Here is a 56526-nt window from a genome sequence, read left to right on the forward strand (position 1 = left end):
CGGCTCCTCCGCCGGCGCCTCCTCGGCAGGTGCCGGCACGTCCTCGACGACCGGCGCCACCGGCTCCGACGGCGCGTCGGCGGAGTCCTCGATCGGCGCCACGACCGGCGCGGCGACGTCCTCGACCACCGGGCCCACGTCTTCGACGACCGGCACCACCGGGGCCGTCGGCTCCTCCGCCGGCGCCTCCTCGGCAGGTGCCGGCACGTCCTCGACGACCGGCGCCACCGGCTCCGACGGCGCGTCGGCGGAGTCCTCGATCGGCGCCACGACCGGCGCGGCGACGTCCTCGACCGTCGAGCCCACCGGCTCGGCGACGTCGGCCACCGGAGCGACCGGCGCCTCCACCGGGTCAGCGGTCTCGACCGGCGCCTCGAGCCCGGTGGAGAGCACCCCGGGCGCCGGCTCGTCGGCCGCGCGCGCGGGGCCGCTCAGGACGGCCAGGGCGAACAGGCCACCGGCGGTGAAGAGAAGGAGGAAGAGCGCACGCAGAGCCCACGACCGGGGGAAGCGTCCCCCATCCGCGGCACCCGCGGGCTCGGGCATGCCACTGTCGTTAGGCAGGAGGCGGGGCCGCAAAACCTGCGATCGCGCGTTCTTCGCGTCGCAGCGCCGTGTGACGCATGTTGCACGTGGAACATGCCGGCACGGGTCAGACCCGCGGGCCGCCCACCAGCAGGACCCGCAGCAGGTGCATGGCGAGCACGACCGATCGGGCGCGGACCGCCGAGCGCGACCCGGGCAGCCGCAGCGACCGCTCCTGACGTCCGTCCGGACCGACGGCGCACAGGTGCACCGTGCCGACAGGCTTGTCCGCGGTGCCGCCGCCCGGTCCGGCGATGCCGGTGATGCCGACGCCGATGTCCGCACCGAACCGAGCGCGGGCGCCCTCGGCGAGCGCGGCGGCGACCTCGGGACTCACCGCGCCGCGCGCGGCCAGGACGTCGGCGGGGACGTCGAGCAACTGCTCCTTGGCGCTGTTCGCGTACGCGGTGACGCCGCCCAGCACCCAGGCCGACGAGCCGGGTCGCTCGGTGAGCCGTGCAGCCAGCAGGCCGCCCGTGCACGACTCGGCCGTGGCGACGGTGAGCCCGCGGTCGGCGAAGCCCTGGGCGACGAGGTCGTCGAGGGTGGGGCCGCGGGAGAACAGCGTGTCGCCGAAGTCCGCCTCGACCACCGCGGCGAGCCGCTCGTACGCCTGCTGCGCGTCCGGCGCGTAGCGGGTGACTATCTCCAGCTCGCCGTCGCGGAGGCAGGTGGTGACCTCCAGGCCGGCCAGCTCGGCGTCGTGCTCGCGCAGCGTGGCGGCCAGCTGCGACTCCAGCGTCCCCCACAGCCGCAGCGTCTCCTGGCGCAGCTCGGTGCGGCCGGCCAGCGCGGCCTGCGTCGGCGGGGCGGCCAGCGCGGCCGCCCACATCCCCTGCAGCTCCGCGGGCGGGCCGGGGAGCACCAGCACCGGCGGCCCGTCGCGGCCGTCGGCGGGCGGGACGACGAGGCCGGGCGCCGTCCCGACCGGGTCCAGCACCGTGGCGCCCGCGGGCACCTGCGCCTGCTTGCGCACCCCGGCGGCGGTCGCCTCAGGATCGGCCCGCCACCCGCGGCGGGCCATGAGCCGCTCGACGATGCCGCCGATCCGCTGCTCCAGCTCCGGGTCGACGGCCGACGGCCGCCCCTGGAAGTCCCCGACGACCTGCGCGGTGAGGTCGTCGGCGGTCGGGCCCAGCCCACCGGTGGTGATCAGCAGGTCCACGCCGGTGCCGACGAGGAACTCCAGGGCCGAGCGGACGTCGTCCGGCCGGTCGCCCACCACGACGACGTGCCCGACGTCGACGCCGAGCGCGCGCAGCTGCTCGGCCAGCCAGGGTCCGTTCCGGTCCGCGACCCGGCCGGTCAGCACCTCGGTGCCCGTGACGACGATGCCGGCGCGCGTGCCCACCCGGCGACCCTAACGGGAAGGGACCGTCCGGATGCAGACAGGAGCGACGCTCCCGACCCGCCCTCCGGCGTTCCCCGGGACGACGGACGTGGCGGAGCTAGCGTGCGCAACCGCAGCGGCGCCCGGCGGACGGGCCCGTCCCGTCCCCCTGGAGGCCGGCGTGTCCCTCTCGACACCTCCCCCGCGCACGTCGACCCACCGCACCGTGCGGCTGACCCGCAACCGGGTCCGGGACGACGGCGCGCCGGCGACCGCGCCGCCGCCCCCGGAGGTGCACCCGACCGGGCCGGTGGACGGCCTGCCGCGACCGCCCCGCCCGACGTCGGCGGTGCCGCTGGTCCGCCCGAGGAGGGGCACCGCCGCCGTCCGCGTGCTGGTCCTCGGCTCGGCCGGGCTGCTGCAGACCGGCCTGCTGCTGCGCCCGGACGGCGAGGCACCGCTATGGTCGGCCGCTCCGCTCTGGGCCGCCTTCGCCACCCTCGCCGTCCTGCTCTCGCTGCTCGCCGCCGTGCGCTCGCGGCAGCTGCGCAACGACCGGGCGTGGAACACCGCCGCCGCGGGGCTGACCGCGCTCGCCGTGTTCTGGGTGCTGGTGGTCCTGCCCGAGGCGACCACGAACCGGGGCTTCGTCCTCACCGCCGCACTCGGCTGCCTCGGCGTGGCCCTCTGGCTCGCACCGGCCCGCCGGCCCTGACGCGGTCAGCGCCCCCGGCCGTTCCCGTTCCCGCCGCCGTTGCCGTGCCCGCCGCCGTTGCCATTGCCCTGACCCCGACCGTTCCCCGAGGACCCGTCAGAGCCGCCGGAGCCGCCGGAGCCGGCGCCGCCGCCGTCGACCGCCTCCACCGGGGCCGGCGCCGGCGGCACGGCCGCCTGGACCGGGACGCTCGGCGCGACGGGCTCCGGTGACGCGGACGGCGCCGACGCGGACGACGACGAGGCCACGGACGGCGAGGGCGGCGGCGCGACGGCGTAGGTGACGGTCACCAGGTCGCCGCGGGCGAGCGCGCCGACCGGGCTGACGGCCAGCACCGTCCCGGGCGCGACGGTGTCCGTCGGCGAGGGCACCGTGGTCACCCGCAGTCCGGCGGCGGCCAGCGCGTCCTCCACCTCGTCCAGCGGCCGCCCCACGTGGTCGGTCGAGCGGAGCACGATCCCGGCGCCGGTCGCGGTGTCCGCTACGGCCGGGGGCACCGCGGCCGGGGCGGCGATCACCAGGCCGCCGACGCCGATCCCGGCGCCCGCCACGAGGGCGGCCATCGGCACCAGCGCCCGTCGCAGTCGCCGGCGCGGCCCCCGGACCACGTCCAGCGGCCGGGTCGGCGGGGGCGCCGGCAGCGGCCGCCCGGCGAGGACGGCGTCCACGGCGTCGCGGAAGGCCGCGCCGTCGGGCAGGCGCTCCTCGGGGTCCTTGCGCAGCGCCCGCGCGACCAGCGCCCGCACCGGCTCGGGGACGTCGTCCGGCAGCGGTGCGGGCTCCTCGCGGATCTGCCGGAGGGCGATCTGCACGGGGGTGCCGCCGTCGAAGGCCCGCCGGCCGGCCAGGCACTCGTAGGCCACCATGCCGAGGGCGTAGACGTCGCTGGCCGGGCCGCTCCGGCCGCCGTCGGCCTGCTCCGGGGAGAGGTACTGGGCGGTGCCCACAACCTGCCCGGTCTGGGTGAGCGGCACGTCCGACGCCGACCAGGCCACCCCGAAGTCGGCTACCCGGACGACGCCGTCGGCGCCGACGAGCAGGTTGCCGGGCTTGACGTCGCGGTGCACCACGCCGGCGGCGTGGGCGGCGGCCAGGCCGGCGGCCGCCTGGCGCAGCACGTCGAGGGTCCGGTCCACCGGCAGCCGGCCCTCGCGGGCCAGCAGGCCGGACAGCGACTCCCCCTCGACCAGCTCCATGACCAGGTACGCCAGGTGCTCACCGCTGCCGGCCGACGCCGGCACCTCGCCGTAGTCGAAGACCGCCGCGATGTTGCGGTGCACGAGCAGCGCGGCGTGGTGGGCCTCGGCGCGGAACCGGGCGAGGAAGGTCGGGTCGTCGGCGTACTCGCTGCGCAGCACCTTGACCGCCACCGGCCGGCCGAGCAGGAGGTCACGGCCGCGCCAGACCTGACCCATGCCCCCCGTGGCCAGCAACGACCCGAGCTCGTAGCGGCCACCCAGCGGCGGACCACCCGGAGCGACCACCGACGCCTCCCTCGCGCAACCGGCCCCTCCCCTGCCCGTCGGAGCCTCCCCGCACACCTGGGGCGCCCGAAGGGGTGACCGCGGGGTCAGTCCCCGTCGACGTCCGCCTCCTCCCCGGCGGCGGTGCTCGTCGAGGTCGAGGTCGAGGTCGAGGTGGACGTGCTCGTGCTGGTGGAGGTGGAGGTGGAGGTGTCGGAGGTCGGGGTGCTCGTCTCCGTGTCGCCCGCCGTCGTCCCGCCTGCGGTGGTCGTGGGCGGTGCGGACGTCGTCGTCGGCGCGCCGGTCGGCTCGGGCGCGTCGGTGATCTGCTCCTCGGCGCCGGTGACGTCCGCCGGCGCCTGCTCGCCGCGGACCCCGGTGTCGGGCAGGTCGGCGCCCGGGTCGGGCGCGCCCGGGTCGCGGGCGTAGGTGACGACGACGGTGTCGCCCTCACGCAGCCGCGAACCGGCCGGGCTCACGTCGGTGACCTGCCCGGGCTGCACGGCCTCGTCGACCACCGGCTTGAGCTGGATCTCGAGGCCGAGCTCGCTCAGCTCGCCGACGACCTCGTCGACCGGCCGCCCCACGAAGTCGGCCGCCGTCAGCACGATGTCCTCGGTGCCGAGCTTGTTCGTGGCGGCCGCGGGCGAGGAGCCGCCGTCGTCGACGGCCCGCTGCAGGTAGAGGAACCCGACACCGGCCCCGGCGACGAGCAGCACCAGCGCCAGCAGCACCAGCGCCAGGGATCGGCGCCGGCGCACCGGCGGCCGGGCCGGCGAGTCCGTGCGAGGGCCGCTCGCCCCGGTCACCTGCGTCGGCGGGTCGTCCGCGCGGCGCCGCGGGTGCGGGGGGACGGCCGCGGCGGGCCGCGGGACGGAGATCGTCTCGGGCTCGCGTCCCGCGATCACCGCCTCGACAGCGTCGACGAACGCCGCGCCGTCCTCGAAGCGGGCGGCCGGGTCCTTGTCGAGGGCGCGGGTGATCAGCGTGCGGATGCCCGACGGCAGCTCCTCCGGCAGCGGGTCGGGGTCCTGCCGCACCTGCTTGAGGGCGATGGTGACCGGGTTGTCCCCGTCGAACGCCGGGCGTCCGGTGAGGCACTCGTAGCCGACCAGGCCCAGCGCGTACACGTCGCTGGCGGGGGTGGCGTGCTTCCCCTCGGCCTGCTCCGGCGAGAGGTACTGCGCGGTGCCGATGACCTGGCCGGTGCGGGTCAGCGGCACGCTGCCGGCCGACCAGGCGATGCCGAAGTCGGTGATCTTCACGCTGCCGTCGTCCCGGACCAGGATGTTGCCGGGCTTGACGTCACGGTGGACCATGCCGACGCGGTGCGCGTCGGCGAGGGCGAAGGCGGTCTGCCGCAGCACCGAGAGGGTGGCCGGCACGTCCAGCGGGGCCTCGCGGCGCAGCACCGCCGACAGCGGCTCCCCCTCGACGAGCTCCATGACCAGGTAGGCGAGCGTCTCCTCGCTGCCGTCCTCGGTCACGACCTCGCCGTAGTCGAAGACCGCGGCGATGTTCGGGTGCGACAGCGATGCCGCGTGCTGCGCCTCGGCGCGGAACCGCGCCAGGAAGGTGGGGTCACCGGTGTACTCGCTGCGGAGCACCTTCACCGCGACGGGCCGCCCGAGCAGCACGTCGCAGCCGCGCCAGACCTGGCCCATGCCGCCGGCCGCGATCAGCTGCTCCAGCTCGTAGCGGTCACCCAGGCACCGTCGACCTGGTTCGACCACCGTGGGTCACTCCTCGCGCTGTCCGGCCCGACCTTCTGCGGGCCGCCACGCTGCCGCCCCGTGGCACGTGCAGCGGGCGCCACCCGGATCCCTGGATTCCCGGGCGACGCACTGCTCACACATGCCCCAGGAAGACCATAGGACACCCCGCGCCGAGACGGACCGGTCCGCGCAGGGGCGACCTGGGCTTTTGCGCCGTCAGCCCGCGAAGAGTGTCCGACCCCACCAGTCGTCGTCGTCCCGGACGCCCGGCGGGCAGGCGAACACCGCCGAGGAGCGATGCCGGATGAACCGGTTGAGCGCGTCGCCGGCCAGGCTGCGCTGCACCTGGGCGAACCCGGTCGCCGGGTCGCGCTGGTAGGCGATGAAGAACAGCCCGGCGTCCAGGCGGCCGGCGGCGTCGGTGCCGTCCACGAAGCTGTAGCCCCGGCGCAGCATCGCCGTCCCGGCGTGTTCCGGGTGGGACAGGAACACGTGGGAGTCCGGCGGGATCGCCGGCCGGCCGTCGCGGACGACGGTGAAATCGGTCGGGTCGAACTCCTCCCGCTGGCCCAGCGGCGCCCCGGCCGGCTTGGTCCGCCCGATCACCGCCTCCTGCTCGGCGACGGCGACCTGGTCCCAGTCCTCGAGCAGCATCCGGATGCGGCGGGTGACGAGGTAGGAGCCGCCCGCCAGCCAGGCTGCGTCGTCGTCGCCCACCCACACGAACCGCTCCAGCGCGGACTTGTTCTCCGCCTTGAGGTTGGCCGTCCCGTCCTTGAAGCCGAGCAGGTTCCGCGGGGTCGCCTGCGCGGAACTCGTCGACGAGGTCCGGCCGAATCCCGTCTGGGTCCACCGGGGGCGCACCACCCCGGCGCCGAGCCGCACGAGGTTGCGGACGGCGTGCACCGCCACCTGCGGGTCGTTCGCGCACGCCTGGATGCACAGGTCGCCGCCGCTGATCGCCGGGTCGATCTCGTCGCCGGGGAAGACCGGCAGGGGCTGCAGCGGCGCCGGTCGCCGGTCGGCCAGGCCGAACCGGTCGACGCCGTCCTCGGTGACGAACAGCGTCGGCCCGAAGCCGATCGTCAGGGTGAGGCCGGACGGCGGCAGGCCGTGCGCCTCGCCGGTGTCCGCCTCCCCGAGGTCCTGCCCGGCGGTCATCCGTCGCGCCGCGGCCGTCCACGCCTGCAGCACCGCGACCAGCTGGTCGCGGCTGTCGGTCACGACGTCGAAGGCGGCGAAGTGCAGCCGGTCCTGCGCCGGGGTGACGATGCCGGCCTGGCGCGCTCCGTGGAACCGGACGGCATCGCCGGCCGACGACGGCTCGGGCGTCGGCGCACCCTCGGCGGGCGGCGTCCCCTCCGCGGTGGCCCGCCCGATGGCGCCGCCGGCGGCACCGGCGGCCAGGGCGCCCGCGGTCCCCGCGCCGAACCAGCCCAGCAGCCGCCGGCGGGACAGCCGGGCCGGCTCCGCACCTCGCTCCGTCATCCCCTCCAGGGTCGGCGATCCCGGGATTGACGTGCCCGTCAGCAACCTGTGACGGTGGGCACACCGGACGAGGCCGTGCGCCCGTCCGGGTCCTCACCGCCGAGACCCTTTGGGAGAAGCTTCATGGCCAGCCCGCAGACCTCCGTGCCCGACATGACCGACGTGCTGGCCGACGCCCCCACCAACTGGGGCAAGTGGGGCGAGGACGACGAGGTCGGCGCCCTGAACTACCTCACGGCCGAGGAGGTCCTGCGCGGCGTCCGGCACGTGAAGAAGGGTGAGGTCTTCACCCTCCAGCGGCTCATCGGCGACCCCAAGGGCGACCCGGTGTGGCCGGGTCGCACCCCCGCCGTCCGGACGATGCTGCTCGACGAGTCCACCTGGGACGGCGAGGGCGCGCCGCAGTTCCCGGGCGGCCTGCACTACGCCGACGACAAGATCGACGCCTTCCTGCAGGGGTCGACGCAGTACGACGCGCTCGGCCACGTCTGGTACGGCGGCAAGATCTGGAACGGCTACGACGCCCGCACCACCGTGGGCGGCATGTCGAAGGCCAGCGTCGAGCCGATCGCCCAGCGCGGGGTGGTGGGCCGCGGGATCCTGCTCGACATGGCCCGCTTCCGCGGGAAGGACACCCTCGACAAGGGCGAGACCTTCACCCACGAGGACCTGCAGGAGTGCGCCCGGGCGCAGGGCGTGGAGATCGAGAAGCACGACGTCCTCGTCGTCCGCACCAACTTCCTGCAGCTGTTCTACGACCAGGGCGAGGGCTTCTACGAGGGCTTCAACGAGCCCGGCCTGGTCTACAGCCCGGAGCTGGTGCGCTGGTTCCAGGACATGGAGATCCCGAACCTGGTGACCGACACGATCGCCAACGAGGTCACCTACGACCCGAACAACGGCACGGCGCTGCCCCTGCACTGCGCGCTGATGCGCAACCTCGGGGTGACGCTCACCGAGATCGCCGACCTGGAGAAGCTGTCGGCCAGCTGCGCCGAGGACGGGCAGTACACGTTCCTCTACGCCGCCGCACCGCTGAAGGTGCACGAGGCGACCGGCTCCCCGGTGAACCCGCTGGCCATCAAGTGACCTGACCCGCCCGGGGTCTCAGGCACCCGGGGTCTCAGGCATAGGAACCTATGCGTGCGTTTCCGGCTCGGATCCGCATGTATAGGTTCCTCTGCCTGACCCCGACAGCAAGGGACGACGACGATGTCCGACACCGTGACCCGCGAGGACGCCGACGGCGTCGCCACGATCACCCTCCAGCGGCCGGGCCTCTCGCACGCCCTGCGCACCGACCTGCTCGCCGCGGTGCAGGACGTCGCCGGCGACCCCTCGGTGCGCGCGGTGCTGCTCACCGGCACCGGCCGGGCCTTCTGCGTGGGCCAGGACCTGGCAGAGCACGTGGAGTCGCTGCGCGGGAACGCGGCGACCTCGCTGGACGTCGTGGAGCGCGAGTACAACCCGCTCGTCCTGGCGCTGTCCGCGCTGCAGGTGCCGGTCGTCGTCGGCATCAACGGCGCGTGCGCCGGCGCCGGGCTGGGCCTCGCCCTCGCCGGCGACCTCCGGGTGGCCGCCCTCGGCGCGAAGTTCACCACCGCCTTCACCGGCATCGGCCTGTCCAGCGACTCGGCGCTGGCGGCCCGGCTGGTGCACTGCGTCGGCGTCTCCCGGGCCACCGAGCTGCTGCTGCTGCCCGAGCCCTTCCTCGCCGAGACGGCGGCCGAGTGGGGACTGGTGCACCGCGTGGTGGAGGCCGACCGGGTGCTCGCCGAGGCCCGGGCGCTCGCCGCCCGGCTGGCCGCCGGCCCCACCGCCGCGTACCGGGCGGTGAAGACCGTGCTGGCCGCGGCGCCGACCGCGGCCCTGGAGGACACCATCGCCCTGGAGGCGCGGCTGCAGACCGAGCTCGGGCAGACCGACGACCACCGCGAGGCCGTCGAGGCCTTCCTGGAGAAGCGCCCGGCCCGTTTCGTCGGTCACTGAACGCAGGGGTTCCGCCGCTCCCGGTTCCGACCGGCTGGGTACGCGCCGGTACCGCTCCTCGCCGTGGGCCCACCGCCCCGTCCGACGCGATCAGCGGTGAGAGGTTCGCCCCAGTGAGAGGAGGCGTTCGTGACCCTGGCCCAGGAACGTCCGTACCCGTCTGCGCCCCGTGCGAGGAGCGCGCAGCGGTCCCGTCCCACGGCCGCCCCACCGCCCCGACCGCGGCTGACGAGCGATCTGCCGCTGCCCGGGACCGCGCCCGCGCCCCGGACGGGGACCGGGGTCGTCCGGCTCACCGCGGCGGTGTGGGCGGCCGCCGGAGCCGCCGCGGTGGCCGGGGTGGCGTCCATGGCGGTCGACGGCGACGGGCTGCGGGAACGCCTGACGGCGACCGCGCAGGCCGCTGACCCGGCGGCATCCGAGGAGCTCGTCGAGTCGGGCGTCCGGACGACGCTGCTCGCGGTCCTCGGCGCGGAAGCCGCCCTCGGTCTGCTCCTGCTCGTCTGGGCCGCGCTGCTGCTGACCCGCCGTTCCTGGGCACGCTGGGCCCTCGTCGTCACCGGCGCGGTCGCGGCGCCGGCCGCCGCGCTCGCGCAGAGCATCGTCGCCGGTGGGCCGGACGCCGACCGGATCGCCTTCCTCGCCCAGATCGGCCTGGTGGTGGTCGGGCTGGCCGTGCTGGTCAGCCGGCCCGTGCGCCGGGCGCTCGGACGGCGCTAGGACGCCGCGCCGCCCGCCTCCGAGCCGGCGCCGTCCACCGCCGCCTGCACGGCGAGGCACGACCGGAGGACGACCGCGCCCGCGTCCGTCGCCGCCCGGTCGAGCAGCGGGTCCTCGAGAAGGGCACGCCAGCGGGCCACCGCTTCCCCGGCCGCTGCCAGCACCTGGTCCTGCGAGGAACCGAGCGGCAGCCCGAGGCGGTTCTCGGGGGCGTCGCCCTCGGCGCCGAGGAGCCGCTCGGCGTCCCCCCGCAGCGGCGGGGGCAGCGGGCCGTCGACGGCGCGCAGGCGGGCGAGCAGCGCCAGTTCCGCCAGGTCGTGCGCCTCCAGGCGCACCCGCTCCAGTTCGTCCCAGAGGAACGCGGCTTCCGGCCGGGGCGCCGCGCGCAGCACGCGCTCGAGCCGGTGCAGCGCCGTCGCCGCCTTGACCTGTGCACCGCGGCGGGTGAAGTGCACGGCGATCCGCTGCTGCAGGTCGACCAGACCGCTCCGGCGCAGCAGTTCCTCCGCCAGCCCCGAGGCGTCGTCGACGCCGGCGCGGATGAGGACGATGGACTGCCGGATGCCGAACAGGCCGAACCGCTCCAGCAGCGACGACCGGACCGCCGGCGCCAGCGCGACGGGCGCCTCCTCCCGGACGAAGCGGTCGGCGGTGAGCAGCATCGCCTCGACGTCGGGCCCCGGCGCGTTCGCCAGCGTGCGCAGCGCGACGAAGTCCCGGTGGCGCAGCATCCTCCCGGCCAGCGCGAGCAGGCCGGCCACCGGCACCACGTCGTGGCTGACCGCGCGCACCGCGGGATCGCGGGCCATGCGCTCGGCGATACCGCGAGCGGCGCGCATCGAGTCCAGGCGTCCGGCGCCCACCTCGTCCGCGCGGGACAGCACCGTCAGGGTCGTGGTGCTGACCCCCACGTCGCCCGCCTCCTGCTGGAAGGTCGAGAGGAAGGCGACGTCGTCGGGCTGCATCTGCCGGGTCAGGAACACGACCGCGTCGGCTCCGGGCAGGCGGTGCCCCGCCTCGAGGAACGCCTGCGTGCGGCCGCTGGTGTCGGCCGACAGGGAGGAGATCCCCGGGGTGTCGACGAGGGTGGCGGCGGCCAGCCCCGGCGTCGGCCAGTCCACCACCAGGCGGGCGACCTGCTCGGGGGGGATGCCCCCGAGGTCGAGCTGGAGCGCGCCGTCCGCCCGGTGGACCGGGAGCACGTGGCGGGCACCGGACAGCTCCTCGAGCACCACCCGCGGTACCGCACCGTGCCGGTACACGGTGACCACCCGCGTGCACTCACCCGCGTCGGTGGGCGCCAGGCGCTCACCGACGAGGGCGTTGAGCAGCGTCGACTTGCCCGCCTTGACCCGCCCCACGATCGCCACCCGCAGCGGCTCGTCCAGCCGACGGCGCAGCTCGGAGAGCCGATCGGTCACCTCCGGGTCGTCGGCGTAGGCCGCGCTCGCCTCCTCCAGGAGGTCCCGGACGGCGGCGACGGTCCCCGTGCCCGCGCCGGGGCCGTGCGGTGTGCTCACGCGGCCGGCCCGGCCTCGCCGGCGAGTCGGCGGACGTCGTGCGCCAACCGTTCGACGGCGTCCACCTGCTGGCGGACGCTCCGGATGCGCGCGTTGTGCTCCGCGCTCGCGGCGGAGGTGTCGCGCTGGGCCGCGCGCACCGCGTCGGACAGCGACTGGGACATCTCGTCCACCGTGTCGGTGATCAGGTCCCGGAGGGTCCGCTGGACGTCCCTCAGCCGGTCCTTCAGCTGCTTGCCGAGCTGGAACACCACCTCGTCGAGGTGGCGCCTGACGACGGTCTTGGCCTCGGCCTGGCGCCGCTGGATGCGCTGCTCCTTGTCGTCCTTGTAGGCCTTGCGGCCCAGCAGCACGCCCGCCGCGAGCGAGATCGGGTTGAGGATGGCCATGCCCGCGAGGCTGGTGACCAGGCCGGTCATGAGGACACCGGTGTAGGACCCGCGCAGGCCGATCAGCAGTCGGCTGCGCACGGTCATGTCGCCGCTGTCGATGTCGGGGATGTCCACCAGGGTGTCCAGGGTCTCGGCCGGGCTGCCGACCGACAGCTCGGGCACCAGACCGCCGCCGTCCTCGGCGAACTGCTCGACCACCCGCGCGGCCAGCCACTGCGACCGCTGCTCGGCCCACACGAAGCTGTCGGCGACGGCGCCGGCGACGCGCTCGTCGAGCCAGTCGGCGATCTCGTCCCAGACCGGGCCCGGATCACGGGCGTCGATCGCCGTCTCCGCCTCGCGCGTGATCACGCGGGTGCGCTCGCGCAGGTCGAAGTCGATGTCCGCCATCAGGTCCGTGACGCCGTCGTTGAGGAGGATCTGCCACCGCGCCGAGCGGCGGCGCAGGTCCTCCACCGCGGCTCGGGCGGACTCCAGCTCGCTGACCAGCGCGTCCCGGGCCGCCGGGGTCTCGAGCGCGGCCAGCTCCGCACGCAGCGTCACGAGCAGGTGCTGGGTGACGGACGTGAGGTCGTGGACCAGCGACCGCTCGGCCAGGTCGGCGGCGCGCTGCACCACCTGCTCCAGCAGGTGCTCGGTGAGGGGGCGCAGGCCCGACTCGTCGTACAGCTCGCGATCGTTGCTGCGGACGGCGAGGGCGGCCAGCGGCGAGGACACCGGGAACACGGGGATCTCCAGGCCCTGGTCCTGGAGGTGACCGCGGTCCAGGTCGACGATGCGGCGCCAGTGCGGCGTCGCGTCGACCTTGGTCACGACGCAGACGACGTGGGGGCAGAGCGCGACCGCCTGGCGGAGGAAGGCCATCTCCGGAGCGGTGAACTCCTGCGAGGCGTCGGTGACGACGACGACCGCATCGGCCGTCGGCAGCAGGTCCAGCGTGCCCAGGACCCGCGCGGCGCCCACTCCTCCGACGCCCGGGGTGTCCACCAGCTGCAGCCCGCCGGCGAGCAGCTTGCGGGGCAGCTCCACCTCCGCCTGGACCAGCTGCGTCGGGCCCTCCGCGTCGGGACCGGCGGCCAGGCGGCCGGCCAGGTCCTGCAGGGGCACGTCCTGCCGGTGCAGCTCCTCGTCGGGGACCCCTCCCGCGGGCACGTCCGCGAGGGCGGCGCGCGGGGCGTGGACCAGGGTCGCCCGCGGCTGCGGACCTCCCCTGACCACCGTGGGCACCCGCGTCGCGACGTCCTCGTCGACCGGGCAGACCGGAGCGCCGACCAGGGCGTTGACCAGGGAGCTCTTGCCCCGCTTCGGCTCACCCACCACGAGCGCCCGGACGCTGGGGTCCTCGATGCGCCGCCGCACGAGCGTCAGCCGTCGGTGCAGGTCCGCGCGGTCGCCCTCCTTGGCGAGGACGAGCGCGCGGTCGACGAGTTCGAGCGGTGCGGGCACGGTCACCTCCGGTTCGCGTCTGCCGGTCTACCACCTGCCCGCCCGCGGGTGGACAGCCGGAAGCCCGGCTGCGGGTCGCGTGGCACCGCAGCCGGGCTCGAACCGGGTGGTGTGTCGGCTCAGGGAACGAGGCCCAGCTCCAGGTCGCCGGAGTTCGCCGCGGCGTGGTCGACCGCGACGGCGTTCTCGGAGAGGACGTCCTCCGAGTCGTCGATGTCCCCACCGGCGAGGTTGTTGTCCTCGATCGACAGGTCGTTGCCGACCACGGCGTCCGGCGAGTCGACGACGACGCTGAGGTCCTCGACCTCCACGTCGTACTCCTCGTCGTTGAAGCTGTTCTCCGGGTTGAAGCTGTCGTTCACCACGTGCCCGCCGTCGGAGGCGTTGACGCCGCCCTCGTCGGCGTTCTGGCCGCCCTGCTCGGCGATCTGGCCGCCGTTGGTGGCCACGTTGACGTCGGAGACGGTGATGGGCCCGACCTCGGTCGAGTCGCCGATGTGCTGGTCGCCGTCGCCGTTCTCGACGGTGCTGCCCGAGTTCCCGACGACGCTGTCCTCGTTGCCCGAGTTGGTCGCGCCCTCGTTGTTGCCGCTGTGGTCGCCCAGGTTGATGTCGTCGACCGTGATGGTCGTCGTGTCGTTGTCCTCGCTGTTGTCCTCGCTGTTGTCGACGTGGTTGCCGACGCCGTTGACGTTGCCGTCGCCGTTGTTCTCGTTGAACGAGCCGTTGAAGGAGTCCTCGATCTTGACGTCGACGTCGATGTTCGTGGTGTCGATGTCGAGCTCGTGGACGTCCTCGACCTCGCCGAGGGCCACCGCGCCGTTCGTGGCGAGCACGTTGTCGTCGCCGAAGAGGACGTTGACGTCGCCGTTCACCCAGACGTCGGTGCTCTTGTCGATCGTGTAGGTGTGCTGGATGTACTGCAGGTGCTGGATGACGGCGATCTCGTGCCCGTGGCCGTCGTTGTCGCCGTGCCAGGGCGCCTGACCGTGGTGCGGCTCGTGGTCGTCGTCGCAGTCGTCGTCGTGGCCGCGCCACGGAGCGACGTGCGGCTTGTGGTCGTCGTCGCAGTCGTCGTCGTCGCGCTTCCACGGGCGGGACCAGCCGGCCACGTGGTCGTCGTCGTCCCGGTCGGGCTTGTGCCCGTACCCGTGCCCGCCGTACCCGTGCCCGCCGTACCCGTGCCCGCCGTCCCAGTCGCGGACCGGCGAGCAGTCCGCCATGGCGCCCATGGCCGCGTCCACGTCGGCCGGGGTGGTGCCGGCGAGGCCGGCGGACTCGAGCGCGGCGTGCGGGTCGCGCTCGAAGTCCGCCGCGGCCTTGGGGTCGCGGAGCAGGTCGAGGATGAAGTCCATCAGCGACACGACGAGGTTCGACATGTGAGGCACTCCTGGGTCTGAGCCGGTCTCCCGCGGCCGGCTGGCGGAGTGGAGTCAACTGTCACTCCCGCCCCTCCCGTATCGGGGTCGGGCCCGCTCCCTGGCACCGCCGATGGGGGGAACGCGCTGACCCAGCGTTAGGGGATACGGGGTGTCGCCCCTCACTTGAGGCCCGACAACCCCAATGGCGCGCAGACGCCCCACAGACCACTCGCGGACAGTTACGTTCCATGGACGTCCGGTTGGTCAGCACGACCGCTCAGGCGGACTTCGAGGGGGGACCTGTGCCCAGTGGCGAGTACGGGTTGGGCGTCGACGTGGGCGCCTCGACCATCCGGGCAGCCGTGGCCGACGCCGAACGGCCCGCGTCGGCCGTCGCAGTCATCTTCAGCGGCAGCTGGGACGCCTCCGGGACCGACGCAGCAGCTGGTGACGGGATCCCCCTCCCCCTAGGGGGTCCCGCGCGGACCCGCCCCGCCGTGCGGTCCGCTCCGGACGCCGGCGCCATCGCGGCGGCCGTCACCCGGGTCGCCGCGCTCGCCGCGGAGGAGCGCGGCAGCGCGCCGTCCTGGCTCACGGTCGCGGTCCCGCCGTCGTGGGCGGGTCACCGGCGGCGTCTCCTCCACGACGCCCTGCGCGCCGCCGGGTTCCCGCACGTCTCCCTGGTCTCGTCGGCCGTCGCGGCGGTGACCGCGCAGGTCGCCGGCGAGGCGCTGCCGGCCGAGGGCACCGCGCTCGTCGTGGACCTCGGCGCGGCCACGCTCGACCTGGCCGTCGTGGGCACCGGTCCCGACGGCTCCCCGGCACATCTCGCGGTCCCTCCGACCCCCCTGCCCTGGGGCGGGTGGGACGTCGACGACGCGGTCCTCGCGCACGTGCGGGACTGCCTTCCCGGGGGCGCCGGGTCCCCGCCGGTCCCGCCCGAGCACGCCCGGGAGCTGCGGGCCGCCTGCGTCGCCGCCAAGGAGGCGGTGTCCGTGCACACGGTGGCCGACGTGGCGGTCGACGCCTCGTGGGCCGGCGGGTCCGTCCGGCTGACCCGCGAGGAGCTCGAGGAGCTCGTGGGCGACCGGCTCGAGGCCGCCGCCGACGCGGTCGCCACGGGCCTCGCCGACTCCGGGATCGCGGCCGCCGAGCTGACCGCCCTGCTGCTGACCGGTGGGGCCGTACGCATGCCGCTGTTCGTCGAGCGCCTGTCGACGGCTGTCCCGGCGCCGCTGGTCGTGGCGGACGACCCGGCGCTCACCGCGGCCATCGGTGCCGCTCGGCTGGCGGCAGCGGGGTCGCCCGCCGTCCCGGAGCCGCTCGGCGACGCGGATCCGGCCGACGAGGCACCGGACGAGGACGGATCTCCGTCGGGGACCGGCTCCTCGAGCCAGGACTCCGCCGCATCGCGGCGGCCCGCCGCCCGTCGTGCCCCACGGGGGCGGGGGAGCAGCGAGGTGGGCAGGACGGGGACGACCGGACCGGCCGGCCGGCCGGCGCTGCCCCCACCCCCGGGGCGCCCGTCGCGCCGGCGGAGCCCCCGGCTGGCCGTGGTGGCCGGCTTCTTCCTGGTCCTCGTCCTGGCCCCGCCGGTGCTGCTCGAGTGGCTCAGCGCCGGTGGCGACCGTCCGAGCGAACCGGTCGCCGCGGCGGACGAGGATGCCGCACCCGGTTCGTCGACGGCCGCCGAGGGCGAGCGGGCGGCCGCGGCCGGTCCGGTGAGCGCAGCCGGCGCCGTCCGACCCGCCGGCTCGACGCGCGACGCGCAGGGCTCCTCGCGGGACGCGGACGACCGCCCGGGCACCGTGCGATCCAGCGGATCGGCGTCCTCCACCACGTCCGCAGCGTCCGCCCCCGCGTCGTCAGCGGCCGCGGCGTCGTCAGCGGGCACGACGTCCTCAGCGGGCACGACGTCGTCCGCCGCGCCGACGGCTGCGGGGACGACCGCCACCGCGCCCGGGACGACCGCGTCCGGGACGACCCCGCCCGCGCCGACCACGTCCGCGCCCCCGGCCGGGACGACCACGCCGCCCGACACGTCGACGGCGGACCCCGGCACCCCGACGTCCGAGGCACCCGCCCCGACGTCCGAGGCACCAGCCCCCGTGTCCGAGGCACCCGCTCCCGCCCCCGAACCGCAGCCCGCCCCCGAACCGCAGCCGGAGCCCGAACCGCAGCCCGCCCCGGAGCCGGTCGCCGAGCCGGTCGCCGAGCCGGTCGTCGCGGAGCAGACGGCATGACCGCCGCCCTGCGCACACGGCCCGTACCCGCTCCCCGGCCGTCCGCCGAGTCGGTCCTCGTGTCCACGGCGCCGCGCGAGCTGGTCCAGTGCGCACGAGCCGTCACCGTGGAAGGGCCGGGTGGCACGGGGAAGTCCGTGCTGCTCGAGGAGCTGGCCGACGCCCACCGGGCGGCCGGCCGCACCGTCGTGGACGCATGGCGGGCTCCGCACCCGGCGGAGGCCGGCGAGGAGCTCGCCCTCGTCGTCGACGACGCGCACCTCCTCGACGAGGAGGTCGCCGGCCGCATCGCGCGCCTGCTCCACCACCCGGGCACCCGCGTCGTGCTCGCGTTCCGGCCCTTCCCACGTCCGGCGCCGTTGGCACAGCTGCTGAAGCAGCTCGGAGGCGACCGGCGGCCGGTCGTCCTGGCGCACGCCGACCACCGCGTGGTGACCGCCTGGACCCGGCGGGTCCTCGGCGACGAGACCGGTCACCGGGTCGCCGATCAGGTCGTCCGGCTGACCGGAGGGCTTCCCGACCTGGTGCACCGCCTGCTGCAGGGGCTGGCCCGCACGGAGGCCGCCGGCCGCCCGGCCCGCGGAGGGCAGGGGCAGCCGCCGCGCCTGTCCGTCCCGCCGGAGGTCGTCGAGCACGTGCGCTGCGGGCTGCTGGGGGTGGACGACGACGCCCAGGCCTGCCTGCACGCACTGGCCGCCGGCGCCCCGTTGGACCTCGACCTGCTCGCCGAGCTGCTCGACGTCCCCGTCCGGCGCAGCGCGGCGCTCGTGGCCGAGGCGCGGGCGAGCGGCTGGCTGCTCCCGGACGGCCGGCTGATCCCCCTGGTCCGACGCGTCGTCCTGGCCGACACGCCCGGCGAGCTCACCCGCGGCGTCCGCCGGCGACTGCTCGGACTGCTGCTGCGCTCGGGGGCGGAACCGGTCGAGCTGGCCCGCGCCCTCGCCACCGACGGCGTCCGGGATCCCCGGGTGGCCGAGCTGCTCGAGCGCCGCGGCGCCGCAGCGCTGGCGGAGGAGCCGGCGCTGGCCGGTGAGCTGCTCGCCGAGGCGACGCTGGCGGGGGCGCCGCCCGACCGGCTGGCCGCGCGGCGGGCACAGGCGGCGGCGTTGTGCGGTGACCTCGATGCGGCCCTGCGCCTCGCGGACGAGGCGCTGGTCCACCAGGACGTCCCCGACCGGACGCTCGCCGCCGACGTCGCCGCGGCGGTGCTGGCCCGACGAGGGTTGCCCGCCCGCAGCGCCGAGCTGTTCCGGCTCGCCGGGCCGGACGGTCACGGGTCGGCGGCCCTGGAGCTCCTCACCGTGGGCGATCTCGACGGGGCACGGCAGCTGCTCGCGGAGAGCCGCGCGGACGGGCGGGGCGCACCGTCGATGCTCGCCGGTGCCCGGGAACTCATGACGCAGGGAGTCCTCGAGTCCCTGCAGGGGGGACCGGACGCGAGCGCGGACGCCGCCGCCGCGCTGTCCACGCTCACCCGGGCCGCCACGCTGCTCGAGCCCGTGGGTCGCCGCACGCTGCTCCCGGACACACCGTCCGCGCTGGCCGCGCTGGTCGCCCTGCACTGCGGTGAGCTCGACGTGGCGGAGTCGTCGCTGCGGCGTGCGGTCGCCGCCGACATCGGCGGCCCGGCCGCCCGGCCGCGCCACTCCCTCCTGCTCGCCTGGGTGGCGATGCTCCGCGGTCGGCTGGCGACCGCCCGCAGGCACGTCGAGGAGGCACGCACCCAGGCCGGGGACGCGCTGGAACCCCGCGACGAGCTCTACGCCCAGGCGCTCGACGTCGGGCTGGCCCGGCGGGCGAGCGACGTCGCCGGCATGGTGCGGGCTTGGGTGCACGCCCGCGAGGCCGTCCTGCGCTGCCCCGTCGAGCTCTTCGCCCTGCTCCCCCTCGGGGAACTGGTGGTGGCGGCCGCGAGGCTGCAGGACACCGAGCGCCTGCGGCCGCACGTGGGTGCAGCCGAGGCGCTGCTCGACCGGTTGGGGCGCCCGCCGCTGTGGGCCACCCCGCTGCACTGGAGCGGCGCCCAGGCCGCGATCCTGACCGACGACCCGGAATCGCTCCGGCCGCACGCCGCCGCGCTGGTCGCAGCCGCGCGCACCAGCCCCTACGCGGCCACGCTCGCGGGCGCCGGACGGACGTGGTTGCGCGTCCTGACCGGGCAGGCCGACGCCGCGACGGTCGTCACGACGGCCGAACAGCTCGCCGGGATCGGCCTGGCGTGGGACGGGTCGAGGCTGGCCGGTCAGGCCGCGGCCCGGGCCACCGACCCTCGCGAGCGCACCGCCCTGCTCAGCTGCGCGCGCGCCCTGAGCGAGATCCACGGCGTCGAGACGCTCGGCACCACACCGCCGGCGACGACGGCGTCGACCCTCACGCCGTCGGTGCCCACGCCACCACCGGCGGCCTCGGCCCCCTGCCAGCTGAGCGAACGGGAGCAGGAGGTGGCACGGCTCGTCGTCGCGGGGAAGACCTACCGGGAGATCGGCGCGCAGCTCTTCATCTCCGCGAAGACGGTCGAGCACCACATCTCACGGATGCGCCAGCGTCTCGGCGCCAGCAACCGGTCGGACCTGCTCGCGCGGCTGCGCGCCGAGCTGGCGGGGTAGGCCTGCCGCCCGGGCCGCCCGAGGTGTGCGCCTGTCGCCGGGGCTCCCCACCCCACCCGGCGACAGGGCGTTCGTGAGCCCGCGGCTAGCGGGTCTGCGCGACGCAGGTGGGGCAGACGTCGCGCGCGGCGGTGGGCCAGGACGTCTCGGTCATGATCCGCGCGAGCGAGCCGCACACGGTGAGCTCGCAGGCCCCGTCGAACTCGACGGCGGGCCGGTGCACCTCGACCGCGTGCCAGAGGGCGGCGGTCGGGCCGTGCGCACGGCTGCGGGCGGCGGCGTAGACGGTGGTCGTCGCGACGGTCGGGGTCGTCATGCCCGAACGGTCGGCAGCCGGGCGTCCGGCGGTTACGCCGCCGGGGGCGGGCCTCCCCCCGCGGGGTGAGACGCACAGCCTGCGCACGAACCCGGGCGCCGGGGCAGGATGCGCTCATGGAGCTCACCAAGCACGGTCACGCCTGCGTCGTCCTCTGCGAGGGGGACCGCCGGCTGGTCATCGACCCGGGCGCGTTCACCGACCCGTCGGTGCTGGACGGCGCGAGCGGCGTCCTGGTGACCCATGAGCACGTCGACCACTTCGTGCCGGACGTGCTGCGGAAGGCGATGGACGCCGACCCGGGGCTGGAGGTCTGGACCAACGGCTCGGTGGCGGGCCAGCTGGAAGGTCTGGGGAACCGGGTGCACGTGGTGGGCCAGGGCGACGCGGTGACGGTCGCCGGCTTCGAGGTGACCGTGCACGGCGAGCTGCACGCGCAGATCCACCCCGAGATCCCCCGGATCCCGAACATCGGGTTCCTGGTCGAGGGGCAGGTGTTCCACCCGGGCGACGCGTTCACCGTCCCCGACGAGCCGGTGGCGACGCTGCTGCTGCCCCTGCACGCGCCGTGGTCCAAGGCCGCGGAGGTCATCGACTACGTGCGCGCGGTGCACGCCGACCAGGCGTACGCCGTCCACGACGGGCTGCTCAACGACACGGGCCTGGGCGTGCTGGGGGGCTTGCTGGGCGAGCGGGGTCCGGGCACCCCCACGCCGTTCAGCCGGCTGACCCCGGGGGACTCCGTCGAGCTCTAGGAGTCCTCCCGGGGTTCGCCGGCGGCGGGCTTACCGGACGGCGCGGTTGCTGCGCCCGGAGAGGCCCTCGGCGACGCCGATCAGCAGGACCGCGGCGACGACGGCGATGATGAAGCCGAGGATGTTCAGCTCGAAGATGTTCGTGCTGTCGTTCAGCAGACCGCCGATGACGCCGCCGATGATGGCGCCGACGATGCCCAGCACGATGGTCATGACCATGCTCATCCGCTGCTTGCCGGGCTTGATCAGCCGGGCCAGGACGCCGATGACGGCGCCGACGACGATGAGGCCGAGAATCTGCCAGATCACGGTTTCTCCTCCGGTGAAGGGACCGGTGCGCGCCCCGTCCCCGGCGGGCTTGCCGGGTGCACGCTCCGGTAGTCTGGCCCTCGCATACCCCCGATGACCGGCGTCGATGCACCGTTCCCCCGATCGGGCCTGGGCAGATGTCGCCGAACCGGCCCGGCGGATCTCGTGGTACCGCGACGATTACCCGGCGGCGACCTGGGCCACGTGCGCGGGGAGCTTGTCCAGCTCGCCCTCCACGGTCGAGCGCACCATGCGCTGCAGCGCCCGGCGCTGGATGCCCTGCACGAGGCGGCTGCCGCCCTTCGCCTCGTGGGAGAGCGTGATCGTCACCCGGGTGCCGCCGCCGTCGGCGTCGGCGAGCTCGATCCGCGTCGTCCAGGTCTCCGGCGTCAGGTCCAGCCGGGTCGCGACCGCCTGCCGCGGCACCCACTCCACGATCTCCCCGCGAAGGGCGCCCTCCGCCGGCGCGCGGCCCTCCAGCCGGCCGGGCACGCACACGAACGTCGTCCCGGCGCCACCGGTCGGCGAGCCGCTGACGACGTAGGAGACGTCGCACACCGCGCAGTACGGCTGGAGGACGGCGAGGGCCTGCCAGACCGTCGCGCGGGGGAAGGGCACCTCGCGGCTGGCGCTGGCCGTCGTCATCGCGGTCATCGTACGAAGGCCGCGGTCAGCGCCCGCCGACGGAGACCTCGAACTCCACCTGGCTGACGTCGGGCCGCAGCCGGGAGAAGCTGTGCACCAGCGGGTGCCCGACGCTGTCGTGCACCGTCGTGCGCACCACCAGCAGCGGCGAGCCCGCCACGACGTCGAGCAGCTCGGCCTCGTCGGGGGCCGCCATGCCGACGTCGACGACGATCCGCGCGTGGGCGAGGTCGGCGGCGTACTCGGTGCGCAGGAACTCGTACAGCGAGCCCTGGCTGAAGTCCTGCTCGGCCACCCGCGGGTAGGCCGACGCCGGCAGGAAGCTGTGCGCCACGTGGTTGGGCGCGCCGTCGACGCTGCGCAGCCGCACCAGCTCGACGACGTCGGTCGCGACGTCGAGGTCGAGCAGCTCGGCCACCCACGGCGGCGCCGGGACGACGCGCTGGGTGAGCACGGAGACGCCGACCTGCGCCCCCTGCTCGGCCATCACCGAGCCGAAGCCGGCGATGCGGTGCACGAAGCTCTCCCGGTACTCGTGCCGCATGGCCGGGCGGGTGACGAAGGTGCCCCTGCCCTGCTCGCGGACGAGGTGCCCGTCGGCCACCAGGCCGTCGACCGCGCGGCGCAGGGTGATCCGGCTGACGCCGTACTCCGCGCACAGCTGCGGCTCCGGCGGGAGCAGGGTGTGCTCCGGCAGCGCGAGGACCCGGCGCCGCAGGTGCTCGCGGACCGAGAGGTACTTCGGGCCGGCGATGGAGCTCGTCACACCCCAAAGGTACTGGACGGCTAGACGTCTGGTCGTCATGTCGTATGGGACGTCCGTCCGGCCAGGACATTCCCCGGTGACGTCCCGACACATCAGGTCGTCATGACGTAATGTCCTCTGCGACCCGGCCCCTATCCGAGGAGTACCGCCGGTGCGCATCGGCATCCTGACCGGTGGGGGCGACTGCCCCGGCCTGAACGCCGTCATCCGTTCCGTCGTCCGCTCGGCGACGATCCACCACGACAGCGAGGTGCTCGGCTTCCGCGACGGCTGGCGCGGCCTGCTCGAGGACCGGACGACGCCCCTCGACGTCGCCGCCGTCGACGGGTTGCTCACCCGCGGGGGGACGACGCTGGGCTCGGCCCGCGTCGCGCCCGAGAAGCTGCACGCCGGCGTCGACCGGATGAAGGAGGTCATGGCGGCACACGGCGTCGACGTCCTCATCCCGATCGGCGGCGAGGGCACCCTGACCGCGGCGAACCTGCTCTCCCAGGCCGGCGTGCCGGTGGTCGGCATCCCGAAGACCATCGACAACGACATCGACGGCACCGACCTGACCTTCGGCTTCGACACCGCGGTCAGCATCGCCACCGAGATGATCGACCGGCTGCACACCACCGCCGAGTCGCACCAGCGGGTGCTGCTGGTCGAGGTCATGGGCCGGCACGCCGGCTGGATCGCGCTGCACGCCGGCCTGGCCGCAGGCGCGCACGTGACGCTCGTGCCCGAGGAGCCCTTCGACGTCGCGGAGGTCGCCAAGCTGGTCGAGGACCGCTTCGCCCGCGGGGACAGCCACGTCATCGGGGTGGTCGCCGAGGGTGCGCACCCGATCCCGGGGACGATGCTGGTCCGCGACGGCGGGGTCGACGAGTACGGCCACAAGCGCTTCACCGGGGTGGCGCAGCAGCTGGGCGAGGAGCTGGAGGCGCGCACCGGCAAGGAGGTGCGCACGACCGTCCTCGGTCACGTCCAGCGCGGCGGCACGCCGACCTCGTTCGACCGGGTGCTGGCCACCCGGTTCGGCCTGCACGCCACGCAGGCCGCGCACGCCGGTGCGTTCGGCACGATGGTGGCGCTGCGCGGCACCGAGATCGAGCTCGTCCCGCTGGCCCGCGCGGTGGCCCGGCTGAAGACCGTGACGCCGTCGCGGCTGGCCGAGACCCACGCCTTCACGGGCTGATCGGCCGTCCACGAGAAGGTTGTGCGGGGTACCTGTGCAGACCCGGCTGTCACAGAGCACGATCCACCCGTGACCGGAACGCCGGACTGGCGCCAGCGCAAGCGCGAGGAGACGCACACCCGCCTCTACGAGACGGGCATGCGGCTCTTCCGGGAGCGCGGCTACGACAACGTCAGCGTCAGCGACATCGCAACGGCGTCGAAGGTGTCGGTGCCGACGTTCTACGCGCACTACCAGAGCAAAGAGCACATCGTCATGCCGATCCCCACGCAGGACGAGGTCGACGCGATCCTGGGCTCGCAGCCGCCGGACATGCCGCTGGCCGAGCGGGTCCGGACCGGCATCCTGGCCTGGATCGCCCACTACGGGCCGGAGGAGCGGCAGCAGCTGCTCGACCGGTGGCGGATCGTCGTGGCGACACCGGGGCTGCGCAACCGCGCGGCGGAGTTCGAGCGGGCGACCGCCTCGCTGGTGTCCGACGCGCTCAAGGCCGAGGCCCAGCCGGGCAGCTCGCCGGTCGCCATGGACGTCGTCGTCACCGCGAGCCTGTCGGCCTACACGCAGATCATCCTGCGGTGGGCCGAGGGCGACGGGAAGACCTCGCTGGAGACGGTGGCCGAGGACGTGCTCAACGCCCTCCGGGAGCTCTGAGCTCGAGCACGGTCACCTCGGGACGGGCGCCGATGCGCATCGGCGGCCCCCAGAACCCGACGCCCGAGGTGACGTAGAGCTGGGTGTCCCCGTGCCGGGACAGGCCCTCCACCTCGGGCTGGTCGAGCCGGATCAGCGCGTCGAAGGGCCACAGCTGGCCGCCGTGGGTGTGGCCGGACAGCTGCAGGTCCACGCCGGCCGCCCGCGCCTGCGGGAGCATGTAAGGCTGGTGGGCCATGAGGACCACCGGCCGGCTGTCGTCCCGGCCGTCGAGCGCGGCGTCGAGGTCGGCGCCGTGACCGGCCACGCCGGAGTCCGCCGCCGTCCGGTCGTCGATCCCGGCCAGGTCGAACGCCGCCGTCCCCCGCCGGATCTCGATCCGCTCGTTGCGCAGCACGTCGATGCCGAGCGTGGGCAGGTGCCGCATCCAGCCGCCGGTGTCGGCGAAGTACTCGTGGTTGCCGGTCACGAAGTAGACGCCCTGCTCGCTGACCAGGTCGGCCAGCGGCGCGACCTCCCGGCGCAGCTCGGCGACGTCGCCGTCGACAAGGTCGCCGACGATCGCCACCACGTCCGGGCGCTGCGCGTTGACCAGCTCCACCACCCGCTCGAACCGGCTGCCGCCGTAGGTGGAGGAGAGGTGGACGTCGGAGATGGTGACGATCCGCAGGCCGTCCAGGGCCGGGTCCAGCCGCGGCAGCGTGACCGGCACGCGGCGCACCGCGGGTGAGGAGTTGGCCAGGTAGGCGCCGGTGCCCGCGGTGCCGAGCGCGACGGCGCCCGCGGTGACGGCGAGACCCCGGGCGAGCAGCAGCCGGCGCTGCGGATCGGCGACCTGTGCGTCCGCGACGGCCGCGCCGGGCCCCTCCGTGCGGGGGCGGCGGGTCCACCGGCGCAGCACCAGGCGCACCGGCTCGAGGGCCAGCAGGGCGAGGAACGTGTAGAACGCGATGCCGAGCCAGGAGTAGGCGACCCAGTCCAGCGGCGCGGCGACGGCGAGCGGCAGCTCCCGGCGCAGCACGAACGCCACGGGCAGCAGCACCGCGAGCAGGACCGTGAGGAGGGTCAGCCTCCGCCGGGCACGGCCCGGCCGCGTGGTGCTGCGGACCAGCCGCCACCACAGGTAGGTGTGCAGCAGGGTGATGGCGAGGATGAGGACGGTGATGAAACCGAACACCCGGACCAGGGACAGGGTGGCCTCTCAGGGGCTCGTCGGGAACGCGGCAGCCGGGGTCACCCGCGGGTGGCCTGCTTCAGCTGCGCCTTGAAGTCGGGCCAGCGGGCCCAGAACTCCTGCTCGGCACGGTCGGCACGGGCCTCCTCGAGCGCCTCGAGCCGGCCGTAGGTCCACGCGTTCTCGCCGGCGGCGAAGGCGGCCAGCCCCAGCCGGCGGCACTCGTCGCGGGTGACCACCGTGTCCTGGCGCTCGCCGAGCAGGTCCTGCAGGTCCTTCATCGCGCGGACGAGGTCGGCCGCCGCTGCGCCCAGCACGGGCGTGGCGACCTCGGCGGTGTAGCGCACGCGCTTGGCCGCCTTGCGCGTGTCGTGCAGCAGGTGGTCGCGCTCGGCCCGCTGCTCGGTGGCCCGGGCGGCCCGCACGTCCCGCCGCAGCCGGTGCACCGTCTTCTGCAGGACCGCGCGCAGCACGGGCGCCGCCGGCTGCTGGGCCTCGTCGGTGAACGGCGGCTCGGCCACGAGGGCGTCGAGGGCGTCGCGCAGGGCCAGGTAGCGCTCCGAGCGGAGGGTGCGCAGCCCCTGCGCCGACCCCTTCGCGTGGTCCTTGATCTCCTCCTGCTGCAGCCGCGCCGCGACCGGGCCGAGGACCAGCTCGACAGGCTGCTGCCGGACCAGTGCGCGGAGGTGCTCCAGGGCCACCTCGCCGTCGCGGGCACCGGAGAACTCCTGCCCGAGCCAGCGCAGCTCCTCGCGGATCCCGTCGGTCCGCGCCCGGTCCAGCACCGGCCGGAAGGCGGCCAGGATGCTGCGGATCCGGCGGCAGGCGACCCGCAGGTCGTGCACGCCCTCCGCCTGGTCGGTGCGGACCATCAGGTCGGCGTCCTGCAGCGCCTGCACCTGGGCGGCCAGCGCCGTCCCGACGATCTCCCCGGCGGTCGCCTTCTTCGGCTTGCGGACCTCCTGCGGGACCGCGCCGTCGAGCGCGGCCAGCCGCGGGGCGAGCACCCGGGCCAGCTTGGACGCCGATCCCGACGGGCGGGCGCCGGCGGCCTCGACCCGTGCGACGACGGCGGCCAGGAGCTCCTCGTCGCCGTCCACGAGCTCGACCTCGACCTCCCGCCAGACCTCGACGGTGGCCGGCTGGTCGGGCGTGACCGACAGCAGCGTGGCGGTCACCGAGTCGTCGGCCACCTCGGCCAGGACGGCGCCGTCCTCCCCCCGGAGCAGGGTCACCGTCCGGCGCGTCGACAGGATGGCGACCGGGCCGAGCTCCGCACCCCGGGCGATGCCCAGCACCGGGTCCTGCACGCGCTTGGGCGGGACCCGTCCCGCCCGGCCCAGCGGCGAGTGCAGCTCCCGCCGGGCGCCGTCGACCCCGGGCAGCTTGACGTGCCATCCCGCGTCGGGGCCGCCGGTGCGGCGGCGCATCGTCACCTTCGCGCGGGCCAGCCGGAGGTCGGCGGTGTCGTGGTAGACCGCCTCGAGCTGCCGCTCCTCCGGGCCGTCCACCGAGGCCACGCCCTCGACGGCGGACAGGTCGGGCAGCACGAAGTCCGCCTCGACGTCGAACTTGCGCTCGATCTCGACGTGCACGTCGGTCACCGGAGGCCTCCTCTTGCTGGGGCGGTACACCGACGATCCCACCTGATGGCACCGGGTGCCCCCGTGATGTTCGCAGGTCGCGACGGCTGGGCACCCGTCGGGACGACATCGTCTGGCCCAGAGGGGAGCCGGTTCATGCTCACCGATCGCGAGGTCTCCGCCGCCGTGGGCACCACCGCCTACGACGCGCACGGCGGCAAGATCGGCACCGTCGAGCACTTCTACGTCGACGACCGCAGCGGCACGCCGTCCTGGGTGGCGGTGATCACCGGCCTGTTCGGCACCCGCACGTCGATCGTGCCGGTGCAGAGCGCCACGTTCGCCGACGGCCGGCTGGTCCTGCCGGTCACCCAGGAATCGGTGCGGTCCGCGCCCGACGTGGGCACCGGCGGGCACCTGTCCCCCGACGACGAGTCGCAGCTGCGCCGGCACTACGGCCTCGACGTCGCCGGTGTCGGGGAGCCGGCGTGGACGAACAGCGACACCGGCCTGACGCCGGCCGGGGCGGGTCCGGCGGACGACGTCGGGGAGACCCGCGCCGGGATCGCCCCCGAGCCGGCCACCGCACCGGGCACGGCACCCGCCCCGGCGCCGACGGCGGCGCCGGCTCCCGACGGCGGGATGATCCGCAGCGAGGAGCGGCTGCGGGTGTCCACCGAGCAGGTCGCCGCCACCCGGGTGCGGCTGGTGAAGTACGTGGTCACCGAGGAGGTGCAGATCACCGTCCCGGTGCGCCGGGAGGAGATCCGCATCGAGGAGGTGCCCCTGGACGGCGCCGAGCCCGGGCCGGGCGAGTCGCTGGTCGACGTCCCCGCGACCGGGGGCGGGCTGCCGGACGAGATCGTGCTGCACACCGAGCGGCCGGTGGTCAGCGTGGAGGTCGTGCCGACCGAGCGGGTGCGGCTGCGCACCGAGCTCGTGCAGGGGCAGGAGCAGGTGACCGGCCAGGTGCAGCGGGAGCAGATCGTCGTCGACCAGGACGTCGTCCCGCCCAGCGGGGGCTGAGGGCGCCCGGCTAGCGTGCGGGGCGGACACCGCCGTCCCGCCGCCAGCCAGGGAGCCGCCCCGTGGACTTCGCGCCCGACCCCCGCACGACCGAGCTCGCCACGAGCCTGCAGGCCTTCCTCGACGAGGAGGTCTACCCGGCCGAGAAGGTGTTCGCCGAGCAGGTGCAGACGTCGGGCTGGGACCGCCCGCCGGTGATCGAGGAGCTCAAGGCCTCGGCGCGCGAGCGCGGGCTGTGGAACCTGTTCCTGCCGCGGGAGCACTTCGAGCGGCACGGCTACGGCGCCGGGCTGACCAACCTGCAGTACGCCCCGCTGGCCGAGCTCACCGGCCGCAGCCCGGCCCTGGCGCCGGAGGCGGTCAACTCGGCGGCCCCGGACACCGGCAACATGGAGCTGCTGTCGCTGTTCGGCACCGACCAGCAGCGGGCCGAGTGGCTGGAGCCGCTGCTGGCCGGCGAGATCCGGTCGGTGTTCTCGATGACCGAGCCCGCGGTCGCCTCCTCGGACGCCACCAACATCCGCACCCAGATCCGCCGGGAGGGCGACGAGTACGTCATCCAGGGCCGCAAGTGGTGGTCCTCGGGGGCGATGAGCTCCTCGTGCCGGATCGCGATCGTCATGGGCGTCACCGACCCCGACGCCGAGCCGCACCGCCGGCAGTCGATGGTGCTCGTGCCCTTCGACACCCCCGGCGTGAAGGTCGAGCGCTCGACCAGCGTGTTCGGCTTCTCCGACGCCTCGCACGGCGGGCACGCCGAGATCCACTACGACGACGTCCGGGTGCCGGTGGCCAACCTGCTCGGCGAGCCGGGCTCCGGGTTCGCGCTGGCGCAGGCGCGGCTGGGTCCGGGGCGGATCCACCACTGCATGCGGCTGCTGGGCATGGCCGAGCGGGCGGTGGACCTGATGGTGGACCGGGTCAAGCAGCGGGTGGCCTTCGGCAAGCCGGTAGCCGAGCAGGGCGTCGTCCAGCACTGGATCGCCCAGTCGCGGATCCGGATCGAGCAGGCCCGGCTGCTGGTGCTCAAGACCGCCTGGCTGATCGACACCGTGGGCAACAAGGGCGCCCGCACCGAGATCGCGGCGATCAAGGTCGCCGTCCCCGAGGTGACGAAGTACGTGGTCGACCGGGCCATCCAGGCGCACGGCGGCATGGGTGTCAGCCAGGACACCCCGCTGGCCTCGCTCTACGCCCAGGCGCGGCTGCTGCAGATCGCCGACGGCCCCGACGAGGTGCACGAGATGGTGATCGCCCGCCGGGAGCTGAAGGCGCGCGACTGACATCGAGGCCCCGCGCGCAGATCTCCTGGGCGTCCGGCCGCCGCTGACGCCAGGATCTCCCCGTGCGGGGTCTCGAGATCGTCGTCGTCATCGGGGTCCTGGTGCTGCTCGGCGGGGTGCTCGGGCAGCGCCTGCGGCTGCCGGCGCCGCTGGTCCAGCTGCTGCTCGGCGTCGGGTTCGGGTTCGTGCCCGGCCTCGGCGACGTGGAGATGCCGCCGGAGCTGGTGCTGTTCCTGTTCCTGCCGGCGCTGCTGTACTGGGAGGCGATCAACACCTCCCTGCGCGAGGCCCGGGCGAACCTGCGGGTGATCTCGCTGTTCGCCATCGGCCTGGTGCTGGCGACCGCGGGCACCGTCGCCGTCGTCGCGCACGCCCTGGGCCTGTCGTGGCCGATGGCCTTCGTCCTCGGCGCCGTCCTGGCGCCGACCGACGCGACCGCGGTGGCCGCGGTGGCCGGCCGGCTGCCGCGGCGGATCGGGACGACGCTGCGGGCGGAGAGCCTGGTCAACGACGGGACGGCGCTGGTGCTCTTCGGCGTCGCCGTCGGGGTGGCGGTCGGCGAGCTCGAGGTCGGCGCGGGCGACGTGGCCTGGGAGCTGGTGCTCTCGTACGCCGGCGGGATCGGCATCGGCCTCGCCGTCGCGGCGCTGTCGTACTGGGTGCGGCCGAGGTTGCACGACGTCCGGCTGGAGGGCGTCGCGAGCGTGCTCACCCCGTTCGTCGCGTTCCTGCCCGCCGAGCTGCTGCACGTCTCGGGCGTGGTCGCGGTCGTCGTCGCCGGGCTGGCGCTGTCCCAGGTGACGCCCCGGGTCATGGGCGCCCGCACCCGCGTGCAGGCGCGCGCGTTCTGGAGCCTCTCCACCTACCTGCTCAACGGCACGCTGTTCGTGCTCATCGGGCTGCAGCTGCACGTCGTCGTCGAGGGCCGGTCGGCCGCCGACCTGCTGGCCGGCGCCGGGACGGCGCTGCTCGTCGCGCTCGTCGTCCTGGGCACGCGGCTGCTGTGGGTGAACACCATGCCGTACGTGATCCGCGCGCTCGACCGGCGGCCGGCCCAGCGGCTGCGCCGCATGGGCTTCCGGCAGCGCCAGCCGGGCGCCTGGGCCGGGTTCCGCGGGGCCGTCTCGCTCGCCGCCGCGCTGGCCATCCCGTTCCAGGACGCCGACGGCGACCCGCTGGCCGGCCGCGACACGGTCCTGCTGGTCACCTTCGGCGTCATCGCCTTCACGCTGCTGGTGCAGGGGCCGACGCTGCCGGCCGTCGTCCGCTGGGCCCGGCTGCCCGAGGACCGCGCCGAGGTGCGCGAGCAGCGCCTGGCCGAGCGGACGGCGACCCGGGCGGCGCTCGACGTCATCGACGACCGCGCCACCGAGCTGGACGTGCCCGCCGAGGTGGTCGAGCGGGTGCGGTCGGCCTACGGGGAGCACCTGCGCGAGATCGACCTGCGGGAGACCGTCCTCGACGACGGCGGCGGCGCGGAGGAGGAGCGCGCGGCGCTGCACGCGGTCAAGGCGGAGCGGAGGCTGCGCCTGGCGCTGCTGGCCGACAAGCGGCGTGCGGTCGACGACCTGCGGCACACGCACGCGATCGACGACCTGGTGCTGCTGCGGGTCCAGGCGCAGCTCGACGCCGAGGAGGTGCGCCTCGACGGCGTCCCCGAAGCGGAGTAGGTGGAGTGGGTCGGTCAGGGTCACGCCGACGGGGCCACTCCGCTCACGCCCGGCGGTCGGGGAGGAAGCGGAAGCGGTCGCGGGTGGCGGTGACCTCGGCGGGGTCGACATCGGCCAGCACGACCGTCTCGACGCCGGCCGCGGTGGCGAGCAGCTCCCCGGTCGGGCTCACGATCCGGCTGTCGCCGACGTGCTCGGTGCCGTCGCCGGCGATCCCCACCCGGTTGCAGCCGACGACGTAGGCCTGGTTCTCGATCGCGCGGGCCTGCAGCAACGTCTGCCAGTGGTGCCGCCGCGGGCTGGGCCAGTTGGCCGGGACGAGGTAGACGTCGGTGTGCGCGGCGGCGTCCCAGAAGACGTTGGCGAAGCGCAGGTCGTAGCAGATGAACGGGGTGACCCGCAGGCCGCCGATCTCGACGGTGGCCGGCTTCTCCCCCGCCCGGAACCGCTCGTGCTCGCCGGCGTGGGTGAACGGGTGCAGCTTGCGGTAGCGGTGCGTCGTCCCGTCCGGCCCGGCGAGGACGAACGAGTTGTAGGGCAGTTCGCCGTCGGCCGCGACCTCCGGGCAGGTGCCGCCGACCCAGGCGCCGTGCTCGGCGGCCTGCGCCTGCAGGAACCGCGCCGACGGGCCGCCCTCGGGCTCGCCGATCCCGGGCGTCATGGAGAACCCGGTGGAGAACGTCTCGGTGAGCAGCACCAGCTCCGCGCCGGCGCCGACCGCCCGGGCCACCCACGGGGCGAGCCGCGCGAAGTTGGCGTCGCGGTCCTCCCACACGATGTCGTGCTGCACCGCCGCGATCCTCATGCCATCCCCCTCAGCCGCTCCACCGCTTCGCCCAGCACCTCGTCGCGCTTGCAGAACGCGAACCGGACCAGGTGCCGGCCCAGCGCCGCGTGCGCCGGGTCGTAGAAGACCACGGTCGGGACGGCGACGACACCGGCCCGCTCCGGCAGCGACCGGCAGAACGCCAGCCCGTCGCCGTCCGGCTGCACGGGGCGGACGTCGACGGTGGCGAAGTACGTCGCCTCCGGGCTGACCACCGGCAGGCCCGCCGCGCGCAGGCCCCGCACCAGGACGTCGCGGCGGTACTCCAGGTCGCGGGCGATGCCGGCGAAGTACTCGTCGGGCAGCGCCAGACCCGCGGCGACCGCCGGCTGGAACGGGCCGCCGTTGACGTAGGTGAGGAACTGCTTGGCGGTGCGGACGGCGGCCACCAGCGGCGCCGGCCCGCAGATCCAGCCGATCTTCCAGCCGGTGGTGTTGAACGTCTTCCCGGCGCTGCTGACGACCAGCGTGCGCTCGCGCATGCCGGGCAGCGTCGCGATCGAGCGGTGCCGGGCGCCGGAGAAGACCAGGTGCTCGTACACCTCGTCGGTGAGCACGAGCAGCTCGTGCTCCATGGCCAGGGCGGCCAGCGTCGCCAGCTCCTCGGCGGTGAACACCTTGCCGGTGGGGTTGTGCGGGGTGTTGAGCACCAGCAGCTTGGTGCGGGGGGTGACGGCGGCGCGCAGCTCGATGGGGTCGAACGTCCAGCGGCCCTCGCCGGACGCCGGCGGGTGCAGCGGCACCGGGCGCAGCACGCCGCCGGCCATGGCCACGCCGGCGGGGTAGCTGTCGTACATCGGCTCGAACAGCACGACCTCGTCGCCCGGCTCGAGCAGCGCGATCAGGGCCGCGGCCAGCGCCTCGGTCGCCCCGGCGGTGACCAGCACCTCGCCGTCGGGGTCGTACGCGAGCCCGCCGAAGCGCCGCACGTGGTCGGCGATCGCGGCGCGCAGCTCCGGGATCCCCGGCCCGGGCGGGTACTGGTCGTGCGCGGTGCCGATCGCGGCGCGCGCGACGTCGAGGACCTCGGGCGGGCCGGGGTAGTCGGGGAAGCCCTGGCCGAGGTTCACCGAGCCGGTGGCCACCGCCAGCGCGCTCATCTCGGCGAAGATCGTCGTCCCGAAGCCCTGGAGCCGGGACGACAGGTACGGCACGCGGGTCACGGGACCACCTTCTCGAACCGGACGCGCCGGGTGGTGACGTCGGCCTCGACCAGCCGCACCCCCACCCGGGTGCCCGGCGTCAGCGCACCGGCGCAGCGGGCGCGGACGGCGAGGGCGTCGAGCACCACGGTGCCCTCGTCGACCGCGACGCCGGCGAACACCGAGCCTTCCCGGCCGTGCAGCAGCCAGCACTCGGTGGCGTCGACGACCGCCCGCTCCACCTCGCGGGTCCGCCGGTCGGAGGCGGCCATGAGCGCCGGCAGCTCGGGCAGCGCGGCGCGCAGCCGCTCGTCGGGGGCGCGACCGGCCGCGAGGGCGAGGCAGACCTCGGTGGCGAACCGGTCGACCAGCCGCCGCAGCGGCGCGGTGACGTGCGCGTAGGGCGCGGCGACCCCGGCGTGCAGGGGCTGCTCGGGCGGGGCGCCGTCGAAGGCGGTGTACCCCGAGCCCCGCAGCAGCGTGGCAGCCTCCTCGAGGAAGGCCGCGTGCCGGGCGTCGCCGGCGTCCAGCCCGCTGATGACCGCGCCCGGCGCCGCCCCCGCCGGCCAGTCGACGCCGAGGGCCGGGGCGAGCAGCCGCAGCCGCTCGACGTCCTCTGCCCGGGCCGGGGGCAGGGTGCGCAGCAGCCCGACGCCGCCGTCGAGCATGAGCCCGGCCGCGCACCGGCCGGTCAGCAGCGAGATCTGCGCGTTCCACGCCTCCACCGGCAGGTCGCCGCGGAAGGCGAGGGTCCAGCCGCCGTCCGGCGTCGGGCGCACCTCCTGCTCCGGGGTGCCCAGCTCGATCGCCCCCCGGTCGGCGGCGCGCGCCAGCAGCAGCCGGCCGACGTCCGGCAGCAGGGCCAGGGGCCCGGGCAGCGCGCCGGCGTCGGCCTGCTGCTGGACGGACGGGTAGTCCAGCTGGGCGCGGCTGCGCACCCGGGCCCGGCGGACGGCGGAGCTCCTCAGCTCGCCGTCGCCGTCCAGGTCCATCGTCCAGATCACGGCCGGGGTGACCTGCCCGGGCAGCAGGCTGGCCGCGCCCTCGCTGAGCACCGGCGGGTGCAGCGGGGTCCGGCGGTCGGGGCAGTAGACGGTCTGCCCGCGCCGCCGGGTCTCGGCGTCGAGCGCGCCGCCGGGCCGCAGGAAGGCCGCGACGTCGGCGATCGCGTAGGTGACGCGGTACCCGGAGCCGAGCGCGGCCAGGTGCACCGCCTGGTCGAGGTCACGGCTGCCCGGCGGGTCGACGGTGACCAGCTCGACGTCGGTCGCGTCGAGCTCGGGCAGCGGCGGGCGGGCGGCCGCGCCGGCCGCCTCGGCGACGGCGTCGGCGCCGAACTCCTCCGGCACGCCGAGCTCCGCGCGGATCGCCGCGAAGTCCGGCGGGGCCGGCGCCTCGGGCGCCCAGTGCGGGACCCGGAGGGGTTGGCGGGCAGGACGGTCCACCGACCACCTCCGGCGTTCCACGTGGAACCAGGCGGCTGGTCAGCCCCCGGCCGGCTGCGTGCGCAGCTCTCGCCTCAGGATCTTGCCCGTCACCGTCTTGGGCAGCTCGCCGACCAGCTCGATCGTGCGCGGGTACTTGTAGGCGGCCATCCGCTCCTTGCAGAACGCGACGAGCTCCTCCGGGGTCGCCTCGGTGCCCGGCTTGAGCGAGACGAAGGCCTTCACCGTCTCACCGCGGTACTCGTCCGGGACGCCGACGACGGCGGCCTCGCGCACCGCCGGGTGCCCGTACAGGACGTCCTCGACCTCCCGCGGCCACACCTTGTAGCCCGACGCGTTGATCATGTCCTTCTTGCGGTCGACGATGAAGATCCAGCCCTCGGGGGTCATGAACCCGACGTCGCCGGAGTGCAGCTCGCGGCCGGGCAGCGACTCCTCGGTCTCCTTCTCCTTGCCCCAGTAGCCGAGCACCACCTGCGGCCCGCGCGCGCAGATCTCGCCGACCTCGCCCAGCGGCACCGGCTGCCCCTGCTCGTCGAGGATGCGCACGACGGTGTTGTTGACCGGGCAGCCGACGGAGAAGGCGCCGGAGGTGGGGTCGACCGGTGAGGCGACCCCGCGCGGGGTCGCGGTCATCGGCGAGGTGGTCTCGGTGAGCCCGTAGGCGTTGTGGATCGGCAGGCCCGTCGCCTTCTCGAACGCCTCCGCGGTCGACGGCGCGATCGCCGCGCCGCCGGAGTAGATGTACTCGAACGAGGAGAAGTCCTCCCGGTCGAAGCCGGGGGCGTTCATCAGCGCGATGAACACGGTGATCGCCCCGATGGTGAACGTCGGCCGGTGCTCGCGGATGGCGTCGAGCACGACCTGCGGCTCGAACCGGTAGGCGAGCACCAGCGCCGAGCCGCTGAGCAGGCAGACGCCGATGTGCCCGATCAGGCCGGTGATGTGGAACAGCGGGGCGACGCCGAGCACCGAGCCGTGCGTGCCGACGCCCACGTAGTCGCGGTAGACCTGCGCGGTGAAGCAGACGTTGCCGTGGGTGTTCATCGCACCCTTTGGCACGCCGGTCGTGCCGGAGGTGTAGGTCAGGAACGCGACGTCGTCGACGCCGTAGCTGACGTCGGGGACCGACTGCCCGCGGTGCTGCTCGATCAGCTCGGCGAGGTCGGTGGTGCCCTCGTGCCGCTGGCGGGTGACGCCGTCGAACAGGCGGGCGTCGGCGCGCGACTGGTGCTCCAGCTCCGACGTCGTGAGCACGAGGGTGACGTCGCTGTCGGGGACGACCTTGCGGGCGACCGAGTCGTACAGCGACTCCAGGCAGAGCAGCACCTTCGCGCCGGAGTCCTTGAGCTGGTAGTCCAGCTCGCGCTCGCGGTTCATCGGGTTGATCGAGACCATGATCCCGCCGGCCTTCCAGGTGGCGACCATGGCCAGCACGAACTGCGGGACGTTCTGCAGGTACACGGCGAGCCGGTCGCCGCGCCGGAAGCCGTGGGCCAGCAGGCCGGCGGCCAGCGCCGTCGACTGCTCGTCGAGCTCCCGCCACGTGAGGGTGCCGTCGAAGTACCTGATCGCGGGGTCGTCGGGTCGGGCGGCGATGGTGGCGCGGGCCATCGCGAGGGCGTCGTCGAACTCCACGTCGACGTCCGGCGGCTGGTCGGGGGTGTAGTTGGCGAGCCAGGGACGGTCGTCGTACGTGGTCACGGTGGAGGCCCCCTCGACGGCGGTGTCAGGTTCCCCCATACAAGCCGAGAGCCACGTCACAGTCCACCGGCGGCGGTCAGCCGATGCGGACCTCTTCCAGCCCCTCGATCGCGACCACGTCGCCTCGGCGCAGCTGGCGGCCGCGGCGCTCCTCGGGCTCGCCGTTCACCCGAACCGCTCCGGTGAGCAGCACGTCCTTGACCTGCGCGCCGGTGGGCACGGCGTCGACCAGCTTGAGCAGCTGCCCGAGCCGGATGGTGTCCTCGCCGGCGCGGAGCTCGACGGTGCGCACTCAGGCCCCCGTCAGCTCGTCGCCGACGGCGACCGTGCCGGCCTGCCGGACCAGCGCGCCGACGGCGAGGGTGCTGGCGCGCTCGCGGTGGATGGTCTTGAGGACGCCGTTGTCGCGGCCGATCCCGCCCGGCTGCGGGCGGGTCACCATGACGCAGCGGGACACGGGCTCGCGCAGCTCCAGCACCACCGAGCCGAGCCGCTGGCGGGTGCCGACCAGCGCGTCCTCGCCCTCGCCGTCCAGGACGACGTTGGCGCGGAACCGGCGGCGGTCCCACGAGGCGAGCGTGCCGGTGGAGACGAGCGTGACGCGGAAGTCGGGGTTGTCGTGGAAGGCCTCGGCGGCCCCGTGCCACGGGTACCAGCCGTCGCTCTCGTCGTCGTCGATCCCCTCGTAGCGGGGGGCGTTCCCGGTGGCCGGCCGCAGCCCGATCCGGCGGCCGGCCCAGTCGGACAGGACCGCGTCGTCGGTGGTCACCGTGCCGTCGGGCAGCACCACCTCGACGCCGCCGTCGTCCCGCAGGCGGCCGGCGGCGAACAGCAGGTCGGGCACCCGGCGCGCGGTGAGCCCGAACCCGGTGTCGAGGTCGAACAGCGCCCACTGCCGGTCGCCGGCGACGCCGAGCGCGCCGACCTCGGCCCGCTGCAGCCGCTCGCCCTGCAGCGACTTGACGGGGTACCGCCAGAGCTCCGCGACCCGCACGGTCAGCCCGCCGGGGTCCAGGAGACCGACCAGCTGCTCCGCCACTGCCGCCCCGGCTCGAGGACGACGAGGTCGACGCCGTCGGCCAGCGCGTTGGGCGGGCAGGTCATCGGCTCGACGGCGAGGCTGCGGCGGCGCTCGCCGGCGGGCAGGGTGTCGCCGCTGTAGACCTGCAGCCACGGCCAGCCCTCGTCGACCGCGACGGTCAGCTCCCCTGCCGGGCCGGCCAGCCGCACCCGCGCCCAGCCGTCGTCGTCGCGGCTCAGGTCGGTGAGCGGGTCGTCGAAGCGGCGGTCGCCGATGCGGCCGACGGCGCCGTCGAACGGCCGCGTCTCGCCGGTGGGCAGCCCGTCGTCCCCCACCACCACGAGGGTGCGGGCGGGCAGCGTCAGCTCGGCCTCGGCCAGTCCCCCGTCCTCCCGCGCCCCGACGCCGAAGTAGGGGTGCATCCCGGCACCGAAGGGCGCCGGCGCGTGCCCGGCGTTGCCCACCCGCAGCGTGACGTCGAGCTGGTCGGCCGACAGGGCGTAGTCGACCGCGACCGCCAGCCGGAACGGGTAGCCCGGGCGCGGCTCGACGAGCGTCCCGACGGAGAGCACGCCCTCGCTGCGGTCGAGGATGCTCCAGGGCTGCCAGGAGACCAGCCCGTGCATGGCGACCGGGCGCTTCGTCGAGGCGATCTCGAGCTGCAGCTCCTCGCCGTCCCAGGTCCAGCGGCCGTCGCGCAGCCGGTTGGGCCAGGGCAGCAGGACGTGACCGCGCCGGCCGTTCGGCACGGTGCCGGACGGGTAGCCGTCGAGGACGTCCCACCCGCCGACGACGAGCCGGCGCAGCCCGCCGCCGCGCAGGTCGACGTCGAGCCGGGCCTCGTCGCAGAGGACCCGCGCCTCGGCCGGCTCGGTGGCCGGCCACTCGGGCGAGGTCCGCGGGTTGATCGACACGGCGTCAGCTCACCACAACGTCACGGCAGTTCGTAGTCGAGGGTGAGGACGGCGCCGGACTCTCCGTGGGCGATGGTGATCCGCCCGCGCAGACCGGCGAGGTCCCCGGTGCCGGTGCCCGGCAGCACCACCCCGCTGGAGCTCGACCACTCCCCGTCGACGACCCCGGTGTGCTGGAGGACGAAGGAGCCGCTGCGGCCCTCCAGCTCGCCGGTGACCAGCTCCAGCGCGGCGTAGCCGACCGGCGCCTCGCCCAGGGCGGCGCTGGTCATGCTCACCACGCTGGAGCCGGTCAGCGGGCCGGAGAAGGTCTTGCGCAGGGTCACCCGGCCGAAGGTGACCGGCCCGGCCTCCCCCAGCTCCAGCGGCTCGGGTTCCCAGCCGGTGACCTCGAACGGAACCTCGACGACGGTGCCCATGCGCGCAGTGTGCCGGGCCGCACCGACATCACGGCGTCCACGTCACCTGGGCGGCGAACTGCAGCACCTGCTCCCGCGTGAACGCCTCCGGCGCCTGGACGACGAACGTCGTCCCGTCGCCGAACTGCGCCTGCAGGTACCAGCCGGCCTCGAGCGGCCCGCCGCCGATGCGCACCAGCTGCGCCGGCCGCCCGCCCACCGCCACGTCGACCACCGGCCCGACGGGCCCCATGAGCTCGTCGAGCAGCCGCTCGGCCGGGATGGCCTCCTCCGGGAGGAAGACGGTGACCGTCTGCTGCTCGTGCGCGTCGTTGACCAGCGTGAGGACGCGGTCGTCCTTGTAGGCGAGGACCGACCAGCCGGCCGGGGCCAGGTGCACCTGCAGCGGCACCGGCTGCGGCCGCTCCACCAGCGCCGCCGCCACGTCCATCAGCTCGTCGCGGTCGCCGTAGCGGCCCCGGCCGCTGATCTCCACCCAGCGGTCGTCGTCCCACTCGACGAGCACCACCTCGCGCTCCCGGACGTCGCCGTCGCCGTGCACGACCTCCTCGGTGAGCACCTCGGCGTCGCGGCCCCCGACGGTGACCTCCCGCTCGGCGGACGTGTCGCCCAGGTCGGGCTCGTCGGGGGTGACCCGCAGGGTGACGCCCTGGCTCTCGTCCGGCGAGCGGTAGACCGCGATGCGGACGTCGCCCGGGTCGGCGCTGAAGGACGGCGCCAGCCCGGCGGGCGCCGGGTCCAGCGCGAACGGGAAGGCCGGCGGCTCGAAGGCGACCAGCGCGACGCTGCCGGGCGGCGGACCCAGCTCGTCGGGGGCGGCGACGACGACGGCCGTCGTCCAGGCGGCCGCGACCGCGGCGAGCGCCAGGCCGGCGCGCACCGCCGTCCGCCGCCGGCGGCGGGCGGGAGCATGCCCGGCGATCTCGTCGAGCAGCGCGGCGCGGGCGGCGGCCCGGGCCGCGGGGGTGAGCGGCGGGGCCTCGGGACCGGCCTCGCGGAGCAGGGTGAGCTCGTTCATCGGTTCTCCTCCGGGCGCAGCGCGGCGCGCGTCAGGCGGCGCGCGCGGTTGAGGCGGGAGCGGACGGTGCCCACCGGCACGCCGAGGACGGCGGCGATCTCCTCGTAGCCGAGCTGTCCCCAGGCGAAGAGCAGCAGCACGTCGCGGTCGCGGGGCCTCAGGCCCTCCAGGGCGCCGGCGAGCGCGCCGCGCAGCGCCTGGGCGTCGAGCCGGTCATCGGGCTCCTCGGCGGTGACGGCGGGCTCGGCGGCCAGCCGGGCGAGCGCCCGGTAGCGGCGCTGCTCGGTGCGCGCGTGGCCGCGCAGCACGTTGGTGGCGATGCCGATCAGCCACGGCCGCACCTCGACGTGCTCGGCGCGGTAGGCCGCCCGCCGGCGGAAGGCGACGAGGAACGTCTCGCTGAGCAGGTCGTCGGCCAGCTCGCCAACGCGCCGGCCGAGGTAGCGGTGCACCGACGCGGCGTGCCGGTCGAAGAGGACGGCGAAGCACTCGGGCTCGTCGACCGAGCGGGCGATGAGCTCGCCGTCGGAGTCCCCGGGAGGATGCACGGCGCGTAAGCGCTCGGATGCGGTGGGTGAGGTGGTCACACCCCGTCCATGTCCGGTCGGGCCGACCGGGTTCACGCCGGGCCGAGCACCCGCTCGAAGAACAGCGAGTCCGCGGCGTCCGGATCGCCGACGTACGCCCCGAAGGCGCCGGTCGGGCGGTAGCCGGCGCCGGTGTAGAGCGCGATCGCCTCGGGCTGGCGCGGACCGGTCTCCAGCCGCAGCGTCGTCCAGCCGCGCTCGCGGGCAACGGCCTCGAGGCCGGCGAGCACGGCCTTGGACACCCCGCGCCCGCGGGCCGCGGGCACGACGTACATCCGCTTGACCTCGGCGGCGCCGTCCCCGAGCGCGCGCAGCGCGCCGCAGCCGATCGCCGTCCCGTCGTCGTCCCGGGCGAGCAGGACGACGCTGACGTCGCGGGCCGACGGCGGTGTGCCGGGCTCGCTCCCACCGTCGTAGCGCTCGCGCAGCTCGGCCTGCTGGGCGGCGGTCAGGCGCTGGACGTCGGGGTGGTCCCAGGCCACCGGCAGCGGCGTCACAGGCTGATCCCGTGCAGCAGCAGCGCGGCCAGCTCGCGGTAGGCGCTGGCGTCGTCGAGACCGGTGGCGCGGGCGGTGTCGCCGCGGCCGATGCGGAACATCAGCGTCGTCACGGTGTCGGCGATCAGCGCCGGGTGGACCTCGCGGAAGCGCCCCTGCCGCACGCCCTCGTCGATCAGCTCCCGCACGCGCTCGGCGGCCGCGGCGGTGTTGCGCTCGTAGACCGCGCGGCCGGGCGCGAAGGAGTCGAGGTCGCGGTGGAAGGCCGGGCTCGCCGGGCCGAGCGCCCGGGCGACGGCGGTGAGGTAGGCGGTGACGCGCAGCGCCGGGTCGGACTCGGTCAGGGTCTGGGCCTCGACCACCTCGGTCGCCTTGCGGAAGAAGTGCCGGACGACGCGCAGCGCCAGCTGCTCCTTGCTCTGCGCGAGCGCGTAGAGCGTGCTCTTGGAGCAGTGCAGGCGGACGGCGAGGTCGTCGAGGGTGAAGCGGGCGAACCCCTCGGCCAGGAACAGCTCCTCCAGCTGGTCGAGCAGCTCGGCCTGCCGCCGCGTCATCGTGGGCGTCGTCGTCTCCGCGGTCATGGCACCTCCTCGTCGGACAGCATCCCGCCTGGACGCCAGACAGTACTGGCGTATCGTCCTCAGTACTGTTTTCGGACGGGGAGAGGTGTCGTGCGGGTCGAGCGAGAGCTGCCGTCGGACGAGGCGCGGGACCTGATCGCGCTCACGCGCGAGCTGGCCGACGCCGAACTGGCCCCGCGGGCCGCGGAGTACGAGCGCGAGGAGCGCTTCCCCCGCGAGGTCTTCCGCACCCTCGGGGACGCCGGGCTGCTCGGCCTGCCCTTCCCGGAGGAGGTCGGGGGCGGCGCGCAGCCGTACGAGGTGTACCTGCAGGTGCTCGAGGAGCTGTCGCTCCGGTGGGCCTCGATCGCGCTGGGCATCAGCGTGCACACGCTGTCCTGCTCGCCGATCGCGAACTTCGGCACCGAGGCGCAGCGGCGGGACCTGCTGCCCGCGCTGGTCGGTGGCGAGCTGCTCGGGGCGTACTGCCTCTCCGAGGCGCACGCGGGCTCCGACCCGGCGGCCATGCGGGCCACGGCCACCCCGTCGGACGACGGCTGGATCGCGCGCGGCGAGAAGGCGTGGGTCACCCACGGCGGGCAGGCCGACTTCTACTCGACCTTCCTGCGCACGCCCGAGGGCATCTCGTGCTTCCACCTCACGCCCGACCTCCCCGGCTTCACGCCCGCGCCGCCCGAGCACAAGATGGGCCTGACCGCCTCGCACACGGCGGCGATCCGGCTGGACGACGTCGCCGTCCCGGGTGACCGGCTCGTCGGTGAGCCGGGTCGCGGCCTGGCGATCGCGCTCTCGGCGCTGGACTCCGGCCGGCTCGGCGTCTCGGCGGTCGCCGTGGGGCTGGCCCAGGCGGCGCTCGACGTCGCCGTCGACTACGCCGTCGAGCGCGAGGCGTTCGGCCGGCCGATCGCCGAGCACCAGGGGGTGGCCTTCCTGCTCGCCGACATGGCCGCGGCGGTGGAGTCCGCCCGCGCGACCTACCTGGCCGCCGCGCGGCGGCGGGACGCCGGCAAGCCGTACTCGCGCCAGGCCTCGATCGCCAAGCTGGTGGCGACCGACGCGGCGATGAAGGTGACCACCGACGCCGTGCAGGTGCTCGGCGGCGCCGGCTACACCCGCGACCACCCGGCCGAGCGGTACATGCGCGAGGCGAAGGTCTTCCAGATCTTCGAGGGCACCAACCAGATCCAGCGCATGGTCATCGGCCGCCACCTGGCCAAGGAGGCCGTGCCCGCCACGGCCTGAGGCGGCAGGCTGGGCGCCGTGCGCGTCCTCACGCTCATCCCCTTCGGGCTCGGGCCGGACCGGTCGCGCCGCGACGCCCGCCTGGCCCCGGGACTGGCGGAGCTCGCCCCGGACGTGGTCACCCTGCAGGAGGTGGCCGTCGCCGACGGGCGCCCGATCACGACCGCGAGCCGCTGGCCCGTGGGGAGGTGTGGTCGACGGGACGTCGGTCCGCCACCGCGACGCTCGGGCCGGTGCCCGTCCCGGCGAGCCCGGGCACACCTCCGTGCCGGGAACCCTCACGTCGCCGAGGACTGGCCGTACCGCCGGATCGACCACGTCCGCGTCCGGTGCGGGCTGCACGGCGGGCCGACGCTGCGGAACACCGGCTGCCGACCGGTCTTCCCCACCCCGGAGACGACGGTCAATGACCACTACGGGGTGCTGGCCGACCTCGAGGCGCCACCTCCTTCCTGATGCGGCGCACGGCCTGCGCGACATCTGTGGACAAGCCACTGACCTGGGGATTCGGGAAGCGGCGCGGCCGGTCCGGCGGTAGACTTCGAACAGGCGTACGGCTGCGGCGGGAGGTGCTCGTGGACGAGGTGGCCTCGGCGCTGGACGCGCTCGCCGGCGAGGATCTGCACGTGCCGCCCGCCGAGGACCTGCTGGACCGCACCCGCGGGCTGGTCGAGCTGGTCAACCGCGCGCAGGCCGAGCTGTCCCGCACCGTGCGGGTCGCGGAGAACCGGCAGGCGTTCGCCCGCGACGGCGCGACCGCGCGGTCCTGGCTCAAGGGCCACTGCCGGCTGGCCGGGCCGGCGGCGGCGCAGGTGGTGCGCAACGGGCGGGTGGCCGAGCGGTTCCCGGCCGTGGCCGCCGCCCACGCCGCGGGCGCGATCACCACCGACGCGGTGTCGACGATCGCCGCGATCGGCGAGCCGCGGGCGGTCGCGCTGGCCGCGGCCCAGGGCATCGACCTGGCCGAGACCGCCGCCATCCTGGCCCGGCTGGCCGCCGCGGCGCCGCACGTCGACTTGGAGCGGGCCGTGCGCGCCTTCCTGGAGCGGCTCGACGCCGACGGCCCCGAACCCGACCCCACCGAGCAGCGGTCGCTGACCTTCACCCGGCGGGCCGACGGCCGGCTGTTCCTCCGCGGCGAGCTCGACGCCGTCGGCGGGGAGAGGTTCCAGGCCGCCATCGCCGCCCTCGACCAGGCCCACCGGCCGGCCGGTGACACGCGGAGCCTGGCGCAGCGGCAGGCCGACGCCGCCGTGCAGCTGGCCGACCTCCACCTCGGCTGCGGCACCCTGCCGCTGCTGCGCACCGTCAAACCGCAGGTCGCGGTCACCGTCGACCTGGCGGACCTGCTCGACCCCACGACCGGCCGGGGCGCCGCCCGCACCGGCTTCGGCGCGGTCCTCTCCGCCGCCCGCGCCCGGTGGGCGGCCTGCGACGCCGACCTCACCCGGATCGCGCTCGGCCCGAACGGGGAACCGCTCGACCTGGGCCGTCGGCCCCGCTGCAGGGGCCCGCGCCGAGCGGGCGAGGCGTGGGGGGCAGCGGGGTCCTTTCATTCACCGGCTGCGACGCCCCGCACCACCGGTGCGAGGTCCACCACCTGCTCGCCTGGGCGCTCGGCGGCGAGACCAGCCTGGACAACTCCGGGCTGCTCTGCGAACGGCACCACACCCAGGTCCACCACGGCTTCCGCATCGAGCGGGACACCGCCGGCCGGTGGCACACCTACCGGCCCGACGGCACCGAGATCCACGTCATCCGGCCACCCGCCGACGAGCCCGAGCTCGCCCGCGCCGGCTGAGGCCTGCCACCGGGAAGTCGTGACGTCCGTCAGTGGTCCGGAGCAGGCCCCGCGGCGAAGACTGGAGCCATGCCCGAGCCCCGCATGCGCGCCGCTGACAAGGACCGCGAGGCGGTCGTCCACCGCCTCGGCGAGCACATGGCCGCCGGACGGCTGACCGTGGCCGAGTACGAGGAGCGCTCGGCCCGCGCCTACGCCGCCAAGACCTACGGCGACCTCGCCGAGGTGACCAGCGACCTGCCGGCGCTCGAGCCGGTCCGCCCGGCCACGCCCGTGACACAGCACCGCCCGGCCCACACCGGTTCATGCGGCGCAGGCGCGTGGGGCTGGCACCCGTGGGGCTGGGGCTCGTCCACCCGCGCGGCGTGGAGCAGCTGGACCGGCACCGCGGTCATCGTGCTGGCCATCTGGCTCATCACCTCGCTGGCCAGCGGGTCGCTGCTCTACTTCTGGCCGATGTGGGTCATCGGCCCCTGGGGCGCGGTGCTGCTCGCCCAGACCCTCGGCCGCGGCGCCTGGGAGCGCCCGCGCGAGCAGGAGCGCCTGACCCGCTGAGACCCCGGAGGGTGCCGGTCAGGCCGCCAGCTGGTGGTGCCGGCAGCGGCCGCCGGCGGAGGGACGGGCGGCGCACGGCGCGCCGGCCTTGGTCACCCCGCCGGTGTCGCCGCAGCGGGCCGGCGCCACCGGCGCAGGGGCGGCGGCCACCCGCGGGGCGAACGGCAGGATCACGGCCTCCGGCGCCGGGTCGGCGGGGAGCGCGGCGGCCGCGGGCGCCGCGGGACGGCGCGCGGTGAGCCGGCGGAGCACCGCGGAGGCGGCGGCACCGGCGGTGAAGGCGACGAGGGCGGTGGCGACACGACGGGCACGCATGCCCTCCTCATCGGCGGGCCGCGCGCCCGTCGGCACCCCCGGGGACGACGAAGGCCGCGGGAGCAGCTCCCGCGGCCTTCGCTTCCTGGGTGGGCAAGGGGGGAGTTGAACCCCCACGTCCTTCCGGACACACGGACCTGAACCGTGCGCGTCTGCCATTCCGCCACTTGCCCTGGCGCGACAAGACAGTATCAGCCCCTCCGGGAGGATCCCCGGAGGGGCCGACGTGCGACCCGGTGGGACGACGTTCCTCCGGGGCGTCGCGAGTTCCTGGCCGGTCACCGGCCGTGCGCCCGGCTACGATCACCAGTCAGACGTCGGCGGCGAGCGCAAAGGAGCGACTGTGGGTGTGCTGCAGCGCTTCGAGCGACGACTCGAGGGCATGGTCGGCCTCGCCTTCGCCCGCCTCTTCAAGGGGAAGGTGCACCCGGCGGAGATCGCCAAGGCCCTGACCCGCGAGGCCGACGAGCAGCGCAACGTGCTGGGCGAGGGGCGCGTCCTCGCGCCGAACCTCTACACCGTGCGCCTGGGCCAGGTCGACTACGACAACCTCGCCGAGTGGTCGGACCAGCTCGCCGGTGAGCTCGCCGACATGGTGTCCGAGCACATCTCCGGCGAGGGCTACCAGACCTTCGGCGACGTCCAGGTGGCGCTGCAGCTGGACGAGGAGCTGCCCACCGGCGTCTTCGAGGTCAGCTCGAACGTCGCCGACCGTGGCCGGCCGCCGTCGCGGGAGGCGCCGCTGGCGCCGCCGGTGAACGGCCACGCGAGCGCCGCACACCCCGCCCTGCCGCCGCTCCCGCCCCTGCGCGGGCGCACCGCCACCGACACCGGCCGCCAGTCGCCGTCGATGGTCGGCCGTGCCGGCTCGCGGGTCCAGCACGTGCTCGTGGTCGACGGCCCGGGCACGCGGCACACGCTCACGAGCGGGCGCAACGTCATCGGTCGCGGCACCGAGGCCGACATCCGGCTGCCCGACACCGGTGTCAGCCGCAAGCACGTCGACGTCGTCCTCGACAACGGCACGGCCGTCGCCGAGGACCTCGGATCCACCAACGGCACGCTCGTCAACGGCCGCCGGATCAACCGCCAGCCGCTCGCTGACGGAGACGTGATCCGCATCGGGCACTCGGTGCTGGTCTACCGGCAGGACGGCGCGTGACGCCGCTGCGGCGCACGGGGGCGGTTCTCACCGGCGGGGTGGGCGCATGACCGCCGAGATCGTCCTGCAGATCTTCCGCTTCGGCTTCCTGCTGCTGCTGTGGCTGTTCATCTTCGCCGCGTTCCGGGTGGTCCGCGCCGACCTCTTCGGCGGCCGCGCCGGGCGGGTCGCGTCGGTCCCGCCGCGGGCAGCCCCGGCGGGCAAGAAGAAGAACCGTGGTCCCCGCACGCTGGTCGTCACCGCCGGCCCGCTCACCGGCACGAAGATCACCCTCGGCGATCAGCCGATCCTCATCGGCCGCGCCGACGACTCCACGCTCGTGCTCACCGACGACTTCGCCAGCTCCCGGCACGCCCGCCTCACCAACCGCGGCGGCCAGTGGTACGTCGAGGACCTCGGCTCGACCAACGGCACCTACCTCGACACCCAGCGCGTGCAGGGCCCGATGCTCGTGCAGCCCGGTCAGGTCATCCGGATCGGCCAGACGGCGCTGGAGCTGCGCTCATGAGCCTCGTCCTGCGCTACGCGGCGCGCTCCGACCGCGGCCTCATCCGCGGCAACAACCAGGACTCCGTCTACGCCGGCCCCCGGCTGCTCGCCGTCGCCGACGGCATGGGCGGGCACGCGGCCGGTGACGTCGCCAGCAAGGTCGTCATCGCCGCCCTCGAGCACCTGGACGACGACGCGCCCTCCGGCGACATGCTCCAGTCGATGCGGCAGGCGGTCTTCGAGGGCAGCGAGCACCTGCGCGAGGTGATCCGCGAGGCGCCGCAGCTCGAGGGCATGGGGACGACGCTCACCGCGATCCTCTTCGCCGGCGGCCGGCTGGCGCTGTGCCACGTCGGCGACTCCCGCGCCTACCTGCTGCGCGACGGCGAGTTCTCGCAGATCACGCACGACGACACGTTCGTGCAGACCCTCATCGACGACGGCCGGATCACGCCCGAGGAGGCCAACAGCCACCCGCAGCGCTCGCTGCTGCTGCGCGCGCTCAACGGCCAGGACGTCGAGCCGGACCTGTCCATGCGCGAGGCCCGTGCCGGCGACCGCTACCTGCTCTGCTCCGACGGGCTCTCCGGCGTCGTCAGCGAGGAGACCCTCGCCGAGGCGCTCAAGGACCCCGATCCGCAGTCCACCGCCGACCGGCTCATCGAGCTGGCGCTGCGCAGCGGCGGCCCCGACAACATCACCGTGATCGTGGCCGACGTCGTCGAGGACACCGGCGGGCCGGTGCTCATCGAGCCCGTCGTCGACGGCGCCGCCGGTGACAACGTGGGCCAGCGCCGGGTCGACCCGAACTCGGCGGCCGGCCGGGCCGCCCTCGCCGACCCCACGCCCCCGCCGCCGCCTCCGGTCGTGCAGTCCGTGGCGAGCCCCCCGGCGAAGCGCCGCCGGCCGTGGCGCCTGGTGGCCGTCGCCCTCGGCCTCGTCGTGCTGCTCGTCGCCGGTGGCGTGGGCACCTACGTCTGGGCGCTGCAGCACTGGTTCGTCGGCGTCGAGGGCACCGGCGACGCCGAGCAGGTGGCGGTCTTCCGCGGGCTGCACACCTCCCCGTTCGGCGTCGACCTCTACCGGCTCGACCACGCCACCGACCTCACGGTCAGCGACCTCGAGCCGGCGGCCCGCAGCCGGGTGCGCGACGGCATCGAGGCCGACGACGCCGCCGACGCCGAGCGGATCCTCGACGCGCTGCGCGACCAGCAGCTGCCGCCGTGCCCCGAGGGCGGCAAGGCCAGCACGACCCCCGAGCAGACCTCGGAGTCGGCGCCCACGGGGACGCCGTCCACCGGCCTGCCCCCGGCCGGCACCGCTCCGTCGGGGACACTGGACCCGGGCACGCCGACCGTCCCGTCCACGACCACCGCGACGGAGACCCGGGCGACGTCGTCCCTCGAGCCGGGAGTGGACTGCCGGGAGGAGAAGTGATGGCCGGCCCGTCCACCGACCCGCGCGGCGTCGCCGCCGCCGGTGCGCCCAAGCGCCGGGGCACGGAGCTGGCCCTGCTGTCCTTCGCCGTCGTCATCACGCTGGCCGCGCAGTGCATCGTCGACCTCACGGTCACCGGCTCGCTGCGCCCTGAGCTGGCCACCTTCGGCATCTGGATCACCGCGCTGTGGGCCGTCGCGCACGTCGTCGTCCGCAAGTGGGCGCCGTACGCCGACCCCCTGCTGCTGCCGTCGGTGGCGCTGCTGGTCGGCCTCGGGCTGTCGGTGATCCACCGGCTCGACCTGGCCGGGAGCATGGAGGGCGGCTCGGACACCAGCGAGAGCGCCCCCACCCAGCTGCTCTGGGCCACGATCGGCGTCGCCCTGTTCGTCGCCGTCCTGGTGGTCATCCGCGACCACCGGGTGCTCGCCCGCTACGCCTACACGCTGATGCTCGTCGGCCTGGTGCTGCTGGCCATCCCGGCGGTCCTGCCGTCGTCGATCTCCGAGGTCAACGGCGCCAAGATCTGGATCCGCGTCGCCGGGTTCTCCATCCAGCCCGGCGAGTTCGCCAAGATCTGCCTGGTCATCTTCTTCGCGGCCTACCTGGTCGACAAGCGCGACGTGCTCGCGCTCGCCAGCCGCAAGGTGGTGGGCCTCGAGCTGCCCCGCGGCCGCGACCTCGGGCCGGTGCTGGTCGCCTGGGCCTTCTCGATCCTGGTGCTGGTCTTCGAGCGCGACCTGGGCAGCTCGCTGCTGCTGTTCGGCATCTTCGTGGTGATGCTCTACGTCGCCACCGAGCGCGCCAGCTGGCTGGTGATCGGCGTGGGCCTGTTCGCCGCCGGTGCGCTGCTGGCCTACCAGATCTTCGGCCACGTGCAGCGCCGGGTCGACGTGTGGCTGGACCCGTTCGCCTACCGGGACGACGCCGGCTACCAGCTCGTCCAGTCGCTGTTCGGGCTCGGCACCGGCGGGCTGTTCGGCGCCGGGCTGGGCAGCGGCCGCCCCGACCAGGTGCCGGTGGCCAAGAGCGACTTCATCACCGCCGCCGTCGGCGAGGAGCTGGGCCTCTTCGGCCTGGTCGCGGTGATCATCGTCTACCTGATCCTGGTCGAGCGCGGGCTGCGCAGCTCGCTGATCGTCCGCGACGCCTTCGGCAAGCTGCTCGCCGCCGGCCTGTCCTTCGCCATCGCCTGGCAGGTGTTCGTCGTCCTGGGCGGGGTCACCGGGCTGCTGCCGCTGACCGGCCTGACCACGCCGTTCCTGGCCTACGGCGGCTCCTCGCTGGTCGCCAACTTCGGCCTGGTGGCGCTGCTCGTCCGGATCAGCGACGCCGCCCGCCGTCCCGCCGCGCCGCCGGCCGCGCAGCCGCCGCGGCTGGGTGAGGCCCCGACGGAGGTCGTGCAGTCGTGAACGCGCCGCTGCGCCGCGTGGCGATCAGCGTGCTGGTGCTGTTCACCCTGCTGATCATCAACGTCAACTACATCCAGGTCGTCCGCTCCGACGAGCTGCGCAACGACTCCGGCAACACCCGCGTGCTGCTCGAGGAGTACGAGCGCGAGCGCGGCTCGATCGTCGTCGAGGGCACCGAGATCGCGATGTCGATCCGCACCGACGACCGGCTGACCTACCTGCGGCAGTACCCGCAGGGGCCGGTCTACGCCCCGGTGACCGGCTACTACTCGCTCATCTACAACACCTGGATGCTGGAGCGGGCCGAGAACGACGTGCTCGCCGGCAACGACCCGCGGCTGTTCGCCCGCCGCCTGGCCGACCTGTTCACCGGCCGCGACCCCTCCGGCGGCGACGTCGTCCTCACCCTGGACCCCACGCTCCAGCAGACGGCGATGGACGCCCTGGACGGCGTGGTCGGGGCCGTCGTCGCGCTCGACCCCTCCACGGGCGCGGTGCTCGCCATGGCGAGCACTCCCACCTACGACCCGAACCTGCTCTCCAGCCACGACCCGGCGGCGATCCGCGACTACGCGGCGCAGCTCGACGCCGCCGACCCCGACCCGCGGATCAACCAGGCGATCTCCCAGCGCTACTCGCCCGGGTCGGTGTTCAAGGTGATCGTCTCCGCGGCCGCGCTCGAGGACGGCTACACCCCCGAGACCGTCATCCCCGCGCCCGACCTGCTCACCCTGCCCGGCACCAGCACCGAGCTGGAGAACTTCAACGGCGAGGTCTGCGACCCCAGCCAGGAGCAGCCGCTGATCGACGCGCTCACCATCTCCTGCAACACCGCCTTCGCGCAGCTGGGCATCGACCTCGGCGAGGACCGGGTCCGCGAGATGGCCGAGGCCTTCGGCATGGACGGCGAGGGCTTCGACATGCCACTGTCCGTGGCGGGCAGCACCATCGGCGACATCGCCGACGACGCCCAGCTGGGCATCAGCTCCATCGGGCAGCAGGACGTGCAGATGACCCCCATCCAGGCGGCCATGATCGCCGCGGCGGTGGCCAACGACGGCACCCTCATGCAGCCCTACCTCGTCGACCAGGTGCGCGCGCCGGATCTCACGGTCATCGACCAGACCGAGCCGGAGGAGATGGGCCAGCCGGTCTCCAGCGAGGTCGCCGGTCAGCTGCGCGAGATGATGGTGAGCGTCGTCGAGGACGGCACCGGCCGCCGGGCCCGGGTTGACGGCGTCACCGTCGGCGGCAAGACCGGCACGGCCGAGATCGGGGAGGGGCAGAGCCCGCACACCTGGTTCATCGGCTTCGGCGGCGAGAGCGACCGGCAGATCGCGCTGGCGGTCTTCGTCCGCAACGGTGGCGCCAGCGGTGTCGAGGGCACCGGCGGCGACATCTCGGCACCCATCGCCCGCCAGGTGATGGAGGCCTACTTCGGGGAACAGGGGGGCTGATGGCGCTGTCGCTGGGCACCTTGCTCGCCGGGCGCTACGAGATCACGGCTCCCATCGCCGTCGGCGGCATGGGCGAGGTCTGGCGCGCCCGCGACCGGGTCCTCGACCGGGTCGTCGCGGCCAAGGTGCTGCGCAGCGAGTTCACGGGGGACCCGAACTTCCTCGCCCGGTTCCGCAACGAGGCGCGGCACACCGCGGCGCTCTCGCACCCGAACATCGCGTCGGTCTACGACTACGGCGAGACCGTGGACGACCGCACCGGCCACAACCTGGCCTTCCTGGTGATGGAGTTCGTCGACGGCCAGCCGCTGGTCACGATCCTCCACGAGGAGGGCCGGCTCCCGGTCGACTGGACGCTGCACGTGCTCGGCCAGGCCGCCGAGGGCCTCTCCGCCGCCCACCGCGCCGGGGTCGTGCACCGCGACATCAAGCCGGGCAACCTCATGGTCCGCCCCGACGGCGTGGTCAAGCTGACCGACTTCGGCATCGCCCAGGCCCGCGACGCCGCCCCGCTCACCCGCACCGGCATGGTGGTGGGGACCGCCCAGTACCTGTCGCCCGAGCAGGCGCAGGGCTTCGAGGTCACCGCCGCCTCCGACGTGTACTCGCTGGGCGTCGTCGCCTACGAGTGCCTGACCGGGGGCCGGCCGTTCGACGGCACCTCGCAGGTGGCGATCGCGCTCGCGCACATCAACCGCCAGCCGCCCCCGCTGCCCGCGGAGGTCCCGCAAGCGGTGCGGGAGCTCGTCGAGCGGGCCCTGGCCAAGGACCCGGCCGACCGGTTCGCCGACGGCGGCGCGTTCGCCGACGCCGTCCGGGCGGTGGCGGCGCACGGCACGACGTTCGCCGCCGCGGCCGGCCCGGTGACCGGGGCGACCACCGAGGTCATCACCATGCCCGAGGACGGCACCCGGGTGCTGGGCGGGACGACCGGCGCCGCCGCCGCCGTCGCGGGTCCCTCCACGTCGCCGCGCCCCATGCCGCCGCTGCAGGCGCCGGACGACGAGGACGACCGCTGGGCCGACGACGAGCCACCGCGCCGCAGCCGCCGCTGGCTGTGGATCGCCGCCGTCGTCCTCGCCGTGCTGCTGCTGGCCGGCGGCGGGTGGCTGCTGCTGGGCGGCGGCGGCGAGGAGCAGCCCCCCGGCACCAGCACCGGCACCTCGGCGACCACCAGCGCCGCCCCGACCTCGGCCGCCACCGTCGCGATCGACACCGCCGGCTTCATCGGCCAGGACTACGACGACGTCCGCGCCCGCCTCGAGGGCCAGGGGCTCCAGGTCACCCGGGCGGAGGCCTCGGACGCGCAGCTCGCCGAGCTGGGGCAGGAGCTCGCGGCCGACGCCGTGGCCGGTTCCGACCCGGCGGACACGACCGTGCCGGTCGGCTCGGGCGTCACCCTGTTCGTCGCGAGCGACGGCTACACGCCCGAGGACGGCGCGCCGACGACGCAGCCGCCGCAGACCACGTCGTCCTCCTCGAGCTCGTCGTCGAGCTCCTCCTCGTCGTCGGCCACGACCACGACGACGACGCCGACGACGACCACGCCGTCGCCGGAGCCGCCCAGCCAGCCCGGCACCTCGGCGCCCGAACCCCCTCCCGCAGAGGAGGAAGAGCCGCCGGCGGGTGAGGGGCAGCAGGCCGAAGAGCCGCTGCAGGGTGCGGCCGCTGTGCAGGGTGAGGCGTAGTGGTCCTCACCCCCGCCGATTCCCGGGATCCCGGCGCCGTGCCGGTTAGGGTGGCCGACGGCCCCCTCCGGCACCGCCCGGGGCTCCCCCGGGGCGCGCACGGCACCCCCCGAGAGGACCTCGTATGACCACCCCGCAAGTGCTCGGCGAGCGCTACGAGATCGGCGGGGTCCTGGGCCGCGGCGGCATGGCCGAGGTCCACCGCGGCCGCGACCTCCGCCTGGGCCGCGAGGTGGCCGTCAAGGTCCTCCGGCAGGACCTCGCCCGCGACCCGTCGTTCCAGGTGCGCTTCCGCCGCGAGGCGCAGGCCGCCGCGTCGCTCAACCACCCGGCGATCGTGGCCGTCTACGACACCGGCGAGGACCGCAGCGCCAGCGGGGCCACCCCGTACATCGTCATGGAGTACGTCGAGGGCGACACCCTGCGCGACGTGCTGCGCCGCGAGGGCGTCCTGCGCCCCGACCGCGCCATGAGCCTCGCCGCCGACATCTGCGGCGCCCTCGACTTCAGCCACCGCAACGGCATCGTGCACCGCGACGTGAAGCCCGGGAACGTGATGATCACGCCCCAGGGCTCGGTCAAGGTCATGGACTTCGGCATCGCCCGCGCGGTCTCCGACTCCGCGGCCACGATGACCTCGACCGCGGCGGTCATCGGCACGGCCCAGTACCTCTCGCCGGAGCAGGCCCGCGGCGAGAGCGTCGACGCCCGCTCCGACGTCTACTCCGTCGGCTGCCTGCTCTACGAGCTCGTCACCGGCGCGCCGCCGTTCACCGGCGACTCCCCCGTGTCGGTGGCCTACCAGCACGTGCGCGAGGACCCGCGGCTTCCCTCGTCGATCAACCCCGCCGTCCCGCCGGAGCTCGACGCCATCCTGCTCAAGGCGATGAGCAAGAACCCGGCCAACCGCTACCAGTCGGCCGCCGACATGCGCAACGACCTGCTCCGGGCCCTGGCGGGGCAGCGGGTCGAGGCCACGCCGGTGATGAACGACGCCGAGAAGACGACCCTGCTGGCGGCCACGCCCGGCGGCCCGGGTGCGCCCGGGGACGACGACTGGGACGGGGACCCCGAGGCGGCCCGGCGCAAGCGCCGCAACCGGATCGTCGCGATCGTCGCGGCGGCCGTCGTGCTCATCGGCGGCGCCGTCGCCCTCTTCCTCCTGCTCGGTGGCGACGACGAGCAGCCGCCCGCCACCCAGCAGGTCGCGGTGCCCAACGTGGTGAACCTGGCCCAGGCCGACGCCGAGAGCCAGATCACCGGCGCGGGGCTGGTCGTCGGCGACGTCACCACCGCGCCCAGCACGGCCGAGCAGGCGGGCCAGGTGCTCTCCACCGATCCCGCCGCGGGTGCCTCGGTGGACGAGGGCACCGAGGTCGACCTGACGGTGGGCGCCGGGCCGGACACCGTCGCCGTCCCCGCCGTCATCGGCCTGGATGTCGACGAGGCCCGCGACAACCTCCGCGGCGCCGGTTTCACGGGGAACATCAACACCGAGCAGGTCGACAGCCTGGCCCCCGAGGGCGAGGTGGTCGACGTCGACCCGGCCCAGGGCTCGCAGGCGGCGCTGGACGCCGAGATCACCCTGTCGGTGTCCGACGGCGACGCCCCCGTCCCGGCCGTCGTCGGCCAGCAGCAGGCCGCCGCCGAGCAGACGCTGTCCGAGGCCGGGTTCGGCAACGTGACCGTCGAGCAGGTCGAGTCCGAGGAGCCGGCCGGCACCGTCCTGGGCGTCACGCCGGGCGAGGGGCAGCAGGCGTCGGCCGACACCGAGATCACGCTGCAGGTGGCGTCCGCGCCCGCCGAGCCCACCGAGGCACCGCTGCCCGACGTCTCCGGGCTGACGCAGGCCGAGGCGGACCAGGCTCTCCGGGAGGCCGGGTTCACCAGCATCCGGGTCCAGCTCACCGAGCCCGGCGAGACCGGCGAGGCGCCCGGCACCGCGGTGGCGACCGATCCCCCGGCAGGGACCACGACCGCGTTCGACGAGGAGATCGTCCTGATCGTCGTCGGCGGCTAGCGGCAGCGCACGCGGAAGGGCCCCTCCCGATCCCGGGAGGGGCCCTTCCGCGTACGTCAGGCGGAGGCCGCCGCCAGGCGCCGGGCCCCGGCCGCCGCGGCCTCGAGCCGTTCGGGGTCGGGCGCCAGGCCGCAGGTGGTGAGCCAGTTGGCGAGCATCTGGTGACCGCCCTCGGTGAGCACGGACTCGGGGTGGAACTGCACGCCCTCGATCGGCAGCTCGCGGTGCCGCAGGGCCATCACGACGCCCGAGGGGGTGTGCCCGGTGACCTCGAGCTCGTCGGGCACGGTGGCCGGGTCGACCGCCAGCGAGTGGTAGCGGGTGGCGGTGAACGGCGAGGGCAGCCCGGCCAGGACGCCGACGCCGTCGTGGACCACCTCGCTGGTCTTCCCGTGCAGCAGCTCGGGCGCCCGGACCACCTCGGCGCCGAAGGCCTCCGCGATGCCCTGGTGGCCCAGGCACACGCCGAACACGGGGGTGCCGGCCTGGGCCGCCGCCCGGACCATGGGCACCGTCACGCCGGCGTCGGCGGGCGTCCCCGGCCCGGGGGACAGCAGCACCCCGGCCACGTCGAGATCGGCCAGCTCGTCGACGCTCACGGCGTCGTTGCGCCGCACGACGCAGCGGACGCCGAGCTGACCCAGGTACTGGACCAGGTTGTAGACGAAGCTGTCGAAGTTGTCGACGACGAGGACCGGCCGGGTGGCGTGCACCCCTCAGGTGTACACGGCCGCGGCGCGCCCGTCGCCCCCCGCCCGCGTGCTCCCTCTGCTCAGCGGGCCGTCGCGTACGCCAGGTCGAGGGCCCCGGCGTAGGCGGGCAGCTCCACCTGGGGCCGCTCGCGGACGGTGAAGCTCAGCCCGAACGCCTGCACCGCCTGCTGCAGCACGGCCACCTGCGGCGAGGCCGCCAGCTGCGCGCGGACGGCGTCGGCGTCGGCGATCGCCGTGATGACGAACGGCGGCGAGTACGTGCGGCCCTGCAGCAGGAGCACGTTGCCGACGCAGCGCACCGCGCTGGTGGCGATCAGCCGCAGGTCCATGATGGCCACGCCGTCGGCACCGGCGGCCCAGACCGCGTTCACGACCGCCTGGACGTCGGACTGGTGGATGACCAGGTCGTCGGGGCGGGCGTTCACCGGCAGGGTGCCGTCGCTGCGCGGCGGGGCGTCGTCCAGCACGATCTCGATGCCCGGCCCGGTGAGCGGGACCAGCGCCGCCGACAGCTCGCCGGCCTCCCCCGCCTCCTGCACGGCGGCGACGTCGCCGTCCCGCGAGGCCGCGAGGTCGGTGAGCCGCTCCGCCTCCCGCTGCAGCTCGGTCAGCTGGGCCTGCTGGCTCTCGATCGCCTGCCCGCGCTGCACGATCAGCTCCGACAGCTCGGTGACCTCCCCGGCGCGCAGGTCGGTGCCCTGGGCCGTGCGGCCGGAGGTGGCGAAGAGCAGGCCGGCGGCGAGTGCGACCACGGGGACCAGCGCCGACCAGGCGGACGGACGGCGCAGCGGCCGCCGCACGCGCAGCGCCGAGAGGGCCACGGTCGGCCTCCTTCCGGCGTCGGTCGCCCACGTTGGGGGAGGAACACCACGGCGCACCACCACCGGCGTCCCTCCGGAGCTTAGGCTGGGAGGCAGTCACGGCCGGGGACGACGGACCGGCCCGCGGAGGGAGTTCGCACGGTGCCCAAGTCCAAGGTGCGCAAGAAGTCGGTCTACACGCCCCCGGCCGACGTGCTGGAGGCGCGCGGAACCCGCGCCAAGGCGGCGCAGCCCAGCCCCCGCTGGTACGCCGCCCTCATGGTCGCCCTCATGCTGCTGGGCCTGGCCTGGATCGTCGTGTACTACGTGGCCGGCGACAAGATCCCGCT

General features: G+C 75.1%; 52 protein-coding genes, 1 tRNA gene and 1 pseudogene (1 of these 54 only partly in view). 24 read left to right on the top strand and 30 right to left on the bottom strand.

Features of this window, described 5'->3' with window-relative positions; translation table 11 throughout:
• Nucleotides 1-546: pseudogene (locus tag ACI8AF_RS09140) on the bottom strand (hypothetical protein); the annotation flags it as partial.
• 106 nt (nt 547-652) lie between these two features.
• A complete protein-coding gene (locus tag ACI8AF_RS09145) occupies nt 653-1936 on the bottom strand; it encodes a competence/damage-inducible protein A (RefSeq protein ID WP_456539380.1) in 1284 nt (427 codons plus the stop codon).
• A 160-nt stretch (nt 1937-2096) separates the two neighbouring features.
• On the opposite strand from ACI8AF_RS09145, the gene ACI8AF_RS09150 reads away from it, so the two are divergent.
• Nucleotides 2097-2630, top strand: coding sequence for a hypothetical protein (locus ACI8AF_RS09150; protein WP_456539381.1), 534 nt, complete (start codon nt 2097-2099; stop codon nt 2628-2630).
• Nucleotides 2631-2635: 5 nt separating this feature from the next.
• Here the strand turns inward: ACI8AF_RS09150 and ACI8AF_RS09155 are convergent, their stop codons facing one another.
• The 3 genes from ACI8AF_RS09155 to efeB form a co-directional block, all read right to left on the bottom strand.
• Nucleotides 2636-4114 carry a protein kinase domain-containing protein gene (locus ACI8AF_RS09155; protein ID WP_456539382.1) on the bottom strand — a complete coding sequence of 493 codons (1479 nt, stop codon included), beginning with the start codon at nt 4112-4114 and terminating at the stop codon, nt 2636-2638.
• Nucleotides 4115-4200: 86 nt separating this feature from the next.
• Nucleotides 4201-5826, bottom strand: a complete 1626-nt coding sequence (locus ACI8AF_RS09160) for a protein kinase domain-containing protein (protein WP_456539383.1) — start codon at nt 5824-5826, stop codon at nt 4201-4203.
• Between the two features lie 198 nt (nt 5827-6024).
• Entirely contained in the window at nt 6025-7296 is a 1272-nt protein-coding gene (gene efeB / locus ACI8AF_RS09165; RefSeq protein ID WP_456539384.1) for an iron uptake transporter deferrochelatase/peroxidase subunit, read from the bottom strand.
• 123 nt (nt 7297-7419) lie between these two features.
• Between efeB and ACI8AF_RS09170 the strand changes: the two genes are divergently transcribed.
• The 3 genes from ACI8AF_RS09170 (at nt 7420) to ACI8AF_RS09180 (ending at nt 10005) form a co-directional block, all read left to right on the top strand.
• Nucleotides 7420-8385, top strand: coding sequence for a cyclase family protein (locus ACI8AF_RS09170; protein WP_456539385.1), 966 nt, complete (start codon nt 7420-7422; stop codon nt 8383-8385).
• A gap of 123 nt (nt 8386-8508) precedes the next feature.
• Nucleotides 8509-9285 carry an enoyl-CoA hydratase-related protein gene (locus tag ACI8AF_RS09175; RefSeq protein WP_456539386.1) on the top strand — a complete coding sequence of 259 codons (777 nt, stop codon included), beginning with the start codon at nt 8509-8511 and terminating at the stop codon, nt 9283-9285.
• Between the two features lie 348 nt (nt 9286-9633).
• The gene (locus tag ACI8AF_RS09180; RefSeq protein WP_456539387.1) at nt 9634-10005 is read left to right on the top strand and encodes a hypothetical protein; all 372 of its coding nucleotides are present in this window, start codon (nt 9634-9636) and stop codon (nt 10003-10005) included.
• Here the strand turns inward: ACI8AF_RS09180 and ACI8AF_RS09185 are convergent.
• The 3 genes from ACI8AF_RS09185 to ACI8AF_RS09195 form a co-directional block, all read right to left on the bottom strand.
• Complete coding sequence (locus tag ACI8AF_RS09185; RefSeq protein WP_456539388.1) at nt 10002-11525, bottom strand: dynamin family protein; 1524 nt, start codon at nt 11523-11525, stop codon at nt 10002-10004. The genes ACI8AF_RS09180 and ACI8AF_RS09185 overlap by 4 nt on opposite strands.
• Nucleotides 11522-13363, bottom strand: a complete 1842-nt coding sequence (locus ACI8AF_RS09190; protein ID WP_456539389.1) for a dynamin family protein — start codon at nt 13361-13363, stop codon at nt 11522-11524. The genes ACI8AF_RS09185 and ACI8AF_RS09190 overlap by 4 nt, the downstream gene beginning before the upstream one ends.
• Nucleotides 13364-13482: 119 nt before the next feature.
• A complete protein-coding gene (locus tag ACI8AF_RS09195; protein WP_456539390.1) occupies nt 13483-14742 on the bottom strand; it encodes an IniB N-terminal domain-containing protein in 1260 nt (419 codons plus the stop codon).
• A 479-nt stretch (nt 14743-15221) separates the two neighbouring features.
• On the opposite strand from ACI8AF_RS09195, the gene ACI8AF_RS09200 reads away from it, so the two are divergent.
• Entirely contained in the window at nt 15222-16967 is a 1746-nt protein-coding gene (locus ACI8AF_RS09200; RefSeq protein WP_456539391.1) for an Hsp70 family protein, read from the top strand.
• Complete coding sequence (locus ACI8AF_RS09205; RefSeq protein WP_456539392.1) at nt 16964-19573, top strand: LuxR C-terminal-related transcriptional regulator; 2610 nt, start codon at nt 16964-16966, stop codon at nt 19571-19573. The genes ACI8AF_RS09200 and ACI8AF_RS09205 overlap by 4 nt, the downstream gene beginning before the upstream one ends.
• Before the next feature lie 85 nt (nt 19574-19658).
• Here ACI8AF_RS09205 and ACI8AF_RS09210 read toward each other — a convergent pair whose 3' ends face one another.
• Nucleotides 19659-19889 (bottom strand): hypothetical protein, encoded by a 231-nt coding sequence (locus ACI8AF_RS09210; RefSeq protein ID WP_456539393.1) that lies wholly within the window; start codon nt 19887-19889, stop codon nt 19659-19661.
• Nucleotides 19890-20005: 116 nt separating this feature from the next.
• On the opposite strand from ACI8AF_RS09210, the gene ACI8AF_RS09215 reads away from it, so the two are divergent.
• Nucleotides 20006-20644, top strand: coding sequence for an MBL fold metallo-hydrolase (locus ACI8AF_RS09215; protein WP_456539394.1), 639 nt, complete (start codon nt 20006-20008; stop codon nt 20642-20644).
• 30 nt (nt 20645-20674) lie between these two features.
• Here the strand turns inward: ACI8AF_RS09215 and ACI8AF_RS09220 are convergent, their stop codons facing one another.
• The 3 genes from ACI8AF_RS09220 to ACI8AF_RS09230 all read right to left on the bottom strand — a co-directional run bounded on the left by ACI8AF_RS09220 (nt 20675) and on the right by ACI8AF_RS09230 (nt 22364).
• Nucleotides 20675-20953, bottom strand: coding sequence for a GlsB/YeaQ/YmgE family stress response membrane protein (locus ACI8AF_RS09220; RefSeq protein ID WP_456539395.1), 279 nt, complete (start codon nt 20951-20953; stop codon nt 20675-20677).
• Nucleotides 20954-21133: 180 nt separating this feature from the next.
• Nucleotides 21134-21598 (bottom strand): SRPBCC family protein, encoded by a 465-nt coding sequence (locus ACI8AF_RS09225; RefSeq protein WP_456539396.1) that lies wholly within the window; start codon nt 21596-21598, stop codon nt 21134-21136.
• Between the two features lie 25 nt (nt 21599-21623).
• On the bottom strand, nt 21624-22364 hold the full coding sequence (locus ACI8AF_RS09230) for a GntR family transcriptional regulator (protein WP_456539397.1): 741 nt from the start codon (nt 22362-22364) through the stop codon (nt 21624-21626).
• A gap of 151 nt (nt 22365-22515) precedes the next feature.
• Here ACI8AF_RS09230 and ACI8AF_RS09235 point away from each other — a divergent pair, with 151 nt between their 5' ends.
• Nucleotides 22516-23544, top strand: coding sequence for an ATP-dependent 6-phosphofructokinase (locus ACI8AF_RS09235; protein ID WP_456539398.1), 1029 nt, complete (start codon nt 22516-22518; stop codon nt 23542-23544).
• A gap of 69 nt (nt 23545-23613) precedes the next feature.
• On the top strand, nt 23614-24195 hold the full coding sequence (locus tag ACI8AF_RS09240) for a TetR/AcrR family transcriptional regulator (protein ID WP_456539399.1): 582 nt from the start codon (nt 23614-23616) through the stop codon (nt 24193-24195).
• Here the strand turns inward: ACI8AF_RS09240 and ACI8AF_RS09245 are convergent.
• Nucleotides 24173-25372 (bottom strand): metallophosphoesterase, encoded by a 1200-nt coding sequence (locus tag ACI8AF_RS09245; RefSeq protein ID WP_456539400.1) that lies wholly within the window; start codon nt 25370-25372, stop codon nt 24173-24175. The genes ACI8AF_RS09240 and ACI8AF_RS09245 overlap by 23 nt on opposite strands.
• 56 nt (nt 25373-25428) lie before the next feature.
• Nucleotides 25429-26973 carry a CYTH and CHAD domain-containing protein gene (locus ACI8AF_RS09250; protein ID WP_456539401.1) on the bottom strand — a complete coding sequence of 515 codons (1545 nt, stop codon included), beginning with the start codon at nt 26971-26973 and terminating at the stop codon, nt 25429-25431.
• A 135-nt stretch (nt 26974-27108) separates the two neighbouring features.
• On the opposite strand from ACI8AF_RS09250, the gene ACI8AF_RS09255 reads away from it, so the two are divergent.
• The 3 genes from ACI8AF_RS09255 (at nt 27109) to ACI8AF_RS09265 (ending at nt 30931) form a co-directional block, all read left to right on the top strand.
• On the top strand, nt 27109-27978 hold the full coding sequence (locus tag ACI8AF_RS09255) for a YsnF/AvaK domain-containing protein (RefSeq protein WP_456539402.1): 870 nt from the start codon (nt 27109-27111) through the stop codon (nt 27976-27978).
• A gap of 62 nt (nt 27979-28040) precedes the next feature.
• Nucleotides 28041-29261, top strand: coding sequence for an acyl-CoA dehydrogenase family protein (locus tag ACI8AF_RS09260; protein ID WP_456539403.1), 1221 nt, complete (start codon nt 28041-28043; stop codon nt 29259-29261).
• 62 nt (nt 29262-29323) lie between these two features.
• Nucleotides 29324-30931, top strand: a complete 1608-nt coding sequence (locus ACI8AF_RS09265) for a Na+/H+ antiporter (protein ID WP_456539404.1) — start codon at nt 29324-29326, stop codon at nt 30929-30931.
• A gap of 43 nt (nt 30932-30974) precedes the next feature.
• Here the strand turns inward: ACI8AF_RS09265 and ACI8AF_RS09270 are convergent, their stop codons facing one another.
• From ACI8AF_RS09270 to ACI8AF_RS09325, 12 genes are all read right to left on the bottom strand, one after another.
• The gene (locus tag ACI8AF_RS09270; protein WP_456539405.1) at nt 30975-31736 is read right to left on the bottom strand and encodes a nitrilase-related carbon-nitrogen hydrolase; all 762 of its coding nucleotides are present in this window, start codon (nt 31734-31736) and stop codon (nt 30975-30977) included.
• Entirely contained in the window at nt 31733-32920 is a 1188-nt protein-coding gene (locus ACI8AF_RS09275) for a pyridoxal phosphate-dependent aminotransferase (protein WP_456539406.1), read from the bottom strand. The genes ACI8AF_RS09270 and ACI8AF_RS09275 overlap by 4 nt, the downstream gene beginning before the upstream one ends.
• Nucleotides 32917-34344, bottom strand: a complete 1428-nt coding sequence (locus tag ACI8AF_RS09280) for an RNB domain-containing ribonuclease (protein ID WP_456539407.1) — start codon at nt 34342-34344, stop codon at nt 32917-32919. Before ACI8AF_RS09280 ends, ACI8AF_RS09275 begins: the two co-directional genes overlap by 4 nt.
• Nucleotides 34345-34383: 39 nt before the next feature.
• On the bottom strand, nt 34384-36048 hold the full coding sequence (locus ACI8AF_RS09285) for a class I adenylate-forming enzyme family protein (RefSeq protein WP_456539408.1): 1665 nt from the start codon (nt 36046-36048) through the stop codon (nt 34384-34386).
• Nucleotides 36049-36124: 76 nt separating this feature from the next.
• A complete protein-coding gene (locus ACI8AF_RS09290) occupies nt 36125-36340 on the bottom strand; it encodes an RNA-binding S4 domain-containing protein (RefSeq protein WP_456539409.1) in 216 nt (71 codons plus the stop codon).
• Nucleotides 36341-37087: an MOSC domain-containing protein gene (locus ACI8AF_RS09295; protein WP_456539410.1), complete on the bottom strand. Its 747-nt coding sequence runs from the start codon at nt 37085-37087 to the stop codon at nt 36341-36343.
• Nucleotides 37045-37983: an aldose 1-epimerase family protein gene (locus tag ACI8AF_RS09300; RefSeq protein WP_456539411.1), complete on the bottom strand. Its 939-nt coding sequence runs from the start codon at nt 37981-37983 to the stop codon at nt 37045-37047. Before ACI8AF_RS09300 ends, ACI8AF_RS09295 begins: the two co-directional genes overlap by 43 nt.
• A 20-nt stretch (nt 37984-38003) precedes the next feature.
• A complete protein-coding gene (locus ACI8AF_RS09305) occupies nt 38004-38402 on the bottom strand; it encodes a DUF3224 domain-containing protein (RefSeq protein ID WP_456539412.1) in 399 nt (132 codons plus the stop codon).
• Nucleotides 38403-38430: 28 nt separating this feature from the next.
• Nucleotides 38431-39420, bottom strand: a complete 990-nt coding sequence (locus ACI8AF_RS09310; RefSeq protein WP_456539413.1) for a hypothetical protein — start codon at nt 39418-39420, stop codon at nt 38431-38433.
• Entirely contained in the window at nt 39417-39968 is a 552-nt protein-coding gene (locus ACI8AF_RS09315; RefSeq protein WP_456539414.1) for an RNA polymerase sigma factor, read from the bottom strand. The genes ACI8AF_RS09310 and ACI8AF_RS09315 overlap by 4 nt, the downstream gene beginning before the upstream one ends.
• Before the next feature lie 71 nt (nt 39969-40039).
• Nucleotides 40040-40504 carry a GNAT family N-acetyltransferase gene (locus ACI8AF_RS09320; RefSeq protein ID WP_456539415.1) on the bottom strand — a complete coding sequence of 155 codons (465 nt, stop codon included), beginning with the start codon at nt 40502-40504 and terminating at the stop codon, nt 40040-40042.
• Nucleotides 40501-41085, bottom strand: a complete 585-nt coding sequence (locus tag ACI8AF_RS09325) for a TetR/AcrR family transcriptional regulator (protein ID WP_456539416.1) — start codon at nt 41083-41085, stop codon at nt 40501-40503. Before ACI8AF_RS09325 ends, ACI8AF_RS09320 begins: the two co-directional genes overlap by 4 nt.
• A gap of 90 nt (nt 41086-41175) precedes the next feature.
• Here ACI8AF_RS09325 and ACI8AF_RS09330 point away from each other — a divergent pair, with 90 nt between their 5' ends.
• The 4 genes from ACI8AF_RS09330 (at nt 41176) to ACI8AF_RS09345 (ending at nt 44683) form a co-directional block, all read left to right on the top strand.
• On the top strand, nt 41176-42327 hold the full coding sequence (locus ACI8AF_RS09330; protein ID WP_456539417.1) for an acyl-CoA dehydrogenase family protein: 1152 nt from the start codon (nt 41176-41178) through the stop codon (nt 42325-42327).
• Between the two features lie 18 nt (nt 42328-42345).
• Complete coding sequence (locus ACI8AF_RS09335) at nt 42346-42783, top strand: endonuclease/exonuclease/phosphatase family protein (protein ID WP_456539418.1); 438 nt, start codon at nt 42346-42348, stop codon at nt 42781-42783.
• Nucleotides 42784-42902: 119 nt separating this feature from the next.
• Complete coding sequence (locus tag ACI8AF_RS09340; RefSeq protein WP_456539419.1) at nt 42903-44285, top strand: DUF222 domain-containing protein; 1383 nt, start codon at nt 42903-42905, stop codon at nt 44283-44285.
• Nucleotides 44198-44683 carry a DUF1707 SHOCT-like domain-containing protein gene (locus tag ACI8AF_RS09345; RefSeq protein ID WP_456539420.1) on the top strand — a complete coding sequence of 162 codons (486 nt, stop codon included), beginning with the start codon at nt 44198-44200 and terminating at the stop codon, nt 44681-44683. The genes ACI8AF_RS09340 and ACI8AF_RS09345 overlap by 88 nt, the downstream gene beginning before the upstream one ends.
• Before the next feature lie 18 nt (nt 44684-44701).
• On the opposite strand, the gene ACI8AF_RS09350 is transcribed toward ACI8AF_RS09345, so the two are convergent.
• Nucleotides 44702-44998 (bottom strand): hypothetical protein, encoded by a 297-nt coding sequence (locus ACI8AF_RS09350; RefSeq protein WP_456539421.1) that lies wholly within the window; start codon nt 44996-44998, stop codon nt 44702-44704.
• A gap of 90 nt (nt 44999-45088) precedes the next feature.
• A tRNA-Leu gene (locus ACI8AF_RS09355) sits at nt 45089-45171 on the bottom strand.
• Nucleotides 45172-45341: 170 nt separating this feature from the next.
• Here ACI8AF_RS09355 and ACI8AF_RS09360 point away from each other — a divergent pair.
• From ACI8AF_RS09360 to pknB, 7 genes are all read left to right on the top strand, one after another.
• A complete protein-coding gene (locus ACI8AF_RS09360; RefSeq protein WP_456539422.1) occupies nt 45342-46160 on the top strand; it encodes an FhaA domain-containing protein in 819 nt (272 codons plus the stop codon).
• 46 nt (nt 46161-46206) lie between these two features.
• A complete protein-coding gene (locus ACI8AF_RS09365; protein ID WP_456539423.1) occupies nt 46207-46668 on the top strand; it encodes an FHA domain-containing protein FhaB/FipA in 462 nt (153 codons plus the stop codon).
• Entirely contained in the window at nt 46665-48086 is a 1422-nt protein-coding gene (locus ACI8AF_RS09370) for a PP2C family protein-serine/threonine phosphatase (protein ID WP_456539424.1), read from the top strand. The genes ACI8AF_RS09365 and ACI8AF_RS09370 overlap by 4 nt, the downstream gene beginning before the upstream one ends.
• Nucleotides 48086-49498, top strand: a complete 1413-nt coding sequence (locus ACI8AF_RS09375) for an FtsW/RodA/SpoVE family cell cycle protein (protein WP_456539425.1) — start codon at nt 48086-48088, stop codon at nt 49496-49498. Before ACI8AF_RS09370 ends, ACI8AF_RS09375 begins: the two co-directional genes overlap by 1 nt.
• Nucleotides 49495-50955, top strand: a complete 1461-nt coding sequence (locus ACI8AF_RS09380; protein WP_456539426.1) for a peptidoglycan D,D-transpeptidase FtsI family protein — start codon at nt 49495-49497, stop codon at nt 50953-50955. The genes ACI8AF_RS09375 and ACI8AF_RS09380 overlap by 4 nt, the downstream gene beginning before the upstream one ends.
• Complete coding sequence (locus ACI8AF_RS09385; RefSeq protein ID WP_456539427.1) at nt 50955-52643, top strand: protein kinase domain-containing protein; 1689 nt, start codon at nt 50955-50957, stop codon at nt 52641-52643. The genes ACI8AF_RS09380 and ACI8AF_RS09385 overlap by 1 nt, the downstream gene beginning before the upstream one ends.
• A gap of 124 nt (nt 52644-52767) precedes the next feature.
• Entirely contained in the window at nt 52768-54663 is a 1896-nt protein-coding gene (gene pknB, locus ACI8AF_RS09390) for a Stk1 family PASTA domain-containing Ser/Thr kinase (RefSeq protein WP_456539428.1), read from the top strand.
• A gap of 56 nt (nt 54664-54719) precedes the next feature.
• Here pknB and ACI8AF_RS09395 read toward each other — a convergent pair whose 3' ends face one another.
• On the bottom strand, nt 54720-55376 hold the full coding sequence (locus tag ACI8AF_RS09395; protein ID WP_456539429.1) for an aminodeoxychorismate/anthranilate synthase component II: 657 nt from the start codon (nt 55374-55376) through the stop codon (nt 54720-54722).
• A 59-nt stretch (nt 55377-55435) separates the two neighbouring features.
• Complete coding sequence (locus tag ACI8AF_RS09400) at nt 55436-56197, bottom strand: DUF881 domain-containing protein (protein ID WP_456539430.1); 762 nt, start codon at nt 56195-56197, stop codon at nt 55436-55438.
• A 141-nt stretch (nt 56198-56338) separates the two neighbouring features.
• On the opposite strand from ACI8AF_RS09400, the gene crgA reads away from it, so the two are divergent.
• Nucleotides 56339-56526 carry the 5' portion of a cell division protein CrgA gene (gene crgA / locus ACI8AF_RS09405; protein ID WP_456539431.1) on the top strand. The gene runs 85 nt beyond the window's last position, so 188 of the gene's 273 nt are visible here — the first part of the coding sequence; its start codon is at nt 56339-56341; its stop codon lies off the right edge, out of view.

The sequence above is a fragment of the Blastococcus sp. SYSU D00669 genome (assembly GCF_054050715.1).

Coding starts and splice junctions, on each gene's coding strand:
- ACI8AF_RS09310 (WP_456539413.1), bottom strand. CDS start 39,420: ATGAACGAGCTCACCCTGCTCCGCGAGGCCGGTCCCGAGGCCCCGCCG.
- ACI8AF_RS09195 (WP_456539390.1), bottom strand. CDS start 14,742: ATGTCGAACCTCGTCGTGTCGCTGATGGACTTCATCCTCGACCTGCTC.
- efeB (WP_456539384.1), bottom strand. CDS start 7,296: ATGACGGAGCGAGGTGCGGAGCCGGCCCGGCTGTCCCGCCGGCGGCTG.
- ACI8AF_RS09370 (WP_456539424.1), top strand. CDS start 46,665: ATGAGCCTCGTCCTGCGCTACGCGGCGCGCTCCGACCGCGGCCTCATC.
- ACI8AF_RS09255 (WP_456539402.1), top strand. CDS start 27,109: ATGCTCACCGATCGCGAGGTCTCCGCCGCCGTGGGCACCACCGCCTAC.
- ACI8AF_RS09350 (WP_456539421.1), bottom strand. CDS start 44,998: ATGCGTGCCCGTCGTGTCGCCACCGCCCTCGTCGCCTTCACCGCCGGT.
- ACI8AF_RS09325 (WP_456539416.1), bottom strand. CDS start 41,085: ATGACCGCGGAGACGACGACGCCCACGATGACGCGGCGGCAGGCCGAG.
- ACI8AF_RS09270 (WP_456539405.1), bottom strand. CDS start 31,736: ATGAGGATCGCGGCGGTGCAGCACGACATCGTGTGGGAGGACCGCGAC.
- ACI8AF_RS09205 (WP_456539392.1), top strand. CDS start 16,964: ATGACCGCCGCCCTGCGCACACGGCCCGTACCCGCTCCCCGGCCGTCC.
- ACI8AF_RS09375 (WP_456539425.1), top strand. CDS start 48,086: ATGGCCGGCCCGTCCACCGACCCGCGCGGCGTCGCCGCCGCCGGTGCG.
- ACI8AF_RS09175 (WP_456539386.1), top strand. CDS start 8,509: ATGTCCGACACCGTGACCCGCGAGGACGCCGACGGCGTCGCCACGATC.
- ACI8AF_RS09215 (WP_456539394.1), top strand. CDS start 20,006: ATGGAGCTCACCAAGCACGGTCACGCCTGCGTCGTCCTCTGCGAGGGG.
- ACI8AF_RS09345 (WP_456539420.1), top strand. CDS start 44,198: ATGCCCGAGCCCCGCATGCGCGCCGCTGACAAGGACCGCGAGGCGGTC.
- ACI8AF_RS09365 (WP_456539423.1), top strand. CDS start 46,207: ATGACCGCCGAGATCGTCCTGCAGATCTTCCGCTTCGGCTTCCTGCTG.
- ACI8AF_RS09170 (WP_456539385.1), top strand. CDS start 7,420: ATGGCCAGCCCGCAGACCTCCGTGCCCGACATGACCGACGTGCTGGCC.
- ACI8AF_RS09225 (WP_456539396.1), bottom strand. CDS start 21,598: ATGACGACGGCCAGCGCCAGCCGCGAGGTGCCCTTCCCCCGCGCGACG.
- ACI8AF_RS09385 (WP_456539427.1), top strand. CDS start 50,955: ATGGCGCTGTCGCTGGGCACCTTGCTCGCCGGGCGCTACGAGATCACG.
- ACI8AF_RS09210 (WP_456539393.1), bottom strand. CDS start 19,889: ATGACGACCCCGACCGTCGCGACGACCACCGTCTACGCCGCCGCCCGC.
- pknB (WP_456539428.1), top strand. CDS start 52,768: ATGACCACCCCGCAAGTGCTCGGCGAGCGCTACGAGATCGGCGGGGTC.
- ACI8AF_RS09305 (WP_456539412.1), bottom strand. CDS start 38,402: ATGGGCACCGTCGTCGAGGTTCCGTTCGAGGTCACCGGCTGGGAACCC.
- ACI8AF_RS09180 (WP_456539387.1), top strand. CDS start 9,634: ATGGCGGTCGACGGCGACGGGCTGCGGGAACGCCTGACGGCGACCGCG.